The following is a 45,550-nucleotide window of genomic DNA, read 5'->3' on the forward strand; positions in this document are numbered from 1 at the left end:
GGGGTGAGGGGTGAGGGGACGTTATGATTAAGAAAGCGATAGCACGGGTGGTGGAACGGGAGGATCTCTCCCAGTCAGAGATGATCCAGGTCATGGACCAGATCATGTCCGGTGAGGCGACACCGGCGCAGATTGCGGCATTTATCACCGCTTTGCGTATGAAGGGGGAGACGGTGGCTGAAATCGCCGGTGCCGCACGGGTGATGCGTGACCGGGCAACCCGGATCAGAGTGGGCAAAAACGTGCTCGACCTGGATCGTGATGACATCAACATCGACCTGGAAACCATCCTGGATGTGGTGGGTACCGGCGGCGACGGAACCAACACCTTCAATATTTCCACCACCGTTTCTTTCGTCGTTGCCGCCTGCGGCGTCAAGGTCGCCAAGCACGGCAACCGTTCCGTTTCTTCAGCTTGCGGCAGTGCCGATGTGGTTGAAGCGCTGGGAATAAGCCTTGAAGTGACGCCGGAAACCGTTGAAAACTGCATCAATGAAGCGGGGATCGGTTTTCTCTATGCCCCGGCACTGCACGGCGCCATGAAATTTGCCATCGGCCCGCGCAAGGAAATCGGCATCCGCACCATCTTCAATATTCTCGGCCCACTGACCAATCCGGCCGGGGCACCCTGCCAGGTGCTGGGGGTCTACCGGGAAGAGTTGGTTGAAAAACTGGCCCATGTCCTGAAAAACCTCGGCTGCGACGCGGCTTTGTCGTTTATGGTATGGACGGCATGGACGAGATCACCCTGACCACGGAAACACGCATGGCCGAGGTAACTCCCGAAGAAGTGAAGACCTGGCTGTTCAAGCCGGAAGACCTGGGGTTCGCTCGCTGTGCCATGGACGATCTGCGCGGCGGCGATGCCGTGGCCAACGCGGTAACGGTGCGGGGCATTCTTGAAGGGGAGAAAGGACCCAAGCGTGACGTGGTCCTTATCAATGCTGCTTTCGGACTTGTTGCCGCCGGCAGGGCGGCGAACCCGGCCGAAGGGGTGAAACTGGCCGTCGAGGCGCTAGATTCCGGAGCAGCACTGGCAAAACTGGAAAAACTCAAGGCACTGACCAACGCATAGCAGGCGGATCATTCATGACTGATGCACCGGACATTCTAAAGAAAATCGTCGCCCATAAAAAGATGGAGCTTGCTGCCGTGAAAGGGGCAAGGCCTCTGGCGGAGGTGCAGGCGCGCCTTGCCGACCTGGAAGACCAGCCGCGGGGGTTTGAGCAGGCATTGAGAAATGCCGGCGAATCCGGTTGGGCCGCTATCATCGCCGAAGTCAAGAAGGGTTCTCCGTCAAAGGGTTTGATCCGGGCCGATTTCGATCCGGTGGAGATTGCTGCCGTTTATGAAAAAAATGGTGCCGCCTGCCTGTCGGTGCTGACCGAAGAACATTTCTTCCTTGGACACTTGAGCTATCTGGCTCTTATTCGTGAGCAGGTGGGCTTACCCCTGCTGCGCAAGGATTTTATCTTTGACCCATACCAGATCTATGAGGCCCGTGCTGCCGGAGCCGATGCGGTTCTTCTCATCGCTGCCATGCTCGATATTCACCAGTTGCGGGACTTGTCGGCCCTGGCAAAAGAGTTGTCCCTTGACGTGCTGCTTGAGGTCCACGACCGGGCCGAGCTGGAAACGGCACTTGAAACCGACTGCACCCTGATCGGCATCAACAACCGGAACCTGCGAACCTTCGTCTGTGACCTTGCCGTTACGGAAGGCCTCGCTCCGCTGGTTCCGCCGGAGAGGCTGATTGTGGCGGAGAGCGGTATTCATTTCAGGGCAGATGTGATTCGTCTGCAGCAGGCCGGCGCCGGTGCTTTTCTTATCGGGGAGTCGTTGATGCGGGAGCCGGATATGGGGGCGAAGCTGCGGGAGCTCCTCACAGAGTAGCAGGTTAAGGGACATTTCTGGCTGTGCTATAATAAAGCATCAGCTTATTCCCGAGGGGTATACACAAATGACAAAGGTGAAAATCTGCGGTATAACCACTGTTGCCGATGCCATGATGGCGGTGGAAGCTGGCGCCGATGCCCTTGGTTTTGTTTTTTACGATCAATCTCCCCGTAATCTTGAGCCGGCCCAGGCAGCTGAAATTATCAGGGTGCTTCCACCGTTTGTCCAGGTGGTGGGCCTGTTTGTCCATGCGCCCCTTGATTTTATCAATACTGTTACCGACCGCTGTCGTCTGGATGTGGTGCAGCTCCATGGCGATGAGCCACCGGAATTCTGCGCCGGGGTCAACAGGCGTGTTATCAAGCTTTCCGGATCAAGGACATCACCAGCCTGGACCACATGGATGAATACAATGTGGCCGGATATCTGCTGGATGCCTGGTCACCAAAGCCTTCGGCGGTACCGGCGTCACCTTCAACTGGGATACGGCATTGATGGCCAAGAAGTTTGGCCCGATCATCCTTGCGGGAGGTCTGACCCCGGAAAATGTGGCGGAAGCCGTCCACTACGTGTCTCCATATGGGGTCGATGTCTCAAGCGGTGTGGAAGCGGCCCACCGGGTCAAGGATCCGGAAAAGGTGCGGCAGTTCATCCAGCGGGCCAAGGAATGTTTAGGTTCTATGTAAAGTTCGAAGTTCGGAGATTGATTTAAACAAAGGAAGGAAAGAGCAATGAAGGTTATCGTAACAGACGAGGTGGCGCAGGAAGGGTTGGAGCTGTTGAAGAAAGATCCCCGGGTGGAGCTGGATATTCGTCTCGGCCTGAAAAAAGAGGAGTTGCTGGCACTTATCGGCGACTACGAGGTGATCATCACCCGCAGCGGAACCACCGTGGACAAGGACCTGCTGGATGCGGGCAGGAATCTGAAAATGGTGGCCAGGGCAGGAGTCGGTATCGACAACGTGGACGTGGATTACGCCAGCTCCAAGGGGGTTATCGTTGTCAATGCGCCATTCGGCAACACCAACAGTGCCGCCGAGCATGCCATGGCCCTTTTGCTTGCCTTCTGCCGCAATATTACCAAGGCCAACGCCAGCCTGAAAAACGGCGAATGGAAACGCGCCCCCTTCACCGGTGTTGAGCTGAAAGGGAAAACCGCCGGAGTCATTGGTCTGGGCAAGGTTGGCGGCCGGGTCGCCACCAGGCTCAAGGCCTTTGAATGCGAGGTCCTCGCCTGCGATCCTTACATTGCCGCCAAACGCGCCCATGATCTTGGTGTGAAGCTGGTCTCCCACGACGAGATCTACAAGAACTGCGACATCATCACCTTGCACACACCCTTGAACGATGAGACCCGCAACATGATAGGAGAGCGGGAGCTTTCCATGATGAAGCATGGCGTTATTCTGATCAATGCTGCCCGCGGCGGCATTATCACTGAAGGGGCGCTTTTGAATGCCCTTAAAAGCGGTAAGGTCTATGGCGCTGCCATGGATGTGTGGAGCGAAGAGCCGCCGAAGAGCGAAGTCCTCAAAGAACTGATTTCCCAGGAAAGGTTGGTTGTGACTCCACATCTGGGCGCCAACACTTTCGAAGCCCAGATCAACGTGGCGGTCGACGTATCCAAGGAGATCCTCAACTATCTGGATGAACAGCCCCTGGAGAATGCCGTCAACATTCCCCGTTTCGACATGGCGCTCATGGACCAGATGCGGCCGTTCCTCAACCTGATGAGCGTGCTCTCCGACTTCGGTATCCAGCTGGTGGACACCAATATAGCCAAGGTTATCTTCAGTTATTCGGGCAACATTGCCCATTACGACTGCTCTCCCCTCAGTGTCTGTGGCCTTTCGGCACTACTCAACCGCCGGGTGGACCAGGACGTCAATCTGGTCAATGCCAGTCTTGTTGCAGAGCAGATGGGCATTGTCGTAGAGGAGACCAAATCGACCCAGGCCGGGGCCTTCTCCAACCTGATCACCCTCATTGTAGAAGTGGAGGGGGGAAAACGTCGCACGGTTTCCGGTACTCTTTTCGAGGGAGCACCGCGTATCGTCCGTCTGCGGGATTATTCCATGGATTTTGCTCCCGACGAGCACATGCTGCTTCTCAATTACACCGATCGTCCGGGTATGATCGGCCAGATCGGCACCATCATGGGCACCCATGGCATTAACATAGCCTCAATGAATCTGGGACGCCGGGAGAAAAAGGGGGAAGCGATGGTCATCCTTTCCCTGGACTCTGCAGTGCCGCCCGAGGTGGTTGAGGAAATGAAAACAGCGATCGATGCCACTTATATCCGTGCCATCCACATGCGCACGGTGAAGTGCAATCGGGGCTGCTGTGCCTGAAAAAAACAGTGAATGGTGAATGGTGAATGGTGAAAAAAAGCCCCGCGGGAATTCCGGCGGGGCTTTTCTTATCACCAATCACCAATCACCAATTACCGATCAAGCTGTTTTTCTCCCGCCACAGGCCTTGAGGCTGGCGTGTGCCTTGCGCAGGATAGTCTCGGTAGTCTGCCAGTCGATGCATTTGTCGGTGATGGATACGCCGTACTTCAGTTGGGAAATGTCCTTTGGCATCGCTTGATTTCCCCCTTCCAGATAGCTTTCGATCATCACCCCGGAAATGGAGGTGTTGCCTGCAGCAATCTGCTGGACAACACTTTCCAGCACCATGGGCTGTTTTTCATGGTTTTTCTCGGAGTTGCCGTGGCTGCAGTCGATCATGATGGTCGGCAGGAGACCGGCGGCTTTGAGCTTTTCTTCGGTATTGCGGATGTCTTCGGGAGAATAGTTTGGTTTTCTTCCACCCCGCAGGACCATGTGTACGTCTGGATTGCCGGTGGTCTGGACGATGGAAGTAAGCCCTTCCCGGTTGATGCCCAGGAAGCTGTGGGAATGTCTTGCTGCGATCATGGCGTCTATGGCGATCTGAAGGTTGCCGTCGGTGCCGTTCTTGAAGCCGATGGGGAAGGAAAGGCCGCTGGCCAGTTCGCGGTGGGTCTGGGATTCAGTGGTGCGTGCGCCGATGGCCCCCCAGGAGAGATGGTCGGCCAGGTATTCAGGGGTAATAGGATCGAGCATTTCGGTGGCGACCGGTATTTTCATGGCGATAATCTCGGTCAATAGCCTTCTGGCAGTGCCCAGCCCCTTGGAAATGAGGTGGGTGCCGTTCATGTCCGGGTCGTTGATCAGCCCCTTCCAGCCGACGGTTGTTCGCGGCTTTTCAAAATACACTCGCATGATGAGGAGCAACTGATCTGAAACTTCGGCAGAAAGCTTGGCCAGTTTTGCCCCATACTCAAGCGCCCCTTTGATCATGGATGGAACATGGCCCGACCACCACCATCAGGCGTGGATCCTTGCCATGCAGGATGTTCTTGATACTCTCCCGGCTGGCGCTGACGAATTCACTGGCTTCGATGGAAAGGGGGAATACCTGCCGCAGATCGGTGGGGGCGATGATGGGGGTAATGCTCTTGATTTTCAGGTTGTTGGTCTTGATCATGGCTGTTCCTTTGTCGACTTAGGGTGAGAGCTGCGGTACTCTAGCTCTTTTGACCTGAAATGTCAACGAAATCGCCATGATGGGAGAGGTTGCAGTCGCAGGTCAGCCTAAATCAATAGTGGACAAGTTTGTGGATTTGGCTCCGGTTGTTTTCATCTCAGCCATTGCCTTTGCGCTGTCGCCAGGCTTGAGATCCACTCCACGGACGGCATCTTCCAGTAAGGTTACGGAAAATCCCTGCCGCAGCGCTGCCAATGCCGACTCTTTGATGCAATAGTCGGTGGCCAGTCCGCCGATGAATATTGTATTCACATCAAGACGCCGTAAAAGCTCAGGAAAAGGGGTGCCGGAATCGTCGACGCCGTCAAAGGCAGAATAGTCATCCCGTGATGGATCCATGCCTTTGGAGATGATCGTAGCCACCTCCGGCACCTTGAGGGCAGGATGAAATTCCGCTCCTTTGCTTTCCATGATGCAGTGTACCGGCCAGGCACCGCCAAAGGCCTCGAAGTGCGACGTTTCTTGCGGGTGCCAGTCCTGGAAAAGAAAATGGGCAGGTTCTTATTGAGGAACAGCTCGCAGTATCCGTTGAGAGCCGGAATGATTCGGTCACCTTCGGCCACGGCCAGCATCCCGCCCGGGCAGAAGTCATTCTGCACATCCACAATCAGCAATGCCGGCTTCGTTTCATTTTTGACTGACATAAATACGCTCCTTTTCACGCTCGTGGAAAAAAATCACCATGCCGCCTTTATATCGGACAAAACTCCTGCTATTATTGATTTGTTAAAATTTGTAAATTAATAAAATATCAGGAGTATGCTGGTTTTTGCTTGCAATCTCTTTCCAGGAGGGGCCATGTACAAGTCACAGACGCTCATTCATCATTTTCTTGAGACTAACGCAATTGTCAGGCCTGTCAAGATCGCCTTCGTCCATGAGGACTTGAGGGTCAATTACTTCCAGATCAACAACAATGCCAACCAGTTCGCAGCACATTTGATGACTTGTGGGGTCTCTCGTGGCGACAGAGTCATCATTTTCGTGGAGAATGGCCTTCAGTATCTCATCAGCTATTATGGTACCCTGAAAGCGGGAGCCGTTGCCGTGCCCCTGAGTACGGACCTGCACCCGGACCGCCTGAAATTGCTGCTCAATGAGCTTCAGCCCGGAGCAATTGTCACTGCGTCCAGGCATGAGAACATTTTTTTCGATCTTTCATCCGGATTGGAAGGGAGCAAGCTGAAGGCACTCCTGATAAAGGAACCATCGCGTAATTTCTGCAACGTCACTTTTGCCGTCACCCCGTGGGAAGATATCATCAGCAATGTCATAGCCGACAACCCGGCGATTCCCATGCACCCGGACGAATTGGCAAGCATCGTCTATACTTCGGGGTCCACAGCCGTGCCCAAGGGGGTTATGCTTTCCCACCGGAATTGCGTCTCAAATACCCATGCAATCATCCAAGCTCTCGGGATCACAGAATCCGATATCCAGATGAGTGTGCTTCCCTTCCACTATGTGATGGGAAAATCGCTGGTTAACACCCATTTCGCCGCCGGCGGGACGGTGGTCGTCAACAACAAGTTTGCCTTTACCGGACAGTTGATTGAACAGATGGTGAAGGAACAGGTGACCGGGTTCTCCGGGGTTCCCTCCAGCTATGCCTATCTGCTTCAGCGCTCACCCCTGTTGCAGTACCGTGACCGGCTCGGTTCTCTGCGCTATTGCTCCCAGGCGGGGGGACACATGTCAAGGCAGTTGAAGGAGGAACTTTTGCAGGTGCTGCCTCCCCATACAAGGCTTTATATAATGTACGGCGCCACCGAGGCCTCGGCACGCCTGACCGTGCTGGAGCACGAATCACTGCGGACCAGGATCGACTCCATCGGCAGGCCCATTGCCGGCGTCACGCTGCGCGTTCTGGATGAGCAGGGGAGGGAGCTGCCGGTAGGGGAGACGGGCGAACTGGTGGCCGCCGGCCCAAACATCATGCAGGGATACTGGAAGGACTCCGTTCATACGGCGAACGTTCTGGATGACAATGGTTATCATACGGGAGATCTTGGTTACCGAGACCGCGAAGGATACTATTTCGTGGTGGGCCGGAAGGATAACCTGCTCAAAATAGGAGGCCACCGGATAAATCCACGGGAAATAGAAGAGGCCATGATGTCCACAGGCCTTCTGGCTGAGGTGGCGGTTGTCGGTGTGCCTGACCTGCTGTTGGGGCAGCGGCTGCTGGCAGTGGCTCGCCCCTGGAGAAGGGGTGCTCGGAGAAGGAGATTCTGAACCGCTGTGTAAAATTGCTTCCCAGATACAAACTGCCGGCCGAAGTAAGGCTCATGGATGCCCTGCCGAAAACGGCCACTGCAAAAATCGACTATCCGAAGTGTGCGGCGGTGGTGCAGGATGCCGGCATGGCTACGTTGAGCGCAACCATGCTGGAGGCAAAGCAGGATCAGGATGTCAAGCCGGATGTGGCAATCATTTCCGGGACCGGGTCCCATGGGTGAGATACGAACTTAAGCCTGCTGCAGCTCTTCCATAAGCCTCAGACGCAGATCATGAATCCCGCAGCTGATGGAAACCTTGTAGGTGTGGGGATTGATAAAGCGCAGACATCCCTGGGGGAGGCAGGCGAGCTGCCGGCGGCAACGGTCCGCAAGCTGATCCAGAGTTGACGAAGAGCCCGTCCTTTTGCCCTCTTCCATAACAACTGTACGCAGTTCTGTTAAACGCACCCCTGTGGGAATATGGGTAAACTGCAGCGGGTTGACCGGGTTGTAGACCTTTCGGCCGATTTCGATCTTCTCGTCAGCCAGGGCAATAATGTCCATGATGCAGGAACCGTCCTCTGACAATGCGCGCAGCAGTTTCTTCCGGTCGGGGAGGGTTGCTTTGGCAATATCGCTGGTCACCTTGAGCTTGGGTTGTGCGCCGATCCTCACTAACTTGTAGACACCGCCGAGGGCTCCTCCTCCATCTCCCATGCCGGTGGCCAGCTTGGTTCCGACTCCATAGATGTCCACCTTTCCCCCTTCGGAAAGGATCGATTCGATGACGTATTCATCCACTTCGTTGGAGGCGACGATCTTCGCTTCGGTAAAACCGGCTTCATCGAGCATGTGTCTGGCCTGCCTGCTCAGGTAGGCCAGGTCGCCGGAATCGAGGCGCACCCCGACCAGTTCATGTCCTTTGGCACGCAGTTCTCCGGCGACGGTGATGGCATTGACCATGCCGCTTTTGAGGGTGTCATAGGTATCGACCAACAGGATGCTGCTGTCGGGAAAGACATCTGCATAGGCGCGAAAAGCGGTCAGCTCGTCGGGAAAGGCCATGATCCAGCTATGGGCGTGGGTCCCCTTTACCGGAATGTCATACTGCATACCAGCCATGACGTTGCTGGTGCTGCGTACTCCGCCTATATAGGCGGCCCTGGCGACGCTTGAACCGCCATCGGGCCCCTGGGCGCGACGCAGTCCGAACTCTATTACCTTGGCATTTCCTGCCGCATGGGTGATGCGGGCTGCTTGGTGGCGATAAGGGTCTGGAAGTTGATGATGTTGAGCAATGCCGTTTCCACGAACTGGGCTTCGGCCAGGTTCCCTTCCACGGTCAGAAGCGGCTCGTTGCCAAAGACAACGGTCCCTTCGGCAGGGGCCGTTATCCGCCCCCTGAAACGGAAGTCCCGGAGAAACTCAAGGAAACGGGGGCGAAAGAGATTGAGTCCCTTTAAATAGGCGATTTCCTCTTTATCAAAGGCAAGGTTTTCCAGATAGGTGAGAGCCGTATCCAGCCCGGCGAAAATAGCGTAGCCACCCTTGAACGGGTTCTGGCGGTAGAAGAGATCGAACACCGCCGGCGTTTCGTGCATTCCCTCCTCAAGGTAGCCCGCCAGCATCGTCAGTTCATATAGATCGGTGATCAGGGGTGAAAATCGCATCTGTGTCTCCTTTTGATCAAGAACTATAACACATCTTCCTGCTCTGTCATGGATAGAACTGTGTTGACATGGGAAGGGTGAAAGGTATAGTTGACATTCATAAATTTCATCCCTGGCGGAGGGGGCGACAAATGAAAAGAAGGACATTTCTCAGGCTTTTAGGGATTTCGGCTGTTTTCCATCAATGGCTGCTCAGGGATCTTATGGCCGCCGGCAGTCCGGTGGTAGCTGTTGCCGAGGGGAAGGACCATGCTCAGGTAACGAGAAATGCCATTGCTGCCCTCGGTGGTATGAACAGGTTCGTCAAAAAAGGGGATGTGGTTGTGGTCAAACCCAACATGGGATGGGACCGGAACCCGGAGCAGGCAGCCAACACCAATCCCTTGGTGGTGAGGGCGGTGGTTGAAGAAGTCCTGCGCGCCGGAGCAAAAAAGGTAAAGGTCTTCGACCGCACCTGCAATGACGAGCGGCGCTGTTATGCAAACTGCGGTATACCGGCGGCACTTAAGGGAATGAAAAAAGTTGAGGTGAAGTACATGGATAGCGGCCGCTACCGCAAGGTGCCCATCAGGGGAGGAGTGTTGAGCGAGTGGGACCTGTACGACGAGGTGCTCAAGGCCGACGTCTTTATCAATGTGCCTGTTGCCAAGCATCATGGGCTAACCAAACTGACCCTGGGGCTGAAGAATGTCATGGGGGTGATGGGAGGCAACCGGGGGAGCATCCACAAAAATATCGACGCGGCGCTGGCAGACGTGAACAGCGTGCTGAAAACACACCTGGTGGTGGTGGATGCCACAAGGGTGCTGACGGCCCACGGTCCCCAAGGTGGCGATCTTAAGGACGTGAAAATTCTCAATAAAGTCATAGCTTCCACGGACATAGTTGCTGCCGATGCCTATGCGACCACTCTTTTCGGTTTGAAACCAAAGGATATTGCTGTAACTGTTGCCGCCAGCAAGAGAGGACTCGGTGAAATGGATCTGAAAAAGGTGACAATAGTTAAAGCATGAAGAAGATCAATCCCGCCCGACTGAGCCAGTTGCTGTTTTTAATCCTGTTTCTCTTTTTGTTCGTTCAGACCGAATATCGCGGCAACGACACCATTCCTGCAGCCATAAACAGCTTTTTTCGGGCTGACCCGCTGGTGCTGGCCAGCTATCTGGCAGCTGTCCGATCTTTTACCTGGCTGCTGTTGCCGGCGCTGCTGGTAATCGTCTTCACCCTGATCCTGGGACGTTTTTTCTGTGGCTGGATCTGCCCCCTGGGCACCTTCCTCGACCTGATCACCGGCTGGATCAAAAAAACGGCGCCGCTCAAATTCCTGAAAGGAAATCTTAAATACTGGCTGCTCCTTCCCCTCCTTTCTTTGGCCCTGTTCAATATCAATCTGGCGGGAGTTCTGGATCCAATAGCCATTTTCCTAAGGGCCCTGACCTTTTTCTTCTATCCACTCATGGGTGATGCCGTGCGCCAGGGCTGGACGAAGCTTTACTATCTGGTGGGTGAGCAGCGCGATTTTCTCGAACCGGCTTACGGGGTGATACGCGACCACCTGCTTCCGTTCCGGGAAACTTTCTATCCGCTCGCTTTCGTTTCGGCCTTGATGTTTATCGCCATCATCTTTCTCGAACGTTATGAACGGCGCAACTGGTGCAGGAATATCTGTCCCTTGGGCACCCTGCTGGGAATGGTCGCCCGTTTCTCGCCTCTCAAAAGAATGCCGGTCGATCTTTGTCCGGACTGCAAGGCCTGCAGTACCGTCTGTCCCACTTCCTTCGACAGGGAAATCCTGCAGCAGGATGAATGCATCCTCTGCATGGACTGTCTTCGGGCCTGCCGCTTCCGGAGGATCAGTTTCAACTTCCGGTTCCTGAGTAAAAACGATCAACCATATCTCCCCGCGCGGCGGGTCCTTCTGGGGGGACTGGTATCCGGCTTTTTCCTGTCGGGTTTCTTTCGCTTCCGCCACCCCGAAGCGGAGGCTTTGGTGCTAAGGCCACCGGGGGTCAGGGATGAGGGGGAATTCCTGAAGAAGTGCGTTCGCTGCGGCGAGTGTATGAAGGTCTGTCTTAAAAGTGCTCTCTATCCTGCCGTCATGCAGTCCGGGCCAGAGTCCCTCTTCACTCCTGTCGTCATTCCTCGACTGGGTTACTGCGAATACAACTGCACCCTCTGCGGCCAGGTCTGCCCCACTGGGGCAATTCCCAATCTGCCCGTGGCCGAAAAAAAACTGGCGGTCATAGGCAAGGCTGTATTTGACAAGAACCACTGTCTCCCCTTTGCCCGCAAAACCAACTGCATTGTCTGCGAGGAGCACTGCCCCATACCGCAAAAGGCCATCAGATCCGAATCGGTAGAAGATGTTGATCTGAACGGCAGGAAGATCCTGCTTCAGAAGCCGTATGTGGTGGATGAGCTGTGCAACGGCTGCGGTATCTGCGAGAATGTCTGCCCATTGGAAGGAAAAGAGGGGATTAAGGTATTTGCCGTCAAAGATCGTTCACCGCTTAAAGCAGATCCGGAAAAAAGGGAAGCTGAAGATCCTTATGGGGGCGAGAAAACCTGATCTACTTCTGTTACATGCCGATGAACTGAAGAAGCGCGGCTGCCAATTCCTTATCCGTTGCCAGCAGCAGTTCATACTCCTTGAGGGCAGAGTCCCGGTCTCCCAGACCCGCAAAAACGATGCCCCTGTTGTAACGGGCGTTTGTATCATCAGGTTTGAGACGAAGCACCTGGGAATAGGCATCGAGTGCTTCCTCAAACTCCCCAGTCTCCCATATACTGCTCCAAGGTTGCTGTAGGCAACCATCAGGTCGGGATCAAAAGTAAGTGCCTGGCTGAGGAATCCGGCCGCTTCCTCATAACTGCCGCTGAAGGCTTTGGCCGTGCCCAGGCTGAACCAGGCGACAGCATCGTCGGGGTTTACGGATATTACCTTTTGAAACGCCTCGGCGGCCTCTTCATACTGCCCTTGGCCATTCAGCTCCAGCCCTTTCTGCATCCATTCGGCTGCACCAAGGAACTCGAACCCCTGTTCTTCCTCGATTGTTGGTTCCTTTTCCACCAGGGCATATGCTGCCGGCAAGGCCATCAACGGAATGAGACAGCTCCAAATAAAAGTAAGGATAATTGTTTTCATTATTTTTCCCTCATTTGTTTCCAGTATAGCAAAAAAAACGATAACTTCAGTTGGAGAAGGATTTTTTCTGGAAACAGAGGGAGGATTCTGCTAAGAGACTGATGTGAAGTTCGTAAAAGATGGAGGATAACCGGTGAAGAATGTAGTGATTATAGGATGTGGAGATATTGGCAAGCGTGTTGCCGCTATTTTCAAGGAGACAGGAGCAACCATCACCGCCCTTTCACGGGCAGAGGCAAAGATGGGGCAGCTGCAGGCACTTGGCATTCGGACGATCTCGGGGGATCTGGATGATCCCGCCTCCTTGGCAGATCTGCCGTTAAAGGATGCCCTGGTTTATTACCTGGCTCCTCCGCCGGGTGGGGGTTACCTGGACTCACGCATGCGCAACTTTTGTGCAACCATAAAGGCAGAAAATGGGCCGCGCCGGATTATATACATGAGCACCAGCGGTGTTTACGGCGACTGCGGGGATGCAGTCGTCACCGAAGAAACTCCACCCAATCCGCAGACGGCCCGGGCAAAGCGGCGCTTTGACGCCGAAACAGTGCTTCAGGGCTGGGGGAAGGAACAGAAGGTCGAGGTCATAATTCTGCGGGTAACGGGCATTTATGGGCCGGGACGGCTGCCGGTCACCCAACTGGCCTCTGGGCAGCCACTCCTGTATGAGCACCTGTCGCCGCCAACCAATCGTGTTCATGCCGCCGATCTGGCCCGCATATGCGTTGCTGCAGCTGAAAAGGGGGAGGATGGAGATATTTTCAATATCAGCGATGGGCAGACCGGTACCATGACCCAGTACTTCAATGCCGCCGCTGATTTGCTTGGCTTTCCCCGACCCCGTCAAGTTTCCCTGGAGGAGGCGCACCAGGTGATGAGCCCGCTGATGCTCTCCTACATTTCCGAAACACGACGCATGGACAATGGCAAGATGTTACGTAAGCTGGGGGTCAAGTTGCTCTACCCTTCACTTGAGGAGGGTTTGAAAGCTTGTGTATAGCTTCATTGAATCGTCCGATCTTTTCTGGCCGTATCAATTTTGTTTTTCAAATCAGTAAGGATGGTTATTGTGAATCCGCCTGATAAAAGTGACTTCCCCGAGTGCATCCTTACCGGCCTTGGCGGCGAAGGATGCTCCCTTGGCATACTTGTTTCGACCACTTCGTGCCGGAAAGAGTTCTTTTCCTGGGATTTGACTTCATACATCAGCCCATCCGCCTTTTTCAACATTTCATCCACCGATGTCGGAGGGCAATAATAGGTTACCAGGCCGACACTGAAGCTGACCGGCCAGTTCCTTGCCCCCATCCGTTCCATAAGCCTCTCCTGCAGCTTGACAACGGCTGATCGAGCGTCTGATGCGCCGGTTTCCGGCAGGAGAACGACGAACTCGTCCCCACCGATGCGGGCCACCATGTCTGCACAGCGCATATTTTCTACGATGGTACCGGCTACAACGCATAAAAGATCATCGCCCACATGATGCCCCTTTGTGTCGTTGATTGCCTTAAAGTTGTCCAGGTCCAGATATGCAATGCTGAAAAAGCGGCCATAGCGTCTGGATCTATTTATCTCCTGCTCTGCCATTTCATACAGGTAACGGCGATTCAGTACACGTGTCAGAGGGTCGATCCTGGCCAGTTGCTTTTCCTGATCATGCTTTTCCCGCAGTTGAGAACATCATCCCCAGAGGATCATATAACTGGATTCGATGATGAAGTCCCATGAATGGTGAAAAGTCGTGGTGGCAGGGTGAGTGAGAAATTGGTTGCATAGGCTGGCGAGGGCGGCATACAGGCAGATGAAGAAAACGGAGCGTTTGTTGACGAACCAGCCACAAGGAAAATCGGGATCAGATAAAAGAGAATAATCGAGAAATCGCCAGTTACGTAGTCAACGTAGGCGAGGATAGCCACTAGAATGTAACCGGAGAAAAGAAGCGAGATCTTGGATCTTTTTTCCAGATATTCAAAAACCCGGTTGTGGACGGCATCATACATAGAGATATGGCCTTTTTTGAATGATTGGGACTAATGAATAACAGACGCAATAAATCTGCCACCAATAAATCTCCAAGAAATATTATCCATTCCTCAGTAATAATTTTTGCTTGATTAAGGCCTGGGATGGCTTAAAAAATTCTTTAGTGATATAATTTAATGCTGCCAACTCCGGAAGATAGATTGTTTTTCAGTTTGATAGAAAAGTGAAAAGGTTGGAAATGACGGGTGGGTTATTAATGAAAAGGGAGAGTAATCATCAGAATTGCAGAAATTGGACAAATGCAGCCACGTATTATAACGGGAAGGCTCTGCCCCTCTGGCAAGAGAGAACCTTCCCGTGGCTTCTTTACTTTGTCCCGTGAGAGCTTATATCCAACCATCGCCCCCATCGTATTGAAGAGCTTCACCCTTGGTTTTTGGTGTCATTCTGAATTTTGCTTCCTTGGCACAGCATTTCAGCTTGTCCAGTGCCTCGTCCTTGGCTTCACCGAGTTTTTCACGAACCTCTTTTCCCGTTTTAGGGGTCAGAAGGAGAGTGACACCGGCAGCGATGACGGCGCCGGTCAAAAAAGCCAAGATTGCGGTGTTTTCGTTACTCCTGTTATTTGACATGGATAGAGCTCCTTTCGGTTCATTATGTAAAACTAGGAAATATTATTAACATATATTCTGTTTCAAGAAAAGCCCTGTTGTCATCTTTTTGTGTCCGTGAAAAGACCGCATTTTACTGGAAAAGACGGAGCAATCGTCCCTGTTTTTCCGACAGGTTTTTTTCTTGACAATCTACGGTGGGTGTTTTATATAGTGAGGTCTCTTGTCAACCGCCTTTGGTTAATTGAACAATTTAAGCATATTTCTAATATTTTGGCGGTGTAGCTCAGCTGGTTAGAGCATACGGCTCATATCCGTAGTGTCCGGGGTTCAAGTCCCTGCACCGCCACCAATTTAACCCCTCCAACGAGGTTTTTTTGTATCTGGAGCCGCATTTATTCATTGGGAATTTCGAGGCGATATTCATGTTGAGAAAGGTTAATAGCTACATAAGGGCACACAGGCTTATCAGCTCTGGCGATACGATTATCGTTGCCGTTTCCGGCGGTGCTGATTCAGTTGCCCTGCTGGATGTGCTTGCCAGCCTCAGGTCATCGAAGCTTCGTCTCATAGTAGCCCACCTCAACCACTGTCTACGTGGCAGCGAATCTGATGCAGACGAGGCATTTGTCCGCAAATTGGCCGGGAAATACGGCGTTTGCTTCGTGACAAAGGCTGTGGATGTACTTGCTCTTAGCCGAGAGAGTAAGATGTCCCTTGAAGAAGCCGGCCGCGTTGCCCGCTATCGGTTCTTCAAGGAGCTTGCCATAAACTGCAAGGCCCGGTCAGTTGCAGTTGCACACCATGCCGACGACCAGGCGGAAACAGTGCTGATGCGGCTTATCAGGGGCGCTGGGGGCAGCGGTTTGCGCGCCATGACCTCAACTACTGCCGGCTTGATCATCCGTCCACTGCTTTCGGTAACCCGCAGGGAAATTGAATCATACCTGGACAAAAAGGGACTTGGCTACCGGACCGACAGCAGCAATGCCGATCTCAATTTCCTCCGCAACCGCATTCGTCATGAATTGATCCCATTCCTCAGGGTTATAATCCAGCCATTACCGAGCGTTTGGCTACAACCGCCGTCGCTCTCTCCGAAGACGAGAAAATACTGGAGGCAGTTACTGCAACTGCGTTCGCCAACCATGCCTCAGTGGGATCGGGAGAGGTATCCATCTCAGTCGCTGGAGCGGATATGGAACCCAGGGGGATACGCATCCGCATGTATCGGCAGGCACTGCAGCAACTGAAAGGCGATCTGTCAACTATCAGCGCTGCACATCTCAACGATGTGGACCTTCTTCTTCTCTCACGCAAGCCAAGCGGCAAAGTCAATCTCAGCCGCGGAATTACCGTGATGCGCTGCTACGAAAAGCTTGCCTTCAGCAGTGAGAACTATACACTGCCGGAACAGTATGAACTTCATGTCGAGGGCCCTGGCAGCTACGCCATTCCATGTGGAGGCTCCTTTTCAGTTGAATTTGCTCACGCACCGGGGACCTGGAAAAATATACCGGCGCATGTGGTCTATTTAGATATGGATGCCGTGCCTTTCCCCTGGCAAATTCGCACCTTCAGGCCGGGTGATGCATTTTTCCCACTCGGCATGGGCGGGTCAAAAAAAGTCAAGAACCTCTTCATTGATCGCAAGGTACCCCTTCCGTCCCGGCGCCGCATACCGCTGTTCTTTTCCGGGGACACCCTGTTCTGGGTCGGTGGGGTCATGCCGGCAGCCTCAGGCAGGATAACGGCGGATACCACCTCGGTGCTGAAGGTTGAGATTCTTGACACGCCAGCTTAAGCACTTGTCAACAACTGTCCTTTATGGTAACTTTTCAACCTTATATGCGGCAAAATAAGCTTTTCAACCTATCACGGGGGTAAACTTGAATCAGTTTTATAAAAACCTGGCCCTTTGGCTTGTCATAAGCCTGATGATGATTCTGTTGTTCAATCTGATCAACAAGCCGAAACCATCCCAGGAAAAGTTGGACTACAGCGACTTCATAGAATCTGTGGAAACCGGCAAGATCAAGAATGTGGATAAGCGGGTGGCCAGCGTCACCATCCAGGGTAACGAGATCATCGGCAAGTTCAGCGACGGCAAGGAGTTCCGCAGCTACAAACCGGCCGACGCCAAGCTGACCGACCTCCTGCTGGCGAAAAAGGTTCCGGTCAACGCGCGACCTGAAGAAGAGAAATTTTCCTGGTTCTCTATATTTATTTCCTGGTTTCCCATCATCTTCCTCGTGGGGGTCTGGATTTTCTTCATGCGCCAGATGCAGGGGGGCGGCGGCAAGGCCATGGCTTTCGGCAAAAGCCGCGCCAAGCTCCTGACCGAATCTCAGGGACGAATCACCTTTGAAGATGTGGCCGGCATCGAAGAGGCGAAAGAAGAACTTGAAGAGATCATCTCCTTTCTCAAGGAGCCGAAAAAATTCACCAAGCTTGGTGGCCGTATTCCCAAAGGGGTCCTTCTCATGGGACCTCCGGGTACCGGTAAAACCCTGCTCGCCCGGGCCATAGCCGGGGAGGCGGGTGTCCCTTTCTTTTCCATCTCCGGCTCCGACTTTGTGGAAATGTTCGTCGGCGTCGGCGCCAGCCGGGTCCGTGACCTGTTTGTCCAGGGGAAAAAGAGTGCACCCTGCATTATCTTCATCGATGAGATCGATGCCGTCGGCCGTCACCGTGGCGCCGGTCTCGGGGGAGGGCACGACGAGCGCGAGCAGACCCTGAACCAGCTCCTGGTGGAGATGGACGGCTTTGAATCAAACGAAGGGGTCATTCTCATCGCTGCCACCAACCGCCCGGATGTCCTCGATCCGGCACTGCTTCGCCCCGGCCGTTTCGACCGCCAGGTGGTGGTGCCCCGCCCTGATGTGAAGGGGCGCGAGGCGATCCTCAAGGTTCACACCAAGAAAACACCCCTTGGCCCCAATATCGACCTGGCGGTCATTGCCAGGGGTACTCCCGGCTTCTCCGGAGCCGATCTTTCCAACGTGGTCAACGAGGCAGCTCTTCTCGCCGCCCGCAAGGACAAGAGCGTTGTCGATATGCAGGACTTCGACGATGCCAAGGACAAGGTCCTGATGGGGGTAGAACGGCGCAGCATGGTCATTTCCGATGAGGAGAAGAAAAACACTGCCTACCATGAGGCCGGACATACCCTGGTGGCCAAACTTATTCCTGGAACCGATCCGGTGCACAAGGTGTCCATCATCCCACGGGGCAGGGCGCTTGGCGTTACCATGCAGCTGCCCATAGAGGACAAGCACAGCTATTCACGTGAATCGCTGCTGGACCGTATTGCTGTTCTTCTCGGTGGCCGGGTGGCAGAAGAAATTATCTTCAGTTCCATGACCACCGGCGCCGGCAATGATATCGAACGGGCTACGGAGATTGCCCGGAAGATGATCTGTGAATGGGGCATGAGCGAAAAGCTTGGGCCGGTCAGTTTCGGCAAGAAAGACGAGCAGATCTTCCTCGGCCGCGAAATGTCCACCCACAAGAATTACAGTGAAGCGACAGCGGTTGAAATCGACGTGGAGATCAGGCGCATCATCGACGACAACTACGGCCGGGTATACAAGCTGCTTTCCGACAACATCGATACTCTGCACAAATTGTCCCTGGAACTGATCGAAAAGGAAAACCTGAGTGGCGATGAGGTTGACCGGATCATTCGGTCGGACGCGCCGGTACAGGCCATACCCGAGGTGACCCCTGCATAATGGCTGATTTCCCGCTTTCCTGGTCCATCGGCAGACGCACCATCGACCTTTCCGGACGACCTTGTGTCATGGGTATCCTCAATGTCACCCCCGATTCCTTTTCAGACGGCAACAGCTTTTTCAGTTATGAAAGCTGTTGCAGGGCACTGGAAATGGAAGCTCAGGGGGCCGACATCATCGACATCGGCGGTGAAAGTACCCGTCCCAATGCGCCGCCGGTAAGCGAGCAGGAAGAGCTGAACCGGGTTATCCCTGTGGTTGAAGCGCTGGCTGGCCGTCTTAAAATCCCCATCTCCATCGATACCTACAAGGCTTCCGTTGCCGAGGCTGCATTGGCAGCGGGGGCCGAAATCATTAACGATATCAGTGGTCTCACCTTCGACAGCCATATGGCAGGGGTCGTTGCTGCAGCCGGTGCCGGACTGATCGTCATGCACACCAGGGGGACCCCCCAGGAAATGCAGCTGAATACCACCTATGGAGATATTATTGCCGAGGTTTCGGCAACGTTGCGCTCGTCTCTAAAACTGGCTGAGGATGCCGGAATCCCGGCAGAACGGATCATCGTCGATCCAGGTGTCGGTTTCGGCAAGGACATGGAGGGAAACCTGGAGATCATTCGCCGCCTGGGCGAATTTTCAGAGCTTGGCCGTCCTATTCTTCTGGCCGCGTCCAGAAAGACCTTTATCGGCAAGATTACCGGCAAGGAACCGGCTGAACGCCTTTTCGGCACTGCTGCTGTAGTCGCTGTCGCCATTTACAACGGTGCTGCCCTTGTCCGGGTGCACGATGTCCTGGAAATGCGCGATGTTGCCGATATGGCCGGAGCGCTTTATGGGAAACGAAACTGATACAGCGGTTAGCATGGCAGCACCATCTGCAATCCTGACCACCAGGTAATGAATGACGGAATTTCCGCAAAATTTGAGCCTTATACTACAGACACTGGATATCGCACTTGCAGCCTTCGTCATCTACAGGCTAAGCCTGCTCATTAACGACGCACTGGCAGTACGAATCCTCGCAAGCCTCTCCCTGCTCCTTGTTTTCTCCATGGCCGCACGCCTTGCCGGCCTGCATACCGTGCACCTGCTGCTGCAGGCTGTAATTGCCTCCTCCTTCGTTGCTCTCGTTGTGATTTTCCAGACGGATATCCGGCTGGCGTTCGCTACCATGAATCGGGGGCGTCAGGGGAAAGAGCGGGAAGTGGAAGAGGTGGATTCCATTATCGAGGAACTGGCCACTGCTGTAGAGTCTCTCGCCGGCAGGCAGATCGGCGCATTGATAGTCATCGAGCGGTCAATGTCCATTGACAATTTCATTGCCGTAGGCACCGATATCGACGCCAAGGTCACCAGCGAACTGATTTCTTCCATATTTCTCCCCTATTCTCCCATTCATGATGGCGCGGTGATCATCCAGAAGGGGAAGCTGACCAGGGCCGGCTGTTTTCTGCCCCTGACCCAGAACCCGGATATCAGCAAGAATCTGGGGACCAGGCACAGGGCCGCCATCGGCCTGACTGAGCTGGTGGATGCCGTTGTGCTGGTTGTGTCGGAAGAAACGGGATCCATTTCGCTTGTCGTCGGAGGGCACAAATCGGATGATCTGGACTCCATCACTCTCCGCAAGGTGTTGCGCAAACTCATAGAACCCAGGTGGCTGTCATGACCATGGATCAGGCAGAGAAGAAAATCTTGCTCCGGGTTCTGTCCCTTCTGCTGGCGGTGCTTGTCTTTCTCTTCATCACGAGCGAGACCCAAGGCGAAAAAAGAGTGAGGGTGCCGGTGGAATACGGTAATGTGCCTGCCGGGCTGACACTGGTAACCCAGCCTCCGGCCTATGTTGAAATGGTTATAGCCGGTCCGCGCATTCTGCTGCTCAAGGCAAAAATTACAGGCTTGAAGGCGCAGTTGGACCTCCATGGGCTGCATGCCGGAGTGAACCGGTTCGCCGAGCCGGAGAAATTTATCCACCTGGATGATGAATTGCGGGTGAAAACAGTGTTGACGGCAGTTGTTATAATGGTTCAGCCATCGGAGCCAAAAAAGCCAGATTAAAAGGCAAAGCTGTAGTATATAAATTAGGTGTAGAGTAAAGTTTACTTCTCCTAAAAGCTCAGGAGGTTCAGACGATGAAAAAACTTTTCGGCACGGATGGCGTCAGGGGGGTGGCCAATGTTTACCCCATGACAACGGAAATGGCCATGCAGATCGGCAGGGCAGCCGCACATATTTTCAGGAACGGCAAGAGCAGGCACAGGATTGTTATCGGCAAGGATACCCGGCTTTCCGGCTACATGATTGAAAATGCACTGGTCGCAGGCATATGCTCCATGGGAGTGGATGTGCTTCAGGTGGGACCCCTTCCTACCCCCGGCATTGCAACATAACCTCTTCCATGCGGGCTGACGCCGGGGTGGTTATTTCCGCATCCCACAATCCATTTCAGGACAACGGCATCAAGTTCTTTTGCCGTGACGGTTTCAAGCTGCCCGATGAAATGGAACTGCGCATCGAAGAGCTCATTTTTTCCGGAGACATGGACTCCATGCGCCCCATTGCCAACGAAGTGGGCAAGGCATACCGCATCGACGATGCCGCCGGGCGATTCGTTGTCTTCCTCAAGAGCACCTTTCCCAAGGATATGGACCTGAGCGGCCTGAAGATAGTTCTCGATTGCGCCAACGGCGCCGCCTACAAGGTTGCCCCTGCCGTTTTCGAGGAACTGGGGGCCGAAGTGATCGCCATCGGCGTCAAGCCCAACGGCACCAACATCAATGCCGGCTGCGGCTCTCTGCACCCGGAGGTGATCAGCGCAGCGGTGAAAGAGCATGGCGCCGATCTGGGAATAGCCCTGGACGGCGATGCGGACCGGGTCATATTCGTCGATGAGTTCGGCAATGAGGTGAATGGCGACAACATCATGGCCATCTGCGCCACCGACATGCTGCAGAAGGGTACGCTGAATAAACAGACCCTTGTGGCCACCGTCATGAGTAATATGGGACTGGACATTGCCGTGAAAAGAGCAGGGGGGCGGGTGATAAAGACCGCTGTCGGCGATCGCTACGTGGTGGAAGAGATGCAGAAGGGGGGATATAACCTGGGTGGCGAGCAGTCGGGCCACATGATCTTCCTCGACCACAATACCACCGGTGACGGAATACTGTCCGCCCTGCAGGTGCTGGCGGTGATGCAGCGCCAGGGCAAGCGCCTTTCCGAGCTGGCCGAAGTGATGTTTGCCCTGCCCCAGGTGTTGGTAAATGTGCGGGTGGCGGAAAAGCGGGATGTGATGACCATCCCTGCAGTGGCCGGCCTAATCGGCGACATCGAAGCAAAGGTAAAGGACGAGGGGAGAATCCTCATCCGCTACTCCGGCACGGAGCCGCTCTTGCGCATCATGCTGGAAGGGCAGGACAAGTACCAGATTTCCGGCTGGGCCAAAGAGATAGCCGATCTGGTTGAAAAGAACATTGGAGGAAGTAAAGTTGGCTAGACTCGGAGTGAATATCGACCACGTGGCAACCATCCGCCAGGCAAGGGGGGGAGCAGAGCCGGACCCGGTGGCTGCAGCTGCCATTGCCGAGCTGGCCGGCGCCGACGGCATCACCATTCATCTGCGCGAAGACCGTCGCCACATCCAGGACCGGGACCTGCGTCTGCTGCGCCAGACGATCAAAACCCGCCTGAACCTGGAAATGGCAGCAACCGACGAGATGGTTTCCATCGCCCTTTCCGTCAAGCCGGACATGTGTACCCTGGTACCGGAAAAACGCCAGGAGCTTACCACTGAAGGCGGCCTCGATGTACGGCTACACCTGGATGCAGTCAAGGGAGCAGTGCAGAAACTCCAGGATGGAGGCTCATCGTCAGCCTCTTCATCGACCCGGACACCGATCAGATCAAGCCGCCAACAAGAGCGGCGCCGATTACATCGAGATACATACCGGCGCTTTTGCCGAGGCGTCCGATTGGAAAGCAGAGCAGGAAGAGTTGAAAAAGATCGAAAATGCCATCAAGCTGGCCGGAAAGCTGGGCTTGGGGGTCAACGCCGGCCACGGGCTCAATTACAGCAACATCAGGAAGATTGCCGCACTTGGGGGATCGAGGAGTACAACATCGGTCACTCCATCATTTCAAAGGCGGTGCTGGTGGGGTTGGATCGAGCGGTAAGGGACATGGTCGACCTGGTCAAATATTCATAACGAAGCCGTATTCGAGCCCTAACTGCGTTGGCTGCGTCGTTGGCTCCTCGACGTACCGATGTACGCCTCCGTCGCCTCCTCCTTGCCGCCTTGTTATCATCTCGAATCCGGCTCCGTCTGATCTGCTGCGTTACGCTCACCCTTCGTACCTGCGGCGTACCTGATGTACGCCTCAGTCCTCAGGACTCGCAAGCCTTGCAGCTGGAGCTTTTCTCGCATCCAGTGCTGAAAAGGCCCCTCTGCCGACCCCCCTCAATCCCCCCTATTCCATAGGGGGGAAGCGAACACAAGTGAGCAGGGGGTGATTCCCTCACCAATCACTCTTCACTCGTCACCAATCACCCGTCCGTCACCAATCACCAATCACCAATCACCGCTTACTCCCCCTTCATAGAAAAATATCTGGGAATGGTAAAGCTGAAGGTCGTTCCTTCCTTGTCGTTGCTGGTGAAGGAAACGCTTCCCTTCAGGTAGCGCTCGCCGAACAGCTTGATGCTGTAAGTGCCGATACCTCTCCCTTCGGCCGACTTGGTGCTGAACGAACGCTGAAACATCTGCAGCTGTACATCCTCCGACATAACTCCCGGATTGTTGACCATGAAGGTGATGGATTCCTCGTCTTCGGTGCATGAAAGGGTAACCGTCTCTCCAGGGGCGCAGGCTTCCAGGGCGTTTTTGACCATATTTCCCAGGATCCGTCGCAGAATGGCAGCATCGGTGATGATGTTGGCATTGGTCGAACAGTTCAGTACCAGGTTTCGCCCTTCAGCCACCTCATGGTTTGCATAAAGGGTTTGCACCTCCTGCAGCAGCCTTGGCACATCCACCATGCCCGGGTCCGGCCTGAACTCCCCCTTTTCCGCAGCAAGCAGGTGCCGCTGGTAGACGATCTCATCAATCAGTCTGGCAGAGAGGCTTACCATCGACTCCTTATAGTATTTCTCGTCCTCGGCAGTCTGCAGCATTCCCTTGGCCAGCACCTCGGCCATGCCGCGAATCCCTCCCGCCGTATTGATCACATCATGGAAGAAGACCTGTTCCAGCACCTTCCGTCGCTTCTCGGCACTTATGTCCTTCAGAACGAAAAGGATCAGCTGCAGGTCGCCTATTTTCAAGGGAGAAACAACCACTTCAAGATCCAGGGCGCTCCACTGGCCGTTGTCGATGGTAATGCGGTACTCCTTCGCCACCTGGGCGTTGGTCTGCTCGCTTTCGATAATGGACAGGACTGCCGCACATTTCTGGCAGTGCCTGCCGGAGCCGCAACCATCAGGGTTCTGGTCGGCATGGATACAGTGCAGCGCCTCGCCAGGCTTGAGGCCGACGAGCATCTGCGGATCATCTATGCCGAAGGCATGTAGCAATCGGCTGTTGACGGCCAGCACCTGGTACTGCCGGTCAAGGACCAGCACGTAATCGGGTATCGCCTCGATCATGGCGGGAATGGCGCTTTCAAGAAGCAGTTTGCGCCGCCCATCATCTTTGGCGGCGGTTATGTTGAGTCTTTTCGCTGCTGGTAACGGGGTTGTTTTCGTAACTTCCACCAGTTCGCTCATGTAAGCAACCTCATTTTTACGGGTAAAGCATCAGAACAAATTTATGCAAATGAATCTAACAATAGGGGAGGGGTAAGGTCAAGATGAAAGAAGGGGTGCATATTTCGTAAATATGGCTGGAAACGATAGAAGTTGCGGAAGATTTTACTGGCTTATCGGTGGCAGCGGCTAAAATGATGACGTCCGCTATTTTTTCCATGCGTTGATTTTCTCGAAAACAGATTCAAGAGGTGCCGCGACAAGTTCTCCCCGTTCGTAAGCATCGATGCGCTCTTCAGATTCTGCAGCCCAAAGACGGTCGAGCCGCTCTTTGCCGGAAAACTCGAAACTGGAGAGCAGTTCCTCTACCAGTGCCGCCCGTTCTATGGGAGGCAAAGCAAGGGCTTCTGCCAGGACATCTTTTTTAGAGTGCATAAGTACCTCCGTTCATAATCATGTTAAACACAATCTAGCATAACGCACCGCAGTTGGAAACCGGGGTGTTAGAAATATTTTTATGAAAAAGACGTATTCTGTCGCAATGCACGGTTACACTGTGTCTGAAAAAAATAAGAAATAAATAATGTGGTTTGGATCATTTTGGGCTTGTAAGGGGGCGGGGGATGGGACTATAAAAAGGCTGCTGTTGGGCTAAGTGATTGGAAGGACTGTAAAATTTTTTTACACTGTAAAGATTTTTTACAGCTGTTGGGATAATGCTTCTTAATGCGATGTAAGGAGTGGGCTTTGGAAAGTTATTTCCGGTATTGGGGGAAGGCGGAGAAGGAGGGGGATGGTTATCACCTGTTGCCGTATCACTGTCTGGATGTGGCGGCGGTGGGGCGGTTGGTGGGATGCCAGCCCGGCTATTCGTCATGGGTTTAAGCAACACAATGATTTGCTTGAAGAGCAGCTTAGGGCATGGGTTCTGTTCTATATTGCTCTGCATGATTACGGAAAGCTCGATGCGCGCTTTCAATTACGGGTTATGCCGCTTTGGAAGTCGCTCTATCCGAATGCAAACAATTATCAGGTGCTCCCTAGTATTCTGGAATGCAAAAGCTATTACCATGGCGAGGGTGGTCTTTCCTGGTTCATTCAGGATAATGCGGCGAAGTTAAGTGGAGGAGTATTGCAGAGGGAGGATGTCGGATGGGATTTCCTTGACCAGATGGAAACCTCTTTTGGTACATGGGATTTGTGGAAACCGTGGATTGAATCGGTAACCGGACACCACGGTCATATCAAGTCTGCCGATTGCGTTCCTGAAACAGCAATTTCCTCAGCATGCGACAAGCGTTTGGGAGAAGTTGACCGTTTGGCTCGGAGAGAATGGCTGCATGCTGTGGAATCCCTATTCCTTTCGCCAGTCGGGCTTTCTCTTACCGATACACCTCCTATATATTCCCCTCTCATGGCAGGTTTTTGCTCTGTTGCTGACTGGCTTGGTTCCCGTTGTGATGACGAAAATTTTTCTTATTGCAGGGAAGAACTGAATTTACAGACATATTTTGAGGAGCGTTACGTTTCTGATGCGTCAAGAACTTTACAGATTGCCGGTGTCATTGGGCAACCTAAATTCTATGAAGGCGTCAACGCTTTACTCGACAAAAAGAACACACCACGATCACTGCAAACATTGGTAGATGATTTACCGCTGGAAACCGGTCTTTCGCTGGTAGAAGCTCCCACTGGCAGCGGCAAGACTGAAGCAGCTCTGGCCTATGCTTGGCGGCTTGTTGCCGCTGGCCTGGCCGATTCCATCGTATTTGCCCTGCCAACACAGGCCACAGCAAATGCCATGCTGGGACGGTTGGAGCGAGTTGCTCCCCTTTTGTTTGCTGACAAGCCCAATCTCTTACTCGCCCACGGCTTGGCTCGTTTCAATAAAGCCTTCACAAATATTAAACACTGCGCAATCGAAGGGTATGACTCCCAGGAAGATGGTTGGGTGCAGTGCAGCCAGTGGCTGGCGGAAAGCCGAAAGCGGGTTTTTCTGGGTCAAATTGGTGTCTGCACTGTGGATCAGGTGCTGGTGTCGGTGCTACCAGTTAAGCACCGCTTTGTGCGAGGCTTCGGCATTGGCAGAAGTGTGCTGATCATAGATGAGGTACACGCCTATGATGCATACATGTACGGCCTGCTGGAAGAGGTTTTGCGGCAGCAAAAGTCCTCGGGAGGATCGGCAATCCTCCTGTCGGCAACGCTACCGGAGCGTCAGCGCAAGCAACTCTGCTCTGCTTGGGGAGTTAATCCGGGGAAACAGGAAGAGAAAGCGCCGTATCCGTTAATTACCTGGACCGATGGAGCTGAGCCACATTTTCATGAACTTGATCCTGTGCAGTTACCGGAAAATGTGGCGGTCAAAGTGGAGCCTATCCTTATTGAAGGATTACTACCCGATGAAACCTTGCTCCGCAGGATCATTGCCGCAGCCGGGGCCGGGGCGCAGGTGGCGATTGTCTGCAATCTGGTGAACCTGGCGCAAGGGCTTGTCCGCACATTGCGAGACATGACCGGTTTGCCGGTTGACCTGTTTCATGCCCGCTACTGCTATCGCCATCGACAGGAAAAAGAGCTGGACGTCATTGACCGGTTTGGCCTTGGCGGAGACCGTGAAACGGGAAGAATCCTGGTAGCAACGCAAGTTGTTGAACAGTCGCTGGATATTGATTTTGATTGGCTTATAACTCAGCTCTGCCCGGTAGACCTTCTGTTTCAGCGGATGGGGCGGCTGCATCGACATCATCGACCGGGTAAGCGTCCGGAAGGTTTTGAAAAGCCGCTTTGTACAGTGCTGTTGCCAGAGGGGGATGATTTCGGCTTACACGGGGTTATCTATACCAATACCCGCGTTCTCTGGCGGACAGCGAAAAAGCTTGTTGCAGAGCCTGATGGAGAGATTCTTTTCCCCAAGGCGTACCGTGACTGGATAGAGTCGGTATATCAGGAAGATGGCTGGGAAAATGAGCCGGTGGCAGTGACAGAGGGTTACGAAAAATTCAAATACGAAATCGAGGAAATCAAACGGTACAAGGCGCGGTACATGGTAGACACGGCCATGAATCCGTTCAATGACACTGACGACAAGGTTCTTGCCGTCACTAGGGACGGTGATATGAATCTTTCGGTTGTGCCGTTCTGTCGTACAGCTCAGGGGCGGATGCTCATGGATGGGACAGTTTTCGAGACGTTGGACGAACTCAGGCAACTTGAGGCGTTGTCATTGAATAGTGTCGGAGTACCGAAGTCATGGAAGTATGATTTGGAAAAATCTGACGAAGGGAGGTTCTGGCTTGAGATGGAACAGGAGGGGGAAGGTTACCGGGGAGTGTCTAAAGGGGTGACTTTTCGCTATCACAAAGACATGGGACTGGAGAGAGAGAAATGAATCTTTTGATCGATCAGTGGATACCGGTCCGTCCGCCTGACAGCGGTGGGGCTATTAAGATCTCTCTGCGCGAACTGCTGTGCGGAGAAGCGAAGTGGGAGTTATGTCTCCCACGAGATGACATGGAGCTTGCGGCAATGCAGTTATTGATCTGCATTACCCAGGCGCTTTTTACGCCGAAAGACGGCAAGGAGTTGCAGACCCGTATTTCAAGGCCCATTACAGCAGAAGAATATGAAACAGCTACTCTGAATTTTGCCGACTGGTTTTGTGTTGATCACCCAAAGCAGCCATTCATGCAGGTTCGTGGGGTAGCTGCCAAGGACCCGACGCCGATGGATAAGCTGCTGGCCGGGGTGACGGGCGCAACTAACAGTTGTTTCGTGAATCAGGCTGGATTGGCAGATGGCTTGTGCGGTGGTTGCGCGGCGATTGTTCTGTTCAACCAGGCTTCGTGTGCACCGAGCTTTGGTGGCGGGTTCAAGGCTGGATTGCGTGGCAGCGCACCGATTACAACATTAGCGCAAGGTGATCATCTGCGGCGAACTGTCTGGCTCAATGTGCTGCATGAAGAAGAGCTGGTGTTGAATTTCCCATGGCATAGGGATACTTTGCAGCAAAAGCCTACCTGGATTGAACCGTTGAAAGCGGGAGAGACCATTCCGGCGCAGAGAATTGGCGTTATTCGAGGTTTGTTATGGCAACCGGCGCATATTGAGCTTCTGCCACCTGTGGCGGCAGAGACATGTTCATGCTGCGGCTGCCGTACTGACAAGGCGTATGTCGCATTCAATAAGGCAAAATTCAGCTACACGGTTTCAGGTACATGGCCACACCCCCATTCACCCCGCATCATGACCAGCAAGAAAGGTGAGATGGAAGAAAAATTTGCTTCCTTTACAACTTCGGCGCCTGTCTGGACACAGCTAAGTCGTTTTGTAGTTCAGCAGCAGCTTGATAAGACCAATACCGACGGTCAACAACCTGCGGCAGTCATTATGCAGGCGCGCAAAATTCTTCCTCCTCAGCTGCAAAAACTCCACTTGCTGATTGGTGGTTACCGTAACAATCAGGCTTCGGTTCTTGAACGACGACATGAGGTTTTTACGTTGAATCATGGGTGGGACAAACATTCGGGAGTTATCGGTGAATTGGTTTCCTTAGGACGTGGTTATCGGGATGCTTTGTACAAGGCAGTGTTCGTTTTTGTAAATGGTGTAAAGGATGTGAAAGGCGCAGGCGTGAAAATTAATCAAGCTGCAGAAGCCCAATTCTACCGCCGCTCCGAGCCGACCATCGAAGAAACGCTGGCACGGATAGATTTTGCCGATCCTGCACCGGAACTGGCGAGAATGCGTGCTTCATTAAAGTCAATAGCTACTGATCTTTTCCGTGAAGCTACTCGTCCCTATCTGAATGATCCGCAATTGATCAAAACGCTGGCGGTTGCCCGGCGAACGCTCTTCAAGCATTTAAATAATCTGGAACCACAACAGAATAAAGGAGGGGTCAATGGAACAGCAGAAATTCCCTGATTTCATGGCGCTCTATCACGCCTGGGAGCAGTTGGCGAATGGGCCGAAAGCCGAATTGCGACGCGTCGCCAGGCCCGAAGAGCTGCTTGAGGTGCCGACCTTTTATCGGCTGTTCAGCGGGAAAGCCATTCAGAATGGGAGAAACAGGCATACCAGCGATTGATTTTCTGTTTGCCGCACATCAGGCACACTAACGATGGGGTTGGGCTGGGCAAGGCATTAACCAGGGGAAAAAATGTCAGTGAAAAACGCCTGTTTCAGGTAGTTCGTTCGGATTCGCCCAACGACATGATCCAACTCCGCCGCATTGTGCAGATGGTGGAACCGTCCGTAAACTGGACCTTGGCGGCGAAAACCCTCTGGTACTGGAACGACCGGAGCAAACGCGATCTTCTGGAAGACTATTTTCTCAATCAACCCAAGTAAGCAAAACTCATATACGAAAGGAATAAGCCATGAAGAATTTCATCAATTTTCACATCCTCATTTCCCACAGCCCGTCCTGTCTCAATCGTGATGATATGAACATGCAGAAGTCGGCCATCTTTGGCGGTAAGCGGCGGGTGCGTGTTTCCAGCCAAAGCTTGAAGCGAACCATGCGCAAGAGCAAGTATTATGCTGACAATCTTGGCGAGGCGACCATCCGGACCAAGCATCTTGGCGACTTGAAAGCTTGTCTTGTCGAGCGTCTCGCCGGTCGGTTTGATGCTGAGTTGATTGGTAAAACTCTGGCGCTGCTGACGGTAAAGGATTTGAAAGCAGAGGTCGCGGTTGAAGGGGATGCCGTTGCACCATGGGCTGTTGAAGAGTTTGCGTGGTTCTGTGAACAGGTCAAGAAAGGGCTCGAACAGGGGCTTGATGAAAAAGGGCTTGCCAAGCAGATCAAGGATCAAGCCGAGGCCATGCGGCAAGCGCTGGCAAAAGGGCTTGATATAGCGCTTTCCGGGCGGATGGCGACATCAGGGCTATTGAGTGAACTTGGCAAGGTTGACGGCGCTCTTGCTGTCGCCCATGCCATTACCACCCACACTGTTGATGCAGATATTGACTGGTTTACTGCTGTTGACGATCTTCAGGAACTCGGTTCTGGTCACCTTGATACCCAGGAGTTTTCCAGCGGTGTGTTTTATCGTTATGCCAGTCTTAATGTTGATCAGTTGCAAAGGAATCTGGGCAATGCGCCGCGTGAAAAGGCGCTGGAGATCGCCGCTCATGTGCTGCATCTGATAGCGACGGTAGTTCCTTCCGCCAAGCAGCAGAGTTTTGCCGCCCACAATCTGGCTGATCTGGCAATGGTATCGTTTTCCGACATGCCGATCTCTCTTGCCAATGCCTTTGAAGAGCCGGTCAAGGCATCTTCAGGGTTTCTGAAGCCATCAATTAGGGCACTACAAGATTACCGGCAGGCAGTCCATACCGGATATGGCCTTGATGAGCGGTGCGGCCAGTTTGCGCTCTTTGCTGAAGTTCCCGAAGGGGTAAAAGCGGCGAAGACTCTGGATGAGTTGAAGACATGGGTGAAATCCGACGGAAAGGGGTAAACCATGGGCGACTATCTTATTTTAAAACTGCATGGCCCCATGCAGGCGTGGGGTGAGCACAGCTTTGAGGGGTTGCGACCTTCAGCAAACTTCCCGACGCGAAGTGCTCTACTCGGACTTCTCGGGGCATGCCTCGGTATTAGCCGTATTGAACGGGATCGTTTGCAGGCATTGGCGGATAGCGTCGGTATGGCGGTAAGGGTTGATGAGCGCCGTGTTCCCCGCAAGAACGGATCAGTGCAAACGGTTCGCATGGTGAAAATGACCGATTACCACACGGTCAAAGATGCTCGCGAGGATTACACTGGCCTGAAGAGCCATGAAACCATCCAGACGTGGCGCGAATATCTTTACGACGCCGAATTTACCGTGACGCTCTGGTGCCGCTCCGATGCCGAAGTGTCTATTGCCGAACTGGAAAAAGCGGTTCAGCAGCCGCTTTTTACGCCATATCTAGGGCGGCGCAGTTGTCCCCTTGCCAGACCATTGTTTCATGCCCGTATAACGGCAAAAAGTGTGGTAGATGCACTGCAAACAGTTGCCCCGCAAGGCGGTACGATCTACAGCGAGGAAAAGGTTAGCGATACGATGAAGCGGGTTCGCGATGTACCGTTGATCCAGCAACCGCGCCAGTTTGCCGGGCGTAACCTCTATGTTCTGGGAGGTGGCCATGTATCTGAGTAAAGTCATGATCAGCGGTGCAGCCTGCCACAACCCCTATGAAATACATCGCGCACTGTGGAAGCTGTTTCCTGAAGATGCGAAGGCAGAGCGGGATTTTCTGTTTCGAGTAGGGCAGTCGGACCGCAATAAAGTAGAGGTTTTGCTGCAGTCCCTGCGCAAGCCGGAGCTATCTATAGAAACGGCGCAAATACTGGGGTGCAAGGAGTATCCGCTGACATTGCAAGAAGGGCAGCGATTACGCTTTTTCCTGGTCGCCAATCCGATCAAAATGATCAACGACGAAGGCGGCAGGAAGAATGCATCTGGCGAACCCAAAAAGTGCCGAGTGCCCCTTGTAAAAGAAGAAGACCAGCGAGCATGGATCGAACGGAAGTTTCAAGATGTTGCTCAGTTGGAAAATCTTGTCATCGACCCGGTATTTCCGCTTCGTTTTAGGAAGAATAAGGAAAATAGAGTCGGTAAGATTCAACAGGTTAGTTTTCAGGGTGTTTTTAATGTAACAGGCCCGGATGCATTGGCTGCGTTGGTTAAAACCGGCATCGGCCCGGCTAAGGCCTTCGGTTGCGGATTGTTGTCCCTGGCGCGGGCATAATACCAAAGGCGGGCGGCCACATGGGGCCGCCCCTACGGCATCGGTATGCCATTGAACCGGGCGAACACAAGGTTCGCCCCTACGGGTGAACATGAGATACGATCCAGACATCCATCATCGCCATTCCATTCGGCTACAGAAATATGACTACGCTGCCGTTGGGGCTTATTCCGTCACCATTTGCACCCAGGGGCGTGAATGCATTTTCGGGGACATTACAAACGGCGAAATGCATCACAACGATGCCGGCCGGATGGTGAGGGAATGGTGGCTGAAATTGCCGGATAAATTCCCCGGCGTCATGTTGGATGAATACGTGATCATGCCCAACCATTTCCACGGAATTATCGTCATGTCCGGTAGGGGCGAACCTTGTGTTCGCCCGCCTTTGGGTGTTGCTTTGGGTTTTGCCGAACCTTGTGTTCGCCCTGATCCGATTGCCATTGAAAAACCGGGCGATCACAAGGATCGCCCCTACGGAACACGGGACAATTCGTTGGGGCGGATTGTACAGGCGTTTAAATCACTGACCACCGTTGAATATACGCGGGGTGTGCAGACGTTTCATTGGCCGTCGTTCCCCGGCCGGCTCTGGCAGCGGAATTTTTACGAACGGGTCATCAGGGACGAGGCCGAATTGGCCGCTATTCGGGAATATATCCAAGCCAATCCGGCAACGTGGGCGGATGATGAGGAACGTCCGGAATCTGTCTGAACCGGCAGCGGCCACCATCGTTGGGACAATTCATGAATTGCTCCTACCATCGGCCGTCCGCAGGGTGGCAATCGGCAGGAAAAGGTGCAATGGGTGTGATGGCAGGGGCATGAAACCGTATCGTTCATAGAATGATTTGGCGTTGTCGTCTTTGGCATCGACGAATAGGCCGATCAACCCGGCATGATCGGCAATGATGATGGTGCGGTGAATAGCTTCAGCCAGAAGCAGTTCGCCGTACCCTTTGCCCTGATGCCTGCGTGAGACGGCAAGTCTGCCAAGCCGTACCGCCGGAAGACCATGGGCCGGATATTTTTTGACATAACCTGCGGGCAGCCTGTCTACCTGAATCTCGCCGAGTGTCAACGTGAAGAAACCGAGAATCCGTGTGTCTTCTTCAGTGAGCACAAACGTGCGGGAGATGCCTTTTTCTCCATGTTGTCGGGCAGTTGCTTTGAGAAAGACATTAAGTTCTGGAACGCCGCAATCGAAACCGGCCCTGTCGTGTTCGCGGGAAAGTGGGGCGATTACCGGCACGAGAGGTCCTTGCGCCGCTGCATGGCGGTTTTCAGCTTCTCGTTCGGTTCCGGCGGGTTATCAATGAGATCGAAGACCTTTTTTGCTGCTGCCGTCGAAAGTCTAACGACCCGTTCCTGCTCCAGGATGGCGTTGGCCTTTTCCAGTGCCGATTGCACCAGGAACTGGTTAAGAGTCGCGCCTACCGCCTGGGCAGCTTCGAGGACTTTTTCATAGACCGCCGCGGGCATGCGGGCGGGTATTCTTTCTTCTGCTATGTTCTTTGCCATAGGGAACCTCCGAATGAAAAGGTACCAAAATGGCGCCATTTGGCAAATAATAATTATTAGATATACTTCCATGAGAAATGAGGCAACCCATGACCGAACCAATCCTCCCCCCATTGAAACCGCTTCCCATCAAGGACCGCATCTCCGTGGTCTATGTGGAGCGGGGTAATCTGGATGTTATCGACGGTGCCTTTGTCGTGGTCGATGTGACCGGCGTCCGCACCCATATTCCCATCGGCACCGTAGCCTGCTTGATGCTGGAACCAGGGGCGCGTGTCTCCCATGCGGCAGTGGTATTGGCGGCGCGGGTGGGCTGCCTTCTCGTCTGGATTGGCGAGGCGGGGGTGCGGCTCTATGCGGCAGGCCAGCCGGGCGGAGCACGGTCGGATAGGCTCCTTTATCAGGCAAAACTTGCCCTGGACGATTCGGCCAGGCTGAAGGTGGTTCGCAAGATGTATGCGCTACGCTTCAGGGAAGAGCCGCCGGAGCGGCGCAGCGTGGAACAGTTGCGCGGCATCGAAGGAGTGCGGGTACGCAAGATGTACGAGCTGCTGGCGAAGCAGCATGGCGTGGAGTGGAAGCGTCGCAATTATGACTATAGCGAATGGGAAAGCGGCGATGTGCCGAACCGCTGCCTGTCGTCAGCAACCGCCTGTATCTATGGCATCTGCGAGGCTGCTATCCTGGCAGCCGGCTATGCTCCGGCGGTCGGTTTTATCCATACGGGCAAACCCCAGTCGTTTGTCTACGATGTGGCCGATATCTTCAAATTCGACACCGTGGTGCCGGTGGCTTTTCGTATTGCCGCCAAGAATCCGCGCAATCCGGAACGTGAGGTGCGGCTGGCCTGCCGTGACGTCTTCCGACAGAGTAAGATTCTGGACAGGATAATCCCTACCATCGAGGAAGTGCTTGCCGCCGGGGAACTGGAACGACCCAAGGCCCACGAAGAGGCGGTGGAGATTGCCATTCCCAACAAGGAGGGCCTGGGCGATGCTGGTCATCGTGGTTGAAAATGTGCCGCCCCGCTTACGTGGACGGCTAGGCTTATGGCTGGTCGAGGTCCGGGCTGGGGTCTATGTGGGAGATGTGTCCCGGCGTGTGCGGGAGATGATCTGGAACAATCTGGAAAAGGGGGTCGAGGATGGGAATGCCGTTATGGCCTGGACGTCCAATAATGAATCGGGTTTCGATTTTCTGACGTTGGGCGAAAATCGAAGAATGCCGGTTGAGATGGACGGAATCAAACTGGTGTCATTCCTGCCGGAAAACGGACGAGATAACGCCGCTGCCGAGCCCTGAAAAACGGCATGGTTGCAGCGAGAAAAATCGGTAGAATTTTGCTCTTTGAAAATCGATAGTAATTTCAAAGTGATACAGGAAGTATGTTCCCCGCACACGCGGGGATGAACCGGAACGACCGTCGATATAGACGTTGGCGTTGGTATGTTCCCCGCACACGCGGGGATGAACCGGTCACCGCCCTCAATATGGAGATTCCCGAAGAATGTTCCCCGCACACGCGGGGATGAACCGTTATTTCGTTAACTATACACATACGCAATACAATGTTCCCCGCACACGCGGGGATGAACCGCAGCACAGGAAGCCGTTATTTTTACGTATGAAATGTTCCCCGCACACGCGGGGATGAACCGGTCGGCCGTCGCTTTTGGCTGTACATGAGTTATGTTCCCCGCACACGCGGGGATGAACCGGCTAACACCAACACCTGTAAACGGGGTTCCTTATGTTCCCCGCACACGCGGGGATGAACCGGCCACAACAGCAACGGAAGTTATTCAGGCCCAATGTTCCCCGCACACGCGGGGATGAACCGGCGTTAGTTGTTACGGCCACATGGAAGCCGGGATGTTCCCCGCACACGCGGGGATGAACCGCTTAAAGCCCCTGTTTATGCGGGTTTGCAGTGATGTTCCCCGCACACGCGGGGATGAACCGCCCTATTGAATTCTACATGGAATGGGCCAGTGATGTTCCCCGCACACGCGGGGATGAACCGTTCCGGGGAAATACCATTCGAAACCGTTATAAATGTTCCCCGCACACGCGGGGATGAACCGTGGTAAAGGCTTTCTGCATTTATAACGGTTTCATGTTCCCCGCACACGCGGGGATGAACCGTTGGGGTCGAAACTTGTTGAAGGCCACGAGGGATGTTCCCCGCACACGCGGGGATGAACCGCTTTGTTACTTCGTTGTGAATGAAGTGGTAAAATGTTCCCCGCACACGCGGGGATGAACCGCCGTACCGTGTTTTTATTAACCCTTATTACCTATGTTCCCCGCACACGCGGGGATGAACCCTAAAACCCCTGTTTATGCAGGTTTGCAGTGAAATGTTCCCCGCACACGCGGGGATGAACCGGGTAACATATAGGTATAATATCGATATATGTAATGTTCCCCGCACACGCGGGGATGAACCGTTAGCAGCTTAAATTTCCTTGAATTTATTACTATGTTCCCCGCACACGCGGGGATGAACCGGCCCCATCCTTCCATAAATGCCTTACAGTGGCATGTTCCCCGCACACGCGGGATGAACCGTTATTTCGTTAACTATACACATACGCAATACACATGTTCCCCGCACACGCGGGGATGAACCGAAAATTTTCAAAACTATTCCAGCGTCTACAAAATGTTCCCCGCACACGCGGGGATGAACCGGAACCGGGCTTTTAATGGCGGGAACACGTTGTATGTTCCCCGCACACGCGGGGATGAACCGCGATGGCAATTCCTGTGCAGCACCATATATTGATGTTCCCCGCACACGCGGGGATGAACCGCCCACATACTACACTAAATGTATCGACAACTAATGTTCCCCGCACACGCGGGGATGAACCGTATGCCCGTTTAATTTCTTCCATGTTGTGTTCATGTTCCCCGCACACGCGGGGATGAACCGTTAACGAAATAACTTAACGAAAGGGCAACCAAATGTTCCCCGCACACGCGGGATGAACCGGCGGCGTTGACGATGGTGCGCAGCTCGACACCATGTTCCCCGCACACGCGGGGATGAACCGCTTATGGCCATTGAGTGACAATGATGACGTCCATGTTCCCCGCACACGCGGGGATGAACCGAAGCCAAAATCAAGGAATTATCCCAGGCCATGATGTTCCCCGCACACGCGGGGATGAACCGAACATGAAATTGGAGGAACTAGTGAACTATCAATGTTCCCCGCACACGCGGGGATGAACCGGTAAATGAATTACAAGGACGACTTTGTAACCGATGTTCCCCGCACACGCGGGGATGAACCGGGGGGGCCGATGATGCGGAGTGATGTACTGATATGTTCCCCGCACACGCGGGGATGAACCGTGGATCAGTGACAGGGTGACGGTCGATAAATTATGTTCCCCGCACACGCGGGGATGAACCGGTAGCGGTGCAGCCTATACGGGGATATCCCATGTTCCCCGCACACGCGGGGATGAACCGGTGCTGCAACCGGCCCAGCCGGAGCGGCTTTTATGTTCCCCGCACACGCGGGGATGAACCGGTGAGTCCCAGGGAGTTGATAGCCAGCTCCAGATGTTCCCCGCACACGCGGGGATGAACCGGCGCTCCAGGAGGCTGCTGCAAGGTGGAGAAATGTTCCCCGCACACGCGGGGATGAACCGGGCTGTTGCGGGTAGTACCGACAAGGTGTAATATGTTCCCCGCACACGCGGGATGAACCGTTGCCGCTCTGACAAGAATCCGCGCTCCCGGTATGTTCCCCGCACACGCGGGGATGAACCGCGCCCCGGCTTCAAGAGCAAGCATGACCACTTATGTTCCCCGCACACGCGGGGATGAACCGAGTTGTCCATACCCGGCAGGCAGTCAGAATGAATGTTCCCCGCACACGCGGGGATGAACCGGTATAGAAGCCCCTGTTTGGCAGCCTTATTTCATGTTCCCCGCACACGCGGGATGAACCGTTCTTTGTGGGTAGCAGGCCCAGCAGGAGCTTATGTTCCCCGCACACGCGGGGATGAACCGGGCGCGTTCGGGGAAGGCGAAATCGTCTTTGAATGTTCCCCGCACACGCGGGGATGAACCGCAGATGGACGCCCTTATCGGCGCACTGAAAGAATGTTCCCCGCACACGCGGGGATGAACCGGAAAGGGGCAATTGTCAGTAAATCAGCAAAGCATGTTCCCCGCACACGCGGGGATGAACCGTCTCAGGGTCGGGGCCGATAAGGGATAGACACATGTTCCCCGCACACGCGGGGATGAACCGCAACAGCGGTTTACGGCGTCTAAGGACTCAGAATGTTCCCCGCACACGCGGGGATGAACCGACTTCGGCGCTATCCAGTGCCGACAATGATTCATGTTCCCCGCACACGCGGGGATGAACCGGAAGGTGGGAGACGGTGTGGCCTCACGAACTTATGTTCCCCGCACACGCGGGGATGAACCGGTCAACCGTCACCGGTGGACAGGGCCGGGGGCATGTTCCCCGCACACGCGGGGATGAACCGGAACGGGAGCAAAAGGGCGATATGTGGAACCTATGTTCCCCGCACACGCGGGGATGAACCGCTTTAGCGCCAGTAGCACCAAACTCAATACAGATGTTCCCCGCACACGCGGGGATGAACCGGTCAGCTGGCCGATATTGCCGTCGTTGATCAAATGTTCCCCGCACACGCGGGGATGAACCGGTTTTATCCGATATAAAAAAGGAGAAACAGAAATGTTCCCCGCACACGCGGGGATGAACCGGGTCGGGTCGCTGCCTATACCCGTAGCATTGCATGTTCCCCGCACACGCGGGGATGAACCGTTTTCCGACTACGCCAACTCCGACCCCTGGGATGTTCCCCGCACACGCGGGGATGAACCGAAGCTGCCACCCTGGGGGACTGATCGAAGGCATGTTCCCCGCACACGCGGGATGAACCGACCGTCTCGGCCTGCACCACAAGGTTATGGATATGTTCCCCGCACACGCGGGGATGAACCGGTAGTTGGCGCAGTTATCGGCCCGGCCAATTGATGTTCCCCGCACACGCGGGGATGAACCGCTCAATGGCGTTGAGGCTTGAGCCCGTTCGGATGTTCCCCGCACACGCGGGGATGAACCGATATAGCTGGGTTGTATGGCCCTGGCTCTGGCATGTTCCCCGCACACGCGGGGATGAACCGGTTTGCCCCGGCATCGTATACATAATTAATGTATGTTCCCCGCACACGCGGGGATGAACCGTTTGAGCGACACGCGACGACCCGCCAGACGCTATGTTCCCCGCACACGCGGGGATGAACCGGTAGGAGCTAACATCCTGTATGACCTGGAAATATGTTCCCCGCACACGCGGGGATGAACCGCATGTAATTACAGATAGTTACAATAACAAAAAATGTTCCCCGCACACGCGGGGATGAACCGCGGTCCTTGCGGCTGAACGCGCCGCTGGCCTTATGTTCCCCGCACACGCGGGGATGAACCGTTAAACAGCTCGCCATAGGCGGCAATGGCGGCATGTTCCCCGCACACGCGGGGATGAACCGGACTACAACCGCATCAGCAGCGCGTTGTCACCATGTTCCCCGCACACGCGGGGATGAACCGAGGTAGGGGAAGTGTCGGTACCGGTAAAATATATGTTCCCCGCACACGCGGGGATGAACCGAAAAAGCAGATCAGGCTCTACGAACGCAACGAATGTTCCCCGCACACGCGGGGATGAACCGGGCAACTGGATGGCAGGCGGCCAGGCAATCGGATGTTCCCCGCACACGCGGGGATGAACCGTTTTTACGCCTGGCGCGGCTGGAAGAAAAGCGATGTTCCCCGCACACGCGGGGATGAACCGATGCTATGAGCCTCCGATGGACAGACGAAGATATGTTCCCCGCACACGCGGGGATGAACCGCAGGATCTTATTGCCAATCTGCCGCTTATCTGATGTTCCCCGCACACGCGGGGATGAACCGTAGTCATAGGTCTGGCTGGCCCGGTTCGTCCAATGTTCCCCGCACACGCGGGGATGAACCGAAATCCCGTCTGTAAAGGCGGGCGAGGATTGAACCCCAGCGGGGCGCCACTGCCGACCATAAATCGCCCAGATGTTAAAGCAGCCCCAGCACTCCCTTGAGGCTCTTCTCCACCGTTGCCATTTCTTCTGGGGTGAGGCTGGTCAAAGGGCCATCGCCGAAACGGTCTAGATCGAGGGCTCTTGGCTGGTCGACGACGACCTGGCAAGGCTTGAGCAGCCGGTCTCGCGGCTCGATCATGATGCGCCAGAGTTTGAAGGATGGGTAAACTTGTGTGGTAAGTGGCAGAATAACCACCATCGGCGTGCCTCTTGCCGTAAGGGCGTTATCCTGGATGACCAGAACAGGCCTTATTTTGTCGATTTCACGACCGCGTCCGGGGTTGAGGTTGGCTGTCCATATCTCGCCGCGCCGCTTCATTTCCACCACCGCTCGCTTGTTTCCTCGGGGCAGGGTTCACCAGGCTTGCGACCTTCGGCGATATCGAGGGCCTCGTTGTCCAGTGGAAGGAATTCTTCGGTGATTTTGATGGATTCGTTGCGGATGGCCTCGTTTGCATAGCCAGCGCTGGCTTCGGCCACCAGTTCGGCCATGAAACGTTCTTTTTCACGGCGGGTAATGTACTCGGATATGGCCTGGCGGGCTACTTCTGATCTGGGCAGGCCCTCCCGATTAGCTTCTTCATTCAGTCGATGATCAAGATCTTCGGGCAGGCGCAGGCTCAATGCGGGCATAAGTTACTCCTGTATTCTGTTATGTAATACATTCTGTATCCCAATTTGTTTTGCCTGTCAATATTTGCCAGGTTACGCGGGGATGAACCGCAGTTTGTCCTTAACATCCTGCCGAAACTGACATCCGGTAGGGGCGAACTTATGTTCGCCCGCCTTTGGGTTTTGCCGAACCTTGTGTTCGCCCTGATCTGATTGCTATTGAAAAACCGGGCGATCACAAGGATCGCCCCTACGGACACGGGATAATTCGTTGGGGCGGATTTGTACAGGCGTTTTAAGGCGATCCGAGGATTGAAACAACGTGGCGGCGGGTGTAAGTGGGGCGTAGCCTTACCCAGGTGCCCCTAACGGTATGCCTTGTCGTGCTGGACGTGCAGGCTGACGAGCACAATGGTCGGCCCTTTCAATAGGCAAGTGATGGCGCGGGCGCTGCCGGTGACGCGGAGAGAATAAAGCTGCTGGTTGGTGGCCGGCTCGATCATGCCGTATGTAGCCCGGACACATGGGGATGAATACTGTGATATTTCCACGGCATCGTCGCCATGTCGGTAGGGGCGAACCTTGTGTTCGCCCGCCTTTGGGTGTTGCCTATTGAAAAACCGGGCGATCGCAAGGATCGCCCTACGAAACACGGGACTATTGAAAAACTGGGCGGCCACATGGGGCCGCCCCTACGGGGGGTTACCCGACGATCTCGTTCAATCCTTCCACCACCTGGTTTGTCTCTTCCGGGCTGGCTTCGGCGATTTTCTTGCCGATCCGTTCCACGGAGAGGGTGCGGATCTGGCTGATCTTGACCCAGGATTGTTTGGGCAGGGCAGGTGAGGCAAGTTTCAGGGTGAGGGGGAAACCAGCCCGTTGAGGCTGACTGGTGATGGCAACGGCAATGACCGTGCCGGAGCGGGAGTTGAAGACATCATGGCTGAGTATGAGTACTGGTCTCATACCGGCCTGTTCGTTGCCCCGCACCGGGTTCAGATCGGCCCAGCGGATGTCGCCTCTCAGTATTCTGGCCATTGGTCGATCTCCTCCCCCATTCCTTCTTCGGCTATGGCCTTTTCCTGAATCGGGTCCAGCAGGGCGCATTCCCTGGCCAGGCGGTTGTGTTTCATTCGGGCGAGTTTTTCCACCACCGCTTCTTCGATGACGCGACTGCGGTTGGGGAACAGGCGCTGTTTGACCAGAAGATCGACCTCAGCGAGAGTTTCTTCATCAAATGTGACAGCCAGCTTTGCCTTTGCCATAAAAGCCTCCTTCGGGTTGGTATGATAATATGTCATACTATTTATGTCGTCAAGCTCCAGGAAAACATATTTCGCCGCCGAGCGCTCACCCAAGGTCTCACTACACCGGCGCGTGAAAAGGAAGGCGGCTGATCTACAACCTGCTTCGATCAGCCGCCCGTCTGTCCACCCTTAGTTTTCATCCGGAAAGGGTGCTTTTTTTCCTAGCGCGTCAATCTGCTGGCTTTCTTGCACAATGTCGCACGGTCAGATGTTCCAGCAACAGCAGGGTCAGCCCCACCGCCATGACTGAGATAAAGCTGCTGCGGCCGGTTTCCACTACGAGATAGAGGGGGTAAAAGAGGACCGGCAGGGCAATGTTGATCCAGTTGTAGTCTGGCCGGGTGTGGCCGGTGATCCTGCCCAGGATGAGGATCAGCGCCGAAATGGTGGAGGCTCCCAGGGCAAGGTGGATCAGTATCGGTGGCGGGCTATCCCCCAGAAGCGTCCGCACCGTTTCCGGCAGGGCGTCGAGAAGCTGTGCATCCCGTACAGTCAGCGCGCAGAGGCTTATGCCGAGAAAGAGGATCATTCCCCACAATCCACGGTGGGACGGAGCGGCGATGGTCGGCAGATTTTTCTCCTGTTTCATGTTGGTTATATGGATGGTCATGGCATCCTCCTTTCCCGGTCTATAAAGGATTATCGTTTAATGGTGACCCTCGGCCTCATCCCCTTCGGTCTCTTCCCAGCCGCTCCACATGGGCTTTATGTATGCCATGGGGGTGTGCCCCAGGGTCGCCAGGTAAATATGGGTGAAGAGGAAGGCGCACAGGGAGCAGGCGAGCAGGAAATGGACGGCGACGAGGATCTTCAGGCCGCCGCTTAACAGCACCAGCTCGCGCAGCGGCGTTACGTTCATGAGCAGAATGCCGGTCAGGGCCACCAGCGGCATGAGCACGAACATGATGGCCAGGTAGGCCGACTTCTGCATGGGGTTGAACTTGTTGTCCGGCGTGGCGTGATGGGGGCTGGGATCGCCGCGGAAGTACCTGAAGAAATAGAAGAATGCCTGGCGCACCAGCCCGTATTTGAGCTCGTCGGGATTGGCACATAGATCTTCGCCAGCTTCCCCGATAGTTTGTAGTAGAAAAACCAGAGGGAGAAGGAGAGGGAGACGACGATGCCGGCGGTATTATGGAGCATGATGCCGTCTTGTAGCTGCCGAAGATGGCCATAAATTCGGGAAAGCGAATCTGAACGCCGGTTACGCAGAGGGTGACGATGCCCAGGGCATTGAGCCAGTGCCATATGCGTACCGGGGTCGGCTGCAGGTAGATCATCCTCTTTTCACTCATGGCGATGACTCCTTTCTTTTCTGTTTTTTCGTGTCAGAAATCGCAGGAAGCCGTGCCCCACCGGCATTACCAGCTCCGGCGATGATTGCCAGGCCGATCCTGTCCAAAGTCCCGTTGCGGGTGGCTCCAGTCATATAGAAATCCGGTGTGCTTCCCAGCGCCTCGAGGACGGCTCCCTTTTCCACGTCAAGGCGGGTGAAGGTGCCGTTTTTCTCCGGCAGTGCCAGGGTGCTCCTCTGCATGGCCCGTGGACCTGATGCGTGGCAGAAGGTGCAGTCCCAGCGATTATCCAGGGTCTGAAAGTCATGGGTCACCTTCTCGGGAACCATCACCCCCTGGAGCCTGAACAGCCTCTGATCCTGCTTTTCGTTGAACAGCCGCAGTTCCGCCAGGGAAATATATGTATCGCCGTTGGTGTCGACCAGCGAGCGAATATCCTTTCCTCCTGCCAGCTTGTTCAGCTCTGGGAATGTGGCCGGCCTGAACTCGCCATAGCGGTTGTCCCCATCCCTCTTTATGACATGGAGGGTGATCAGGTAGTTCTCAGAAGCGGTGTGGCATGTGACGCAAGGGAGCATGCCCAGGTGCAGATCTGCCTGGGGCAGCCATGTTGCATGCCGGGCTTCCATGCTTTCCCGATTGTGGCAGCCGGCGCACATCCTGTTCATTTCCTGGCCGGATATCTCCTGGGGGGCGCTGACCCGGTGGGGGGTGTGGCAGTCTCGGCAGGAGGCCTTGGCGGCGTGCTTGCTGCGGGCATATTCCCCGGCCGTGTCACCGTGGCATTGGCTGCAGTCCGATCTTTTCGAGGCGATGCCGTCGGCCGGATGTTTTGGTGAAACCGTGTCGTGGCAGGCGACACAGCCGATCCTGGCGTGACTGGTGTGGCTGTACTGCTCGTGATCGATGACATAGCGTGCGCCGATGGTTTTGCTATTTTCATGGCAGACCAGGCAGTTGCCGCTTTTGCCGTCCGTGCTGCCATAGGAAAAACTCTCGGCGCCGGCACTGGTGGCCACGGCACAGAAAACAAGGCCGGCAAGTGTAAGCAAGATATTCAAGGGTGCAATTTCTATATCTTTCACGGTTTACCTCCTCACAAAATAGTTAGTTTCCATACCCCCTCTGTCCCCCCTATTCCATAGGGGGGAAGCGAACGTAGGTGAGCAGGGGGGTCATCGATTCTCTCCATTGTCACCGGTGACGGCCTCTTTTGCAGCCAGTTGCGCTCTTCTCTGGCTGATGCGGGTGCGGAAGATGGGCAGCAGCTGGCCGACAACAATCAGGGCGCAGAAAGCAAGAAAGATGATGACAGCCAGGCCGCTGCCGTCCTCCCTTGGCTCTCCTGCCGCGAAAGTGGAGGTGGCTGTTCCTGCAACTACCCCAATGATTTCAGCTTTTAGTCTCATGGTCTGTTCCTCCCTGGAAATTTAATCGATCCGGTTCTTGGCAAAGTTTTTCTTCAGGGCGCAACTGACTGCCTGGTGCAGCTCTTCCCGGTCGGCTGGAGCGGCTGGTTTAAAGGCGTGATAAAAAATGCCCTCTTGCCTGATTTTCCTGGCAACCGACAGGGGCATTTCGTCGGAAACGACAATTATGGCCAGCTGCCGGTTGCATTTTTTCAGGAGAGGAATCAGGTCGGCAGAAGCGAGTTTGCCATCGAAATCATCTCCAAGAAGAATTACGGGGATGTGCTTTTCAACGATGCTGCAGAAGGCATGGATAGCGGAATCGGTTGTTTCTACCTGGTAACCCGCCTGTCGGAAATACTCAGCGATCTGGTTACGGAATTCATTGTCCCTGTCGGCTATGAGGATTTCCCGCTCGTTCATGGTCTTCTCCTTCAGAGTTCTTTTTCCTTGCGCAGCGCGTTGTAGACACCCTTGGCCATGGCGCCGAAGAGCATCAGCCCCGGCACCAGCTGCAGGGCAATGATGGCGCCGATGAAGAAGATGAAGAGATTGCCCAGCATCCCGCTATCGGCGGGCATATTTGCCACCCCCGCCACGAGCAGGGTGCCGGTTGCAATCAGCCCCACTATCAGGCGCTGGCGATTTTCCAGGTTTTGCTGTTTTCGGCTGGATTTTTCATGACGCTCTCCTTTCGTGAGTTGCGTTGGTCTCAACCAAGGTAGAGCAACGGTAATGCCACAATTAATTCAAATTAATTTTTTACGTAGTAGCGTGTAACTTCAGGTGGTTATAGCGATGGTGGGGCGGCGAGAGTAATCAGGACAATTCCTGCGGATGGATTGAATCTAACGAAGGTTTTGATGAATGTATCGTGTTATCAATTGGTTAGACCATTCCTGCATTATGGGAAATTCCCGTTATCCAGGAACGATCCCTGCTAGGAGT

Annotated in this window: 42 protein-coding genes, 1 tRNA gene, 7 pseudogenes and 5 CRISPR repeat arrays; of the genes and pseudogenes, 28 read left to right on the forward strand and 22 right to left on the reverse strand. The window is 54.4% G+C overall.

From position 1 onward, the window contains the following. Positions 1 to 23: 23 nt before the first annotated feature. The 4 genes and pseudogenes from trpD (at position 24) to serA (ending at position 4,250) form a co-directional block, all read left to right on the forward strand. Positions 24 to 1,075 (forward strand): annotated as a pseudogene (gene trpD, locus JCM15764_RS18175) (anthranilate phosphoribosyltransferase). A 14-nt stretch (positions 1,076 to 1,089) separates the two neighbouring features. Further along, positions 1,090 to 1,893, forward strand: a complete 804-nt coding sequence (gene trpC / locus JCM15764_RS18180; protein WP_054698241.1) for an indole-3-glycerol phosphate synthase TrpC — start codon at positions 1,090 to 1,092, stop codon at positions 1,891 to 1,893. Positions 1,894 to 1,960: 67 nt separating this feature from the next. Continuing rightward, a pseudogene (locus JCM15764_RS18185) lies at positions 1,961 to 2,582 on the forward strand (phosphoribosylanthranilate isomerase). A gap of 45 nt (positions 2,583 to 2,627) precedes the next feature. Next, complete coding sequence (serA, locus tag JCM15764_RS18190; protein ID WP_054698243.1) at positions 2,628 to 4,250, forward strand: phosphoglycerate dehydrogenase; 1,623 nt, start codon at positions 2,628 to 2,630, stop codon at positions 4,248 to 4,250. 99 nt (positions 4,251 to 4,349) lie between these two features. Here the strand turns inward: serA and JCM15764_RS18195 are convergent. After that, positions 4,350 to 5,412: pseudogene (locus JCM15764_RS18195) on the reverse strand (3-deoxy-7-phosphoheptulonate synthase). Positions 5,413 to 5,514: 102 nt separating this feature from the next. Beyond that, positions 5,515 to 6,116 (reverse strand): annotated as a pseudogene (locus JCM15764_RS28830) (isochorismatase family protein). A gap of 154 nt (positions 6,117 to 6,270) precedes the next feature. On the opposite strand from JCM15764_RS28830, the gene JCM15764_RS18205 reads away from it, so the two are divergent. Together JCM15764_RS18205 and JCM15764_RS25055 are read left to right on the forward strand one after the other, a co-directional pair. Next, on the forward strand, positions 6,271 to 7,707 hold the full coding sequence (locus JCM15764_RS18205; protein ID WP_243689381.1) for a class I adenylate-forming enzyme family protein: 1,437 nt from the start codon (positions 6,271 to 6,273) through the stop codon (positions 7,705 to 7,707). Between the two features lie 53 nt (positions 7,708 to 7,760). Next, positions 7,761 to 7,931, forward strand: a complete 171-nt coding sequence (locus tag JCM15764_RS25055) for a hypothetical protein (RefSeq protein ID WP_243689382.1) — start codon at positions 7,761 to 7,763, stop codon at positions 7,929 to 7,931. 9 nt (positions 7,932 to 7,940) lie between these two features. Here the strand turns inward: JCM15764_RS25055 and JCM15764_RS18210 are convergent. Continuing rightward, positions 7,941 to 9,361, reverse strand: a pseudogene (locus JCM15764_RS18210) (nicotinate phosphoribosyltransferase). 131 nt (positions 9,362 to 9,492) lie between these two features. Between JCM15764_RS18210 and JCM15764_RS18215 the strand changes: the two are divergent. Beyond that, positions 9,493 to 10,374: a DUF362 domain-containing protein gene (locus tag JCM15764_RS18215; RefSeq protein WP_054698245.1), complete on the forward strand. Its 882-nt coding sequence runs from the start codon at positions 9,493 to 9,495 to the stop codon at positions 10,372 to 10,374. Then, the gene (locus JCM15764_RS18220) at positions 10,371 to 11,930 is read left to right on the forward strand and encodes a 4Fe-4S binding protein (RefSeq protein ID WP_054698247.1); all 1,560 of its coding nucleotides are present in this window, start codon (positions 10,371 to 10,373) and stop codon (positions 11,928 to 11,930) included. The genes JCM15764_RS18215 and JCM15764_RS18220 overlap by 4 nt, the downstream gene beginning before the upstream one ends. On the opposite strand, the gene JCM15764_RS30265 is transcribed toward JCM15764_RS18220, so the two are convergent. Next, on the reverse strand, positions 11,865 to 12,506 hold the full coding sequence (locus JCM15764_RS30265; protein ID WP_439645333.1) for a tetratricopeptide repeat protein: 642 nt from the start codon (positions 12,504 to 12,506) through the stop codon (positions 11,865 to 11,867). The two genes, JCM15764_RS18220 and JCM15764_RS30265, sit on opposite strands and share 66 nt — an antisense overlap. A gap of 133 nt (positions 12,507 to 12,639) precedes the next feature. Here JCM15764_RS30265 and JCM15764_RS18230 point away from each other — a divergent pair, with 133 nt between their 5' ends. Next, positions 12,640 to 13,506: an SDR family oxidoreductase gene (locus tag JCM15764_RS18230; protein WP_054698249.1), complete on the forward strand. Its 867-nt coding sequence runs from the start codon at positions 12,640 to 12,642 to the stop codon at positions 13,504 to 13,506. Positions 13,507 to 13,508: 2 nt separating this feature from the next. On the opposite strand, the gene JCM15764_RS18235 is transcribed toward JCM15764_RS18230, so the two are convergent. From JCM15764_RS18235 to JCM15764_RS18245, 3 genes are all read right to left on the reverse strand, one after another. Beyond that, positions 13,509 to 14,093, reverse strand: coding sequence for a GGDEF domain-containing protein (locus tag JCM15764_RS18235; RefSeq protein ID WP_054698251.1), 585 nt, complete (start codon positions 14,091 to 14,093; stop codon positions 13,509 to 13,511). Positions 14,094 to 14,200: 107 nt separating this feature from the next. After that, positions 14,201 to 14,506 carry a hypothetical protein gene (locus JCM15764_RS18240; RefSeq protein ID WP_054698254.1) on the reverse strand — a complete coding sequence of 102 codons (306 nt, stop codon included), beginning with the start codon at positions 14,504 to 14,506 and terminating at the stop codon, positions 14,201 to 14,203. 369 nt (positions 14,507 to 14,875) lie between these two features. After that, positions 14,876 to 15,121, reverse strand: a complete 246-nt coding sequence (locus JCM15764_RS18245; RefSeq protein WP_012648496.1) for a YtxH domain-containing protein — start codon at positions 15,119 to 15,121, stop codon at positions 14,876 to 14,878. A 254-nt stretch (positions 15,122 to 15,375) separates the two neighbouring features. Here JCM15764_RS18245 and JCM15764_RS18250 point away from each other — a divergent pair. From JCM15764_RS18250 to JCM15764_RS18285, 9 genes and pseudogenes are all read left to right on the forward strand, one after another. Continuing rightward, positions 15,376 to 15,452: transfer RNA gene (locus JCM15764_RS18250), tRNA-Met, on the forward strand. Positions 15,453 to 15,525: 73 nt separating this feature from the next. Next, positions 15,526 to 16,353: a tRNA lysidine(34) synthetase TilS gene (tilS, locus tag JCM15764_RS25070; protein ID WP_243689383.1), complete on the forward strand. Its 828-nt coding sequence runs from the start codon at positions 15,526 to 15,528 to the stop codon at positions 16,351 to 16,353. After that, positions 16,299 to 16,904: a tRNA lysidine(34) synthetase TilS gene (gene tilS / locus JCM15764_RS25075; RefSeq protein WP_243689384.1), complete on the forward strand. Its 606-nt coding sequence runs from the start codon at positions 16,299 to 16,301 to the stop codon at positions 16,902 to 16,904. Before tilS (JCM15764_RS25070) ends, tilS (JCM15764_RS25075) begins: the two co-directional genes overlap by 55 nt. Before the next feature lie 85 nt (positions 16,905 to 16,989). Continuing rightward, positions 16,990 to 18,834, forward strand: coding sequence for an ATP-dependent zinc metalloprotease FtsH (ftsH, locus tag JCM15764_RS18260; RefSeq protein ID WP_054698255.1), 1,845 nt, complete (start codon positions 16,990 to 16,992; stop codon positions 18,832 to 18,834). Next, positions 18,834 to 19,685 (forward strand): dihydropteroate synthase, encoded by an 852-nt coding sequence (folP, locus tag JCM15764_RS18265; RefSeq protein WP_054698257.1) that lies wholly within the window; start codon positions 18,834 to 18,836, stop codon positions 19,683 to 19,685. Before ftsH ends, folP begins: the two co-directional genes overlap by 1 nt. A 52-nt stretch (positions 19,686 to 19,737) precedes the next feature. Beyond that, positions 19,738 to 20,505 (forward strand): diadenylate cyclase CdaA, encoded by a 768-nt coding sequence (gene cdaA, locus JCM15764_RS18270; RefSeq protein ID WP_054698259.1) that lies wholly within the window; start codon positions 19,738 to 19,740, stop codon positions 20,503 to 20,505. Then, entirely contained in the window at positions 20,502 to 20,894 is a 393-nt protein-coding gene (locus tag JCM15764_RS18275) for a hypothetical protein (RefSeq protein ID WP_054698261.1), read from the forward strand. The genes cdaA and JCM15764_RS18275 overlap by 4 nt, the downstream gene beginning before the upstream one ends. Before the next feature lie 74 nt (positions 20,895 to 20,968). Next, positions 20,969 to 22,332: pseudogene (gene glmM, locus JCM15764_RS18280) on the forward strand (phosphoglucosamine mutase). Beyond that, positions 22,325 to 23,041: a pyridoxine 5'-phosphate synthase gene (locus JCM15764_RS18285; RefSeq protein ID WP_243689385.1), complete on the forward strand. Its 717-nt coding sequence runs from the start codon at positions 22,325 to 22,327 to the stop codon at positions 23,039 to 23,041. The pseudogene glmM and the gene JCM15764_RS18285 overlap by 8 nt, the downstream one beginning before the upstream one ends. A 377-nt stretch (positions 23,042 to 23,418) precedes the next feature. Here the strand turns inward: JCM15764_RS18285 and JCM15764_RS18290 are convergent, their stop codons facing one another. Together JCM15764_RS18290 and JCM15764_RS18295 are read right to left on the reverse strand one after the other, a co-directional pair. Continuing rightward, on the reverse strand, positions 23,419 to 24,597 hold the full coding sequence (locus tag JCM15764_RS18290; RefSeq protein ID WP_054698263.1) for a PAS domain-containing sensor histidine kinase: 1,179 nt from the start codon (positions 24,595 to 24,597) through the stop codon (positions 23,419 to 23,421). A 186-nt stretch (positions 24,598 to 24,783) separates the two neighbouring features. Beyond that, positions 24,784 to 25,011 (reverse strand): addiction module protein, encoded by a 228-nt coding sequence (locus JCM15764_RS18295; RefSeq protein ID WP_054698265.1) that lies wholly within the window; start codon positions 25,009 to 25,011, stop codon positions 24,784 to 24,786. 291 nt (positions 25,012 to 25,302) lie between these two features. Between JCM15764_RS18295 and cas3 the strand changes: the two are divergent. The 8 genes and pseudogenes from cas3 to JCM15764_RS18330 all read left to right on the forward strand — a co-directional run bounded on the left by cas3 (position 25,303) and on the right by JCM15764_RS18330 (position 33,034). Continuing rightward, a pseudogene (gene cas3 / locus JCM15764_RS18300) lies at positions 25,303 to 27,967 on the forward strand (CRISPR-associated helicase/endonuclease Cas3). Next, positions 27,964 to 29,502 (forward strand): type I-E CRISPR-associated protein Cse1/CasA, encoded by a 1,539-nt coding sequence (gene casA / locus JCM15764_RS18305; RefSeq protein WP_054698266.1) that lies wholly within the window; start codon positions 27,964 to 27,966, stop codon positions 29,500 to 29,502. Before cas3 ends, casA begins: the two are co-directional and overlap by 4 nt. Continuing rightward, a complete protein-coding gene (locus JCM15764_RS25080; RefSeq protein ID WP_243689386.1) occupies positions 29,480 to 29,665 on the forward strand; it encodes a hypothetical protein in 186 nt (61 codons plus the stop codon). Before casA ends, JCM15764_RS25080 begins: the two co-directional genes overlap by 23 nt. An 8-nt stretch (positions 29,666 to 29,673) precedes the next feature. Beyond that, entirely contained in the window at positions 29,674 to 29,928 is a 255-nt protein-coding gene (gene casB / locus JCM15764_RS25085; protein ID WP_243689387.1) for a type I-E CRISPR-associated protein Cse2/CasB, read from the forward strand. Positions 29,929 to 29,957: 29 nt separating this feature from the next. Then, positions 29,958 to 31,043 carry a type I-E CRISPR-associated protein Cas7/Cse4/CasC gene (cas7e, locus tag JCM15764_RS18315; RefSeq protein ID WP_054698269.1) on the forward strand — a complete coding sequence of 362 codons (1,086 nt, stop codon included), beginning with the start codon at positions 29,958 to 29,960 and terminating at the stop codon, positions 31,041 to 31,043. A 3-nt stretch (positions 31,044 to 31,046) separates the two neighbouring features. After that, the gene (cas5e, locus tag JCM15764_RS18320; protein WP_054698271.1) at positions 31,047 to 31,727 is read left to right on the forward strand and encodes a type I-E CRISPR-associated protein Cas5/CasD; all 681 of its coding nucleotides are present in this window, start codon (positions 31,047 to 31,049) and stop codon (positions 31,725 to 31,727) included. Next, positions 31,714 to 32,319 carry a type I-E CRISPR-associated protein Cas6/Cse3/CasE gene (cas6e, locus tag JCM15764_RS18325; protein WP_054698273.1) on the forward strand — a complete coding sequence of 202 codons (606 nt, stop codon included), beginning with the start codon at positions 31,714 to 31,716 and terminating at the stop codon, positions 32,317 to 32,319. Before cas5e ends, cas6e begins: the two co-directional genes overlap by 14 nt. Before the next feature lie 91 nt (positions 32,320 to 32,410). Continuing rightward, a complete protein-coding gene (locus tag JCM15764_RS18330) occupies positions 32,411 to 33,034 on the forward strand; it encodes a transposase (protein WP_054698299.1) in 624 nt (207 codons plus the stop codon). Positions 33,035 to 33,064: 30 nt separating this feature from the next. Here the strand turns inward: JCM15764_RS18330 and JCM15764_RS18335 are convergent, their stop codons facing one another. Both JCM15764_RS18335 and JCM15764_RS18340 read right to left on the reverse strand, forming a co-directional pair. Beyond that, positions 33,065 to 33,571 carry a GNAT family N-acetyltransferase gene (locus JCM15764_RS18335; protein WP_054698275.1) on the reverse strand — a complete coding sequence of 169 codons (507 nt, stop codon included), beginning with the start codon at positions 33,569 to 33,571 and terminating at the stop codon, positions 33,065 to 33,067. Further along, positions 33,562 to 33,840: a type II toxin-antitoxin system TacA family antitoxin gene (locus JCM15764_RS18340; protein ID WP_054698277.1), complete on the reverse strand. Its 279-nt coding sequence runs from the start codon at positions 33,838 to 33,840 to the stop codon at positions 33,562 to 33,564. Before JCM15764_RS18340 ends, JCM15764_RS18335 begins: the two co-directional genes overlap by 10 nt. 89 nt (positions 33,841 to 33,929) lie before the next feature. Between JCM15764_RS18340 and cas1e the strand changes: the two genes are divergently transcribed. Together cas1e and cas2e are read left to right on the forward strand one after the other, a co-directional pair. Further along, positions 33,930 to 34,853: a type I-E CRISPR-associated endonuclease Cas1e gene (gene cas1e / locus JCM15764_RS18345; protein WP_243689388.1), complete on the forward strand. Its 924-nt coding sequence runs from the start codon at positions 33,930 to 33,932 to the stop codon at positions 34,851 to 34,853. Next, on the forward strand, positions 34,834 to 35,142 hold the full coding sequence (cas2e, locus tag JCM15764_RS18350) for a type I-E CRISPR-associated endoribonuclease Cas2e (RefSeq protein WP_054698279.1): 309 nt from the start codon (positions 34,834 to 34,836) through the stop codon (positions 35,140 to 35,142). Before cas1e ends, cas2e begins: the two co-directional genes overlap by 20 nt. A gap of 83 nt (positions 35,143 to 35,225) precedes the next feature. Further along, a CRISPR array of direct repeats spans positions 35,226 to 36,352; the repeat unit is 29 nt; unit sequence ATGTTCCCCGCACACGCGGGGATGAACCG. A gap of 92 nt (positions 36,353 to 36,444) precedes the next feature. Then, a CRISPR array of direct repeats spans positions 36,445 to 36,779; the repeat unit is 29 nt; unit sequence ATGTTCCCCGCACACGCGGGGATGAACCG. A gap of 91 nt (positions 36,780 to 36,870) precedes the next feature. Beyond that, positions 36,871 to 37,507: a CRISPR direct-repeat array (repeat unit 29 nt; unit sequence ATGTTCCCCGCACACGCGGGGATGAACCG). A 334-nt stretch (positions 37,508 to 37,841) separates the two neighbouring features. Next, positions 37,842 to 38,724: direct repeats of the CRISPR family, unit length 29 nt; unit sequence ATGTTCCCCGCACACGCGGGGATGAACCG. 90 nt (positions 38,725 to 38,814) lie between these two features. Next, positions 38,815 to 39,879: a CRISPR direct-repeat array (repeat unit 29 nt; unit sequence ATGTTCCCCGCACACGCGGGGATGAACCG). A 74-nt stretch (positions 39,880 to 39,953) separates the two neighbouring features. On the opposite strand, the gene JCM15764_RS18355 is transcribed toward cas2e, so the two are convergent. The 11 genes from JCM15764_RS18355 to JCM15764_RS18405 form a co-directional block, all read right to left on the reverse strand. Beyond that, positions 39,954 to 40,298: a type II toxin-antitoxin system PemK/MazF family toxin gene (locus JCM15764_RS18355; protein ID WP_243689389.1), complete on the reverse strand. Its 345-nt coding sequence runs from the start codon at positions 40,296 to 40,298 to the stop codon at positions 39,954 to 39,956. Then, on the reverse strand, positions 40,295 to 40,612 hold the full coding sequence (locus JCM15764_RS18360) for a ribbon-helix-helix protein, CopG family (protein WP_054698283.1): 318 nt from the start codon (positions 40,610 to 40,612) through the stop codon (positions 40,295 to 40,297). The genes JCM15764_RS18355 and JCM15764_RS18360 overlap by 4 nt, the downstream gene beginning before the upstream one ends. Before the next feature lie 344 nt (positions 40,613 to 40,956). Next, positions 40,957 to 41,142 carry a hypothetical protein gene (locus JCM15764_RS25090; protein ID WP_243689390.1) on the reverse strand — a complete coding sequence of 62 codons (186 nt, stop codon included), beginning with the start codon at positions 41,140 to 41,142 and terminating at the stop codon, positions 40,957 to 40,959. A 151-nt stretch (positions 41,143 to 41,293) separates the two neighbouring features. After that, complete coding sequence (locus JCM15764_RS18370) at positions 41,294 to 41,629, reverse strand: type II toxin-antitoxin system PemK/MazF family toxin (protein ID WP_054698287.1); 336 nt, start codon at positions 41,627 to 41,629, stop codon at positions 41,294 to 41,296. Beyond that, positions 41,614 to 41,856, reverse strand: coding sequence for a CopG family ribbon-helix-helix protein (locus tag JCM15764_RS18375; RefSeq protein ID WP_054698289.1), 243 nt, complete (start codon positions 41,854 to 41,856; stop codon positions 41,614 to 41,616). Before JCM15764_RS18375 ends, JCM15764_RS18370 begins: the two co-directional genes overlap by 16 nt. A gap of 211 nt (positions 41,857 to 42,067) precedes the next feature. Further along, on the reverse strand, positions 42,068 to 42,508 hold the full coding sequence (locus JCM15764_RS18380; RefSeq protein WP_054698291.1) for a hypothetical protein: 441 nt from the start codon (positions 42,506 to 42,508) through the stop codon (positions 42,068 to 42,070). 36 nt (positions 42,509 to 42,544) lie between these two features. Then, positions 42,545 to 42,916: a cytochrome b/b6 domain-containing protein gene (locus JCM15764_RS30270; RefSeq protein ID WP_279384549.1), complete on the reverse strand. Its 372-nt coding sequence runs from the start codon at positions 42,914 to 42,916 to the stop codon at positions 42,545 to 42,547. A 273-nt stretch (positions 42,917 to 43,189) separates the two neighbouring features. After that, the gene (locus tag JCM15764_RS18390) at positions 43,190 to 44,278 is read right to left on the reverse strand and encodes a cytochrome c3 family protein (RefSeq protein ID WP_243689391.1); all 1,089 of its coding nucleotides are present in this window, start codon (positions 44,276 to 44,278) and stop codon (positions 43,190 to 43,192) included. A gap of 90 nt (positions 44,279 to 44,368) precedes the next feature. Next, positions 44,369 to 44,602 (reverse strand): hypothetical protein, encoded by a 234-nt coding sequence (locus tag JCM15764_RS18395; RefSeq protein ID WP_054698293.1) that lies wholly within the window; start codon positions 44,600 to 44,602, stop codon positions 44,369 to 44,371. 21 nt (positions 44,603 to 44,623) lie between these two features. After that, positions 44,624 to 45,025 (reverse strand): response regulator, encoded by a 402-nt coding sequence (locus JCM15764_RS18400; RefSeq protein WP_054698296.1) that lies wholly within the window; start codon positions 45,023 to 45,025, stop codon positions 44,624 to 44,626. A gap of 11 nt (positions 45,026 to 45,036) precedes the next feature. Then, complete coding sequence (locus tag JCM15764_RS18405) at positions 45,037 to 45,231, reverse strand: hypothetical protein (protein ID WP_243689392.1); 195 nt, start codon at positions 45,229 to 45,231, stop codon at positions 45,037 to 45,039. Positions 45,232 to 45,550 lie beyond the last annotated feature (319 nt).

It is taken from the genome of Geotalea toluenoxydans JCM 15764 (genome assembly GCF_001311985.1).
GTDB classification, from domain to species: Bacteria; Desulfobacterota; Desulfuromonadia; order Geobacterales; family Geobacteraceae; genus Geotalea; species Geotalea toluenoxydans.

Coding starts and splice junctions, on each gene's coding strand:
- tilS (WP_243689383.1), top strand. CDS start 15,526: ATGTTGAGAAAGGTTAATAGCTACATAAGGGCACACAGGCTTATCAGC.
- JCM15764_RS18235 (WP_054698251.1), bottom strand. CDS start 14,093: ATGGCAGAGCAGGAGATAAATAGATCCAGACGCTATGGCCGCTTTTTC.
- JCM15764_RS25080 (WP_243689386.1), top strand. CDS start 29,480: ATGGAACAGCAGAAATTCCCTGATTTCATGGCGCTCTATCACGCCTGG.
- JCM15764_RS18245 (WP_012648496.1), bottom strand. CDS start 15,121: ATGTCAAATAACAGGAGTAACGAAAACACCGCAATCTTGGCTTTTTTG.
- cdaA (WP_054698259.1), top strand. CDS start 19,738: ATGACGGAATTTCCGCAAAATTTGAGCCTTATACTACAGACACTGGAT.
- JCM15764_RS18330 (WP_054698299.1), top strand. CDS start 32,411: ATGAGATACGATCCAGACATCCATCATCGCCATTCCATTCGGCTACAG.
- JCM15764_RS18240 (WP_054698254.1), bottom strand. CDS start 14,506: ATGTATGATGCCGTCCACAACCGGGTTTTTGAATATCTGGAAAAAAGA.
- serA (WP_054698243.1), top strand. CDS start 2,628: ATGAAGGTTATCGTAACAGACGAGGTGGCGCAGGAAGGGTTGGAGCTG.
- JCM15764_RS18380 (WP_054698291.1), bottom strand. CDS start 42,508: ATGACCATCCATATAACCAACATGAAACAGGAGAAAAATCTGCCGACC.
- JCM15764_RS18400 (WP_054698296.1), bottom strand. CDS start 45,025: ATGAACGAGCGGGAAATCCTCATAGCCGACAGGGACAATGAATTCCGT.
- JCM15764_RS18205 (WP_243689381.1), top strand. CDS start 6,271: ATGTACAAGTCACAGACGCTCATTCATCATTTTCTTGAGACTAACGCA.
- cas7e (WP_054698269.1), top strand. CDS start 29,958: ATGAAGAATTTCATCAATTTTCACATCCTCATTTCCCACAGCCCGTCC.
- JCM15764_RS18295 (WP_054698265.1), bottom strand. CDS start 25,011: ATGCACTCTAAAAAAGATGTCCTGGCAGAAGCCCTTGCTTTGCCTCCC.
- JCM15764_RS18340 (WP_054698277.1), bottom strand. CDS start 33,840: ATGGCAAAGAACATAGCAGAAGAAAGAATACCCGCCCGCATGCCCGCG.
- tilS (WP_243689384.1), top strand. CDS start 16,299: ATGGAACCCAGGGGGATACGCATCCGCATGTATCGGCAGGCACTGCAG.
- JCM15764_RS18220 (WP_054698247.1), top strand. CDS start 10,371: ATGAAGAAGATCAATCCCGCCCGACTGAGCCAGTTGCTGTTTTTAATC.
- cas5e (WP_054698271.1), top strand. CDS start 31,047: ATGGGCGACTATCTTATTTTAAAACTGCATGGCCCCATGCAGGCGTGG.
- cas6e (WP_054698273.1), top strand. CDS start 31,714: ATGTATCTGAGTAAAGTCATGATCAGCGGTGCAGCCTGCCACAACCCC.
- cas2e (WP_054698279.1), top strand. CDS start 34,834: ATGCTGGTCATCGTGGTTGAAAATGTGCCGCCCCGCTTACGTGGACGG.
- folP (WP_054698257.1), top strand. CDS start 18,834: ATGGCTGATTTCCCGCTTTCCTGGTCCATCGGCAGACGCACCATCGAC.
- JCM15764_RS18370 (WP_054698287.1), bottom strand. CDS start 41,629: ATGGCCAGAATACTGAGAGGCGACATCCGCTGGGCCGATCTGAACCCG.
- JCM15764_RS18355 (WP_243689389.1), bottom strand. CDS start 40,298: ATGAAGCGGCGCGGCGAGATATGGACAGCCAACCTCAACCCCGGACGC.
- JCM15764_RS18375 (WP_054698289.1), bottom strand. CDS start 41,856: ATGGCAAAGGCAAAGCTGGCTGTCACATTTGATGAAGAAACTCTCGCT.
- casA (WP_054698266.1), top strand. CDS start 27,964: ATGAATCTTTTGATCGATCAGTGGATACCGGTCCGTCCGCCTGACAGC.
- cas1e (WP_243689388.1), top strand. CDS start 33,930: ATGACCGAACCAATCCTCCCCCCATTGAAACCGCTTCCCATCAAGGAC.
- JCM15764_RS18215 (WP_054698245.1), top strand. CDS start 9,493: ATGAAAAGAAGGACATTTCTCAGGCTTTTAGGGATTTCGGCTGTTTTC.
- JCM15764_RS25055 (WP_243689382.1), top strand. CDS start 7,761: ATGGATGCCCTGCCGAAAACGGCCACTGCAAAAATCGACTATCCGAAG.
- trpC (WP_054698241.1), top strand. CDS start 1,090: ATGACTGATGCACCGGACATTCTAAAGAAAATCGTCGCCCATAAAAAG.
- JCM15764_RS18290 (WP_054698263.1), bottom strand. CDS start 24,597: ATGAGCGAACTGGTGGAAGTTACGAAAACAACCCCGTTACCAGCAGCG.
- JCM15764_RS18360 (WP_054698283.1), bottom strand. CDS start 40,612: ATGCCCGCATTGAGCCTGCGCCTGCCCGAAGATCTTGATCATCGACTG.
- JCM15764_RS18275 (WP_054698261.1), top strand. CDS start 20,502: ATGACCATGGATCAGGCAGAGAAGAAAATCTTGCTCCGGGTTCTGTCC.
- JCM15764_RS30265 (WP_439645333.1), bottom strand. CDS start 12,506: ATGAAAACAATTATCCTTACTTTTATTTGGAGCTGTCTCATTCCGTTG.
- JCM15764_RS18395 (WP_054698293.1), bottom strand. CDS start 44,602: ATGAGACTAAAAGCTGAAATCATTGGGGTAGTTGCAGGAACAGCCACC.